Consider the following 56,922-nt stretch of genomic DNA (forward strand, 5'->3'; position numbering starts at 1 on the left):
AGGTCCTGCAGCGGGCCCTCGTAGGTGTCCCGGGAGACCAGGTTGTAGTGGGGCTGGAGTGCCACATAGCGGGCCAGGCCCTCGCTGTCGGAGAAGTCCTGCAGCGGGCCCTCGTAGGTGTCCCGGGAGACCAGGTTGTAGTGGGGCTGGAGTGCCACATAGCGGGCCAGGCCCTCGCTGTCGGAGAAGTCGAGGGAGGCCTTCAGGCGCTCGGCGGTGATGTTGGAGGCGGCGATGTGCCGGACCTTTCCGGCCTTCACCAGCTCGTCCAGCGCGCCGATGATCTCCTCGACCGGCACCTCGGGCTTGTCGAAGTGCGTGTAATAGAGGTCGATGTAGTCGGTGTCCAGGCGGCGCAGGGACGCGTCGGCGGCAGCCTTGATGTTGGCCGCTGACAGGCCCTGGAACCGGGGGTGCTGGCTGACCTTGGTGGCGATGACGACGTCGGAGCGGTTGCCGCGCGCCTTGACCCACTTGCCGATGATCGTCTCGGACTCACCGCCCTGGTTGCCCTCGATCCAGGCGCTGTAGCTGTCGGCGGTGTCGACGAAGTTGCCGCCGGCGGCCGTGTAGGCGTCGAGGACGGCGAACGAGGTCTGCTCGTCGGCGGTCCAGCCGAAGACGTTGCCGCCGAGGGAGAGGGGGAAGACCTCGAGGTCGGTGGAACCGAGTTTGTGCAGAGAAGTCATGCTCTACGTCAACGCCGGCGGTGGATGATCGCATTCCGCCGCCGGCGTCCGAGTTCCCGCGAAGGGCCGTCACCGGCTCCCGGGAAGGACGTGTCAGGGGTTGAGGCCCTTGCCCCGCAGCCATGCCATCGGGTCGATGCCGGTGGCCTGGCCGCCGGGGTGGACCTCCAGGTGCAGGTGCGGGCCGGTGACGTTGCCGGTGGCGCCGACGCGGCCGATGACATCGCCGGTGGCGACCTTCTGGCCGACGGAGACGCTGATCGAGGACTGGTGGCAGAACCACAGCTCGGTGCCGTCGTCCAGGGTGAGGATCGTGCGGTAGCCGTAGGAGCCGGCCCAGCCCGCCTCGGTGATCTTGCCGCTGTGGACGGCCTTGATGAGGGTGCCGGTGGGGGCGGCGAAGTCGAGACCGGTGTGGTAGCCGGAGGACCACATCGAGCCGGCCTGGCCGAACGTCGAGGTGATCGTGTACGAGGAGGTCGGGAGCGCGTACTGCTTGGCCAGCTCGGCCAGGCGCTTCTCCTCGGCCGCCTGCTTGGCTTCGGCCGCCTTCTGCTCGGCGTCGGCCTCGGCCTTCTCCTTGGCGGCGGCGGCCTTGGCGGCGGCCTCCTTCTCCGCCTTGGCGGCCGCGTCGGCGGTCTGCTTCTCGGCGGCGGCGAGCGCGACGGCGTGGGCCCTGCTCTCGGCCTGGCCCTGCTGCTGCTCGGCCTGGGCCATGATCCGGTTGCGCAGTGTCTCGCCGGCGTCACCGCCCTGCTCGGCCTCGGCGGAGGTCACGCCGACGCCGCTGAGCGCGGTGGTGGCCTCGGGAGCCTTGTCGGCGTCGTCGTCGAAGAGGGAGCCGACGGAAGGCAGGTCGGGAAGGGAGATGGAGACCGGCGGTTTGCCGGTGTTGGCGCTGGCCATGCCGCCCGCGCCGACCGCGGCGATCACGCCGACGCCGAGGACGGTGGAGCTGCGTGCGAACCCGCCGCGCTGCTTGGCGACGCGGTGCCGGCCACGGACGGGGGTGATGGACTCCTCGGTGGGATTCCATTCCTCCCAGGGGCCCTCCTCCGCACGGTAGGCGCCGTAGCCGAAGGTCTCGGACTCGCGCTGTGCCGGTATGAACGGGGCTTCGGGGGCAGGCCGGTTGGACGCCACGCGGGCGTACTCCTTTCCTTCCTCCGCCTACCGGGTTAGCTGACGGGTTCGGAGCAGGAAGGTCTCCTACGCGCGTATACCGGTCGTGGACTCCGTGAGTTCACGACCGCGGCATTCGCGTGATTCACCCCAGAATGGTGGTTCCCCGGTTCCCTTGCGGGATTCGGCGCGTGCGCACGGAGCCGCCTCTTGTGACGGCTGGGACGACCGCGCTGCGTTATCGAACGTTAATAGACCTGCCGGTCACTTTCCAAGCCGTTCGACTTGATCATTAACGTTTTTGCCTGCGGAACTATCGGCAAGTAGGCGACCAAACCGGGCGAGTTGGCCGTACTTGGGGAATGTTCAGTAGTCACTCGCTGTTTGATGGTGACTCAGGTGTCATGCGGAGGGCTTCCATCCGCTCACCTTCCGTGACAACACGCGGCTCGTCCGGCCGGTCCCCACGGAAACCGGTGTGCAGGCGGTCCTGCGTATGGCGTATGCTGTAACCACAACGACGCGGGGTGGAGCAGCTCGGTAGCTCGCTGGGCTCATAACCCAGAGGTCGCAGGTTCAAATCCTGTCCCCGCTACTGAAAACTCAGGGCCCGGAATCCATCGGATTCCGGGCCCTGAGTGTTTCCGGCCCCCTTGGAAGGGCCGCTCGTCTCGGGAAGCCGCTCGTGCCGGGAAGCCGCTCACCTTGGGGGAGCGCTCGCCACGGGCAGGCCGCCCGTCACCGCAGAAGATGGGCGTTCGGCGCCTTGGCGAGTTCCTCCAGCTCCGGCAGCACGACGACCTGCGCACCCCCGGCCCGCAGCACCCCCGTCCCGTCGGCAACCGCCACGAACGTGTCCGGCTCCCGCCAGGCGGTGACGACGCGGCGCACACCCGCCGCGAGGATCCGCTCGGCGCAGGGAGCGGGGCGTGAGGCGCGGCGGGCGCAGGGCTCCAGGCTGCTGTAGACCGTGGCGCCGGGCAGCCGCGGATCGGCCGGGTCGGCCTTCGCGAGGGCCGCCTCCTCCGCATGGACCACCGGGTCGGCACCTTCGCGGGAGTGGCCGCGGGCCAGCTCCGTACCGTCGGCGGCGACCACGACCGCGCCGACGCTGAACGCCGTCTCGGAAGGCGGGCACAGCGCGGCCAGCTCGCATGCGGTGCGCAGCCAGTGGCGGTCGGCGGCGGTGGGCGCCGGGCCGGCGCCGGGGGCCGTGGGCTCGTAGCGCATGAGCACGACGTCCTCGATCCGGCGGGTGTCGAGCAGCCGCAGGCGTCCGCCCTGGTAGCCACCCGGCCCGAAGAGGCGCGGGGCCGCGGGGTCGCCGACGAACAGCGGGGCGAGGACCAGCTGGAGTTCGTCGGCGAGGCCCTGCCGGAGCAGCTGGGTGTGGACCCGTCCGCCGCCCTCCACCATCAGACGCCCGACCCCGCGCACGTCGTGCAGGTGCTCCAGCAGGTCACGCCAGTCCAGATCGGGGCCGAGCGGGACGACGTCGGCGGTGCTCCCGAGCAGGCGCGAGGCCCGTCCGGCACCCTTGTCGGTCGTATAGACGAGCTTGTCGCCGCCGGTGTGCCAGAAGTTGGCCGCAGGGTCGAGGTCGCCGGAGGTGGTGACGGTGACCTTGAGCGGATATTCGGGCCTGCCCGCCCTGGTGCGGGCCGCGCGGCGCTCGGCGGAGTTGACCAGCAGGCGCGGGTTGTCGGCGCGGATGGTGCCGGCGCCGACGAGAATGGCGTCCACGGAGGCCCGCACCTCGTCGACCCGGTCGAAGTCGGCCGGGCTGGACAGCAGGAGCCGTTCGGGGCCGGTGTCGTCCAGGTAGCCGTCGAGGGAGACGGCGGCGGACAGCAGCACGTACGGCAGGGGCATCGGCGCACTCTCTTCCGGAGGGCGGACGGTCGACAGGCAGACCGCTTGGTTCAAGTTTGAAGCAAACTTACACTGGCGACATGACGACTCGCTGGCTCACCCCCGAGGAGCAGCGCGCCTGGCGCGCCTACATCGCCGCGTCCCGCCTCCTGGAGGACGCGATCGACCGGCAGCTCCAGCAGGACGGCGGTATGCCGCACCTGTTCTACTCGGTGCTGGCCAACCTGTCCGAGGCGCCCGGCCGGCAGCTGCGCATGACCGATCTCGCCGAGACGCTGAAGATCACGCGGAGCAGGCTGACGTACGTGGTGACCCGGCTGGAGCGGGACGGACTGGTGCGCCGCGAGAACTGCAGCCAGGACAAGCGCAGCTCGCTCGCACTGCTGACGGACGAGGGGATGGCCGTACTAGAGCGTACGGCACCCGGGCACGTCGAGACGGTGCGCAGCACGCTCTTCGACCGGCTCACCCCCGAGCAGGTGGGGCAGCTGGAGGCGATCTGCACGGGGATCGCGCGCGGGCTGCAGGGTGAGGACGACGGGGCGCGGGCCGGGACGGAAGAGGTGCCGTGGCGCCGGCGGTCGTCGCCGTGCTCCGGTACGCCGTCCGACTGAAGACATTGATTCAAGTTTGAAGCATGGGGGAGGGTCCCGAGCCAGCATCTGCTTCAAATCTGAAGCAGGTGCCTCGACGGAACGGAACCCGGAGACCCGCATGCCCGACATCCCCGCCGCCACCGCCGCCACCCCGCGCGCCCGTGTCCGGGTACCGCTGCGCTTCGCCGACGGCTACCGCGCCGACGCGGAGATCGTCACCTTCCACGGCCTCGCCGACGGCCAGGAGCACATCGCCGTCGTCCTCGGCGAGCCCGGCCCCGTCCCGCTGGTGCGGCTGCACTCCGAGTGCCTGACCGGTGACGTCTTCGGCTCGGCCCGCTGCGACTGCGGCCCCCAGCTGCGCGAGGCCGTCGAGCGCATCACCGACCGCGGCGGCGTCCTGCTCTACCTCCGCCAGGAGGGCCGCGGCATCGGTCTCTACAACAAGCTCGACGCCTACGCCCTCCAGGACCAGGGCCTCGACACCTACGCGGCGAACGCCGCCCTCGGCCTCCCCGAGGACGCCCGCGACTACACGGCCGCCGCGCAGATGCTCGACGCGCTCGGCATCACCGAGCTGGACCTGCTGTCCAACAACCCCGACAAGGCAGACCAGTTGCGCTCACTGGGAGTCGCCGTGCGGGACCGGGTGCCGACCGGTGTCTTCACCACGGCCCACAACGTCCGCTACCTGCGCGCCAAGGTCCTGCAGACCCAGCACACCCTGCCGCTGGCCGAACTGACGGAGTTGCCGGACCTCACGGAGCTGACGGAGCTGACGGAGCTGAACGCCGGCTAGGGAGTCCCGCCGCCCCCGGGCCCCGGGTCTCAGCCCCGGCTCCGGTCCGGGAGCCGGAGTGCCGACAGCACGCCGAGGGCGAGGAACGCCGCCGCCACGGCGTAGGTGAGCCGGAAACCGGCCGGGGCCGGGCCGCTCGCGCCCAGCACCACCGACAGCACGGCCGTACCGACGGACGCGCCCAGCTGGGCGTTGATGCTCAGCGCGGTGCTCGCCCCGGCCAGCCGTTCCTGAGGCAGATCCCGGGTCGCCGTGGTCATCGCCGGCATCAGCGTCATCCCGGCGCCGACGCCCATGACCATGCCCGCGGCCACGATCCGCCAGGGCGCCACCCCGGCCGTACCCGTCTGCCACGCCAGCAGGCCCATGCCGAGGGTGGCCACCGCGCACCCGGCCGCGATCAGCCGGCGCGGTGCGACCCGGTCCATCCGCCGGGCCGCGATCTGCATCGTCGTACCGACCACCAGCCCGACCGGCGCCCCGAGCAGCCCAGCCGTTGCCGCGCTCAGTCCCCGTTCCTGCTGCCAGTACAGCGGCCCGAGCAGCATCGAGCCGAAGTACCCGCAGGTGAAGGGGGCGAGGGTGCCGATGCCGGCGGCGAACGTGCGGTTCCGCAGCAGCCGCAGGTCCAGCAGCGGTGCGCGGACGGCGAGCGAGCGCCGTACGAAGGCCGCCGCGAGCACGGTACCGGCGAGCGTCGGCAGCAGGGTGCCGGGCGCCGTGAAGTCGCCGCGTTCGCCGCCGCGCGCAAGGCCGTACAGGAGCAGGGCCAGCCCGGGCGAGAGCATCAGCAGGCCGGGGACGTCCAGCCGGGGCGGGTCCGCACGGCGGGCGTCCGGGGCGTCGGCCGGCAGCAGCCGGACGGCGAGCAGCAGGGCCAGCGCTCCGACGGGCAGGTTGATCAGGAAGATCCAGTGCCAGGAGGCGGCGTCCACCAGCCAGCCGCCGAGCATCGGGCCGGCCACCGGGCCGACCAGGATGGGCAGCCCCAGCAGCGCCATAGCCCGGCCGAGCCGGGCCCGGTCGGCGACCCGCATGCCCATCGTCATGCCCACCGGCTGCAGCAGGCCGCCGCCCAGGCCCTGCAGCACGCGGAACGCGATCAGACTGCCCGCGTCCCAGGCGCAGGCGGCGAGCAGGGAGCCCAGCGTGAAGAGGGCCAGCGCGAGCATGTACGTCCGCCTGGCACCGATCCGGCCCATCGCCCAGCCCGCGGTCGGAATGACGGCGGCGAGCGCGAGCGTGTAGGCGGTCGCGGTCCACTGGATGGTCTCCAGCGGGGCACCGAAGGACTCCGAGAGGTGCCGCATCGCGACGTTGACGATCGTCATGTCGAGCACCGCCATGACGGAGCCCAGGACCACGACGGTGACGATGCGGTAGAGGGCGGAGGAGGCGGGGGCTGCCTCGCCGGCCGCGGGAACGGGGCTTCCGTTGCCGGGTGCGGGAACGAGAGCTGCCTCGCCGGCCGCGGGAACGGAGGCTCCCTCGTCGGCCGCGGGAGCGGAACGACTGGTGCCGGAGGGCTGGAGGGTGGTCATCGTGGCGCTCCTCAGCCCGCGTAAGGGCGTTCGGTGCGTGCGGACCGCAACGCCCGGCCCCACCAGCCGAGCTGGCCGAGCATGCCCTTGGCGGCGCCGGCGCACACGTCCGCGTCGCGCGGGACGCCGTCCTCGCCGAGGCCCGACCAGGGCCCGTGCAGGCTCACCGAGTCGCGCACGGTCACCGCGTGCAGTTCGGCGAAGACCAACCGCAGCTGCTCGACCGCGCGCAGCCCGCCGCCGAGACCGCCGTACGACACGAAGCCGACCGGCTTGGCCTGCCACTCGCGGTGGTGCCAGTCGATGACGTTCTTCAGGGACGCCGGGAAGCTGTGGTTGTACTCGGGCGTGACGACGACGAACGCGTCGGCGGCGGCGAGCCGCGGCGACACGTCCCGCAGCGCGGCGACGGCCTCCCGACTCGGCGTACCGCCCCAGCCGGGCAGCACCAGCGGCAGGTCCACGCCGGCGAGGTCGACGACGTCGAACTCGAACCCCGGGTCCGCGGCGGCGGTGGCGAGGAACCAGTCGGTGACGGCCCGGCCCAGGCGCCCCTCTCGCACGCTGCCGACGACGACGGCGACGCGGAGCGGACGGTCCTCGGCGGTACGGGCACCGGCGGTGGATTCGGTAACGGACACAGCTGTCCCCCTCTGATCTGGGCATCCGATGGCGGGCGACCACACCCGGTGGTCGCCTCACCAGCAAGGTACAACGGTCGTTGTAAAAATTACAACGACCGTTGTAGTTCGGTTAGAGTCGACTGGTCACGAAGGAGGCAGGCGTGAGCGAGACGAACGAGTCCCGGCTGGAGCGTGCACGGCACGAGGTGTCACCGCGCAAGCTGCAGAAGCAGATGGCGATCGCGAGTGCGGCCTGCACGGTCTTCGGCCGCGAGGGGTACACGCGCGCCTCGGTCGACGCGCTCGCCGCCGCGGCCGACGTCTCCACGCGGACGCTCTACAACCACTTCCCCGGCGGCAAGGCCCAGCTCTTCCAGACGGTCGTGACCTGGACGTCGAGCGAGGTCCGCGACGCCCAGCTGGCCCGCCTGCGCGCCGCACTCGACCCGGAGCGCCCGCCGCACCCCGACGACCTGGAGCGCGCGCTGGTCGCCTTGGCACGTGGCTTCAGCGGACTCCTGACCGATTACGCGAACCACTTCGCCCTGGTCCGCCACATCCACGCGGAGGCCGACCACGTGCCCCCGGAGGTCCTGGCGGCCTGGCACGAGGCGGGCCCGGAACCGGTAGCCCGGGCCGTCACCGAGGCGATGGCCCGCCTGGAGGACGCCGGCCTGTTGAACCTCCACGGCGACGCGGCACTGGCGGCGGGCCACTTCACGGCCCTGATCTCGCACAGCATCATCCAGACGACCCACTACGGCGTCCTGCCGCTGCCGACGGCGGAGACGGAGCGCCTGATCAGGGGCGGGGTGAGCGCGTTCCTTCGGGCGTACGGGACTCAGCGGACGCCTCACGAGGCCTAGCGAACGGCTCCACAGGACCCGCCGGAACGGTTCACGGATCCGGCGGACGCCTGCGCGGCCGACGCGGCGCCTCGCAGACAACTCCACGTGCAGTACTCTGCCCGCAGTGGTGTATCGAGGGCAAAACCCAGGGCTGGGACGGACATGGTGAGAAGGAACGACCAACGGCGCGCCGCGCTCGTCGACGCGGCGATCGAGGTACTGGCGCGAGAGGGCGCTCGGGGGCTGACCTTCCGGGCGGTGGACGCCGAGGCGGCCGTACCCACGGGCACCGCGTCCAACTACTTCACCAGCCGCGACGACCTGCTCACCCAGGCCGGCGCCCGTGTCTACGAACGGCTGCAGCCCGACGAGGCGCTCCTCGAACGCCAGCGGACGGCTCCCCGTGACCGGGCCTCCTATGTCGGGCTCATGCGCGAAGTCGTGGGCCGCGTCGCCTCTTTCCGCACCGGCTATCTCGCCCTGCTGGAACTGCGCCTGGAAGCCACCCGCCGTCCGGAACTGCGCACGGTCCTCACCGAACGCGTCCGCGCCGACCTCGACGCCAACGTCGCCTATCACGAGGCCAGCGGCCTCCCCGGCGACACCATGGCCGTCAAACTCCTCTACCTGACCCTGAACTGGCTGATCGTCGAACAGCTGACGCTGCCCGAGGTCCTCACCGAGGAGGAACGGGACGCACTGGTGACGGCGGCGGTGGAGCGGATCGTGCAGAACTCCTAGACCGCCCGGGAAACCGGAAGCGCGCACCGGCTCCCTCAGGCGCACGGACCCGTTCTCTCAGGCATACGCACCCGTTCTCTCAACCGCGCGCACCCGCTCCCCTCCGGCGCACGCACCCGCCCTCCTCAATCGCGCACACCCGCTCCCCCCCGGCGCGCGCACCCGCCCTCCTCAGCCGCGCGCACCCGCTCCCCTCCGGCGCGCGTCCCCGCTCCTCAGGCGCGATGGGACCGAACGGGTGACGATGGGTGTGTTCTCACCTCACCGTTCAACCCGATGGGATTCGAGGTGGATGACATGGCCTTCCCCTCCGATTCACCCGGCACGAGCCGGCCGAGCGAGACCCGGCAACCCGGCGCGCCACCGGGCGAAGGCCTGACAGCCCTGGCGAACCTCGGCTGGCAGGCCCTGTTCACCATCGGTCTGGCATCGATGGCTCTGGGTGTCGTCGTCCTGGCCTGGCCGGGCGAGACACTGCGCGTCGTCGGCATCGCCTTCGGCGTCTACCTGCTGGTCACCGGGGTCTTCCAGCTGACCGCGACCTTCGGCACGCAGGTGCCCGTGCATCTGCGCGCGCTGCACTTCATCACCGGTGCACTGTGTGTGCTGCTCGGGCTCGTCTGCTTCCGGGGCACTCTGGAGTCGATCCTGCTGCTCGCGCTGTGGATCGGCTTCGGGTGGCTGCTGCGGGGCGTCACGATGACGGCGGCCGCGGCGTCGTCCCCCGACCTGCCGGCCCGCGGCTGGCTGCTGACCCTGGGGATCCTCACTCTGCTCGCGGGCATCGTGGTGATCGTCCTGCCGTTCGGCTCGATCGGCACGCTCACCCTGACGGTCGGCATCATGGCCATCGTCGTGGGTGTCGTCGAGGTGTTCCATGCCGTCCAGTTGCGTGTCGAAGCCGGCCGTCTGACCCGGGGCACGACCCCCAGGCAGCGGCGGTCCCTGTTCCACGCCCACCCGCACCCGCAGCACTGACCGCGGGAACGGCGTTGTTGCCGAACACGACGGAGCGCCCCGACCAGTCGGAACCGGTCGAGGCGCTCCCACGCAGGTCAGCGGGGGGTGAACCCGCCCTGCCTCGGTAGGCCCTGTGGGACTCGAACCCACAACCAATGGATTAAAAGTCCACTGCTCTGCCAATTGAGCTAAGGGCCCAGGCGATGTTGCGTGTCCGAGCATAGCCGGACGAGGCCGTGTCGCCGATCGGGTATCGGGGTCGCGGCCGCGTCCGCGTCGGTCGGAGTGGGGAGATGGTCACTTTTCGGCCGGTACCGGAGTGCCCGTGCGGGTGCGGGCGAGGAACCAGTGGCGGGCCGAGACCAGCCACCAGGTGGCCGCGAAGCCGAGGACGACCAGGACGGCGACCGGGGCGTAGTTGAAGGTCTTCCAGGTGACCGGGGAGACCTGGGGAAGCATGAAGAGCACGGTGATCACGACCACCCAGGTCACCGAGACGAGCCCGATCAACCCCGACCAGCGGCCCAGGTGCCAGGGGCCCGGCTCGAAGGCGGCGCCCTTGCGGACGCGGAGGTAGGTCGGGATGACGTACGCGATGTAGAGGCCGATGACCGCGATCGACGTCACCGCCGCGTAGGCCGTCGTGTTGATCAGGTAGGGCAGGCCGAGGGCCAGCGCGCCGAGTGCGGCCAGCCAGACCGCCGCCACAGGGGTCCGGGTGCGTGGGCTGACCGTGTGCCAGACGCGGGAGAAGGGCAGCGCGCCGTCCCGTGAAAAGGCGTAGATCATGCGGCTGTTGGCGGTCACCGAGGCCATCCCGCAGAAGAGCTGGGCGCCGATCACGATCAGCAGCAGCAGCTTGCCCGTCGTCGCTCCCAGCGCGTCCAGGAGGATCTGGGCGGGGGGTGCGCCGGTCGGGGACGTCAGCTCCTTGTCGTACGACTGGATCGCGAAGGTGAAGCCGAGGAGCAGGACGAAGCCGGCGATCCACGAGGTCCAGATCGAGCGGACGATGCCCTTCGGGCCCGCCGTGGCCGCGTCGTGGGTCTCCTCGGTCATGTGGGCGGAGGCGTCGTAGCCGGTGAAGGTGTACTGGGCCATGAGGAGGCCGAGAAGGACGACGTACGGGCCGCTGCCCCAGCCCGTCTCGTTGACGAAGTGGGTGAAGACGAAGGATGCCGACCGGTGTTGGTCGGGGACCAGGGCCAGCGCGCCGACGATCACCGCCACGCCGAGCAGGTGCCACCACACGCTCACGCTGTTCAGGAACGCGACGATCCTGACACCGAAGGTGTTCAGCAGACCGTGCAGCAGGAGGATCGCGGCGAAGAGCAGGACCGTACGGCCCGGGGTCACCCGGAAGTCGAACTGGAGGTTCAGGTAGGCGCCCAGGAAGGAGGCCGCGCCGAAGTCGATGCCCGCGGTCACCGCGACCTGGCCGAGCACGTTGAACCAGCCCGTGAACCACGCCCAGGCCGCAGCCGAGCGCGGGGGTGCCAGCCGGTGGGCCCAGAAGTACAGGCCGGCCGAGGTCGGGTACGCCGAGCAGATTTCGGCCATCGACAGGCCCACGAACAGCGTCATGAGGCCCACCGCCACCCAGCCCCAGGTGATCACCGCGGGGCCGCCGGTGGTCATGCCGAAGAGATAGAGGGTCAGGCATCCGGAGAGGACCGAGATGATCGTGAAGGAGACGGCGTAGTTCGAGAATGCCGACATACGGCGGGCGAGGACCTGGGTGTAGCCGAGCTGGGCCAGCCGCTCCTCGTCCGAGAGACCGGGTGTTCCCTGTGTTCCGCTCGCTCTCGCGTCATCTGTCATGCCCCCAGCAATTCCCTCACGAAGGGCGTGACATGCGTCACTCGGGGACCGGATGTGGCTGGAAATGCCCTGTAGCCCTGCCGGCCGGGCCCGTTCTTCCCCCGCGCGGCGGCCACCGCTCAGGTCAGCCGTCGTTGGCCGGCGGTGTACCCGGCCGGCAGGGCGGCCCACGCGCGTGGTGGCGTCCGTACCGGTGTGGGGCCGTCAGCATCGGCTTTCCCGCCGTCCGGGCCTGCCGGCCGGCGCGGCGAACGGCTGCACCGCGCGCGGGCGGACGAGGCCTCACTCCGCCACGCGAGCGCGGGGGTGCCGCAACCGTCACACCGGTTCCGGCAGCTGAGTACGGGCGTCGCGAGCCGCGGTGGAAGCTCTTCGGCGCCGCCGCCGCTCCGGCCGCCCCCGCAAACGCCGGAAGGGCCCGTACGACCGGAGTCGTACGGGCCCTTCCTCAGTTCACCCGGTGTCAGCCGTTGCGCTTCCAGCGCGGCTTGTCCTCGCGGCGGCCGAAGGAGCCGGTGCCGCGGTGGTCGTCACGGCGGCCGTAGGGGCGCTCGTGGCCACCGGAACGGAAGCCCGGCCGGTCGTCGCGGCGGTCACGGTTGAACGGGCGGTCGCTGCCCCGGTGCCCGCCGCGCTCGTCCCGGCGGAAGCCGCCGCGGTCGTCCCGGCGCTCGAAGCCACGGCCACCGCGGTCACCACGGTCGTCACGGCGCTCGAAGCCACGGTCACGGTCGAACGGACGGCGCTCACCGCGCTCGCCACGGTCGTCGCGACGCTCGAAGCCACGGCCGCCACGGTCGTCACGGCGCTCGAAGCCACGGCCACCGCGGTCACCACGGTCGTCGCGACGCTCGAAGCCACGGCCGCCACGGTCGTCACGGCGCTCGAAGCCACGGCCGCCACGGTCGTCACGGCGCTCGAAGCCACGGCCGCCACGGTCGTCACGGCGCTCGAAGGAACGCCCACCGCGCTCGCCCCGGTCCCCGCGCTCGAAGCCACGGTCACGGTCGGAGCCACGGCGCTCGCGGCGCTCGTACGGCGCCGAAGCCGCCGGACGCTCCTCGCGCTCGGCCTCGCGCTGAGCCGGCACCTCGGTCACGGCCGCCTCGACCACGGCCTCCGCCGCGGCCGCCTGGGCCTCGGCCACCGCGGCCTCCGGGTCCTCGCCGCGCTCACGGGCGACCCGGGCGACCAGCCGGTCGGCGTCCTCGCGCAGCTCGGCAGCGCGGCGCTGGGCGCGCTCCAGCTGCTTGGTGAGCTGCGCGACCTCACGCTCGGCCTGCTGAGCGGCGTTGCCCGCGGACTCGGCCTGGACCTCGGTCATGGAGCGGGCGCCGGTGATCTCGGCGACCTCCGGGTCGAAGGTGCCGGCGCCCTGGATGATGTGGCGCGCGGCGTCGACGCCCGCGTCCTCCATCAGGCGGAAGATCTGGCGGCGCTGGTGCGGCAGCGACAGCGAGACGACCGTGCCGGTGCGGCCGGCGCGAGCGGTACGGCCCGCACGGTGCAGGTAGTCCTTGTGGTCGCCGGCCGGGTCCACGTTCAGGACCAGGTCGATGCCGTCGACGTGGATGCCGCGCGCGGCGACGTCGGTGGCGACCAGGACGTTGACGTAGCCGTCCTTGAAGTCGGCCAGGGTGCGGGTACGGGCGCCCTGGGTCATGCCGCCGTGCAGCGCGTCGGCCTTCACGCCGGCCTCGCGCAGCTGCTCGGCGACGCGGTCGGCGCCCAGCTGGGTGCGGACGAAGATGATCGTGCGGCCCTTGCGGGAGGCGATCGCGGCGGTGACCGGCGCCTTGTCCTTGGGCTTCACGATGAGGATGTGGTGCGACATGGTCGTCACCGCGCCCTGGGCCGCGTCCACCTCGTGGGAGACGGGGCTGTTCAGGTAGCGGTCGACCAGGGTCTGGATCTCGTTCTCCATCGTGGCGGAGAAGAGCATGCGCTGGCCGCCGGCCGGGACCTGGTCGAGCAGCTCGGTGACCTCGGGCAGGAAGCCCAGGTCGGACATCTGGTCGGCCTCGTCCAGGACGGCGATCTGCACGTCCTCCAGGGAGCAGGCGCCGCGGTTGATGATGTCGCGCAGGCGGCCCGGGGTGGCGACGAGGATGTCGACACCGCGCTCCAGGGCGTAGATCTGGTTGCCCATGGACGTACCGCCGCAGACGACCTTCATCTTCAGGCCGACGACGTCGCCGTACGGCTGGAGGGCGTCCGCGACCTGCATGGCCAGCTCACGGGTCGGGGTGAGGATGATGGCGCGGGGCCGCTTCTTCTCGGTACGGCCGCCGGCCAGCTGGGCCAGGGTCGGCAGGCCGAAGGAGAGCGTCTTGCCGGAGCCGGTGCGGCCACGGCCGAGGATGTCCTTGCCGGCCAGGGCGTCCGGGATGGTCGCCGCCTGGATCGGGAAGGGGGTCGTCACGCCGTTCTGCGCGAGCTTGCGCACGACGCCCTCGGGGAGGCCGAGGTCGGCGAAGGTGGTCTGGGGGGTGGTGTCAGCGGCCTCGGGGGCCTCGGTGACCTCGGTCGTCACGTCGGTGAGTTCGTTCTCGTTCTCGGACACGACGATCTGGTCAGTACTGGACACGGACATGCGAATGCGAAACCTTCCGGAGTCTCTTCGGCACGCGCCCGTCAACTCCGTGAATCGCTCACGACCGCCTCAATGCGGTCCGCCACGGCAAAGGAGAGTACGCGCCACACGGCGCGCTCTGTGGTGGCGCCGGGCAAATGGGATCAAACGATCTACCACCATACGCACTCACCACCCGCAAAGGCAAACCGAGCCCATAGCCCCAGCTCACCGCCCCTGACGGCCACGGCCCGACGCTCCGCGCCACGGCAGCCCGGCCGCTCTCCCCCTCCGCCGCGACAGCGCTCGTCCACCACGGCGTGGTCCGGCGGTGCCGAACCCGCGGCACTCCCGAAACGCACCCGCACGCATCCCCCGGCACACCCCGCGCACCGCACTCACGTCGCCGACATCACACCGCCACGCCCGCCGCAGGCGCCGGCTCGCGCTGCACCAGCTGGGGCTGCGTCTCCTCGTGCGCCGAGGACGACGGCTCGGCCGACGGCGGCTCCGAGACCGGCGGAGGCGGCGTGGAGGCCGGCGGCTCGGGCGGCGGGGTGGACGCCGGCGGGGTCGGCGGTGCCTCGCTCGGCTCCGGCTCCCCGGGCTTGTCGGTCTTCCCCGGCTTCGCCGGGACCGCGGAGGCGCTGCCCGCCCGTGACGGGCGGGCCGACGCCGAGGCCGACTTCCCCCGCTTCTTCTTGCCGCCGCGCCCGTGCTTGCCGTCGGCCGCCGCCTCCTCGTGCCCGAAATCACCCGGGCCGGCCACCGGACCGCCGTCGGGTGCCTCGCCGCCGCGCTGCCCCGCCGAGTGGGAGGGCCGGGCCCGGCCCGCGTCGTCACCCACGTTCACACAGCCGGCGGCGGCGGTCACGGCCAGTACCGCCACGGCGAGACGGACGGGTACGTACAAGGGGCGCACGGCGGCCACCTCCGGGGGCAAGGAAAGAAGTCGACATGCCCAACTCCCGCCGCCCGCAAGAGGACACGCGCCGCGTTCGAACAGCCGCCCAGCGGTGACCGAGGGCGTGCGGCCGGGCGTCGTCGATGCCGAAACGGCGGGCGGTCCGGGCGCGCACGGCCGCTTGCACGGCCGGCCCGGCGAGGACCGGTTCCGGCTCGTCACGACGCCGGCAATGAACGCCTGACGCGGTACGAGGCGGAGCCCCGGCACCGCTTCGCCCCGGGCCCGCACCCCGGCGGCACGCTCCCGCGGGACGGCGACACAGCGCCCTGGATCGGCCGGGGCCCGCCCCGCATCCTCCCGACTCGGCAGGTCCTCCCCGACAATGGCCCTGTGCTGGAGATGACACGCGACAGGTTCGAAGAGCTGGTGAGCGAGGCCCTGGACCAGATCCCGCCGGAGCTGACGCGGGTCATGGACAACGTGGCCGTTTTCGTGGAGGACGAGCCACCCGCCGACGACCCGGAGCTGCTGGGGCTCTACGAGGGGACCCCGCTCACGGAACGCGGGGAGTGGTACGCCGGAGTCCTCCCGGACCGCATCACGATCTACATGGGCCCGACCCTGCGCTACTGCGAGACGGCGGAGGACGTGGTCCAGGAAGTGGCCGTGACGGTCGTCCACGAGGTGGCGCACCACTTCGGCATCGAGGACGCGCGGCTCCACGAACTGGGCTGGGGCTGACCTTCCGGCGGCCCCGGCCCGGTCGCATATCCGCACCGGGTCATGGGCATACGGGACCAATGGCCCGCGTCCCCGTCGCAGCCCTGAACCCCATGCTGAACCGGATCCGGAAGCGCAACCGCCCCGCCCGCCCGCTCCCCGGCCTGGAACTCGCCGCCCGGCCCCGCCCCTGGCTGCGTGCCCTCGGCCTCACCGCTGTGGTCCTCGTCGGCGCCTGGCTGGGCCTGCTGATCGTCGGCAACGTCCGGGCTCCGGTCGGACCGATGGACACGACGATGGCGCTGCGTCCCTCCCTCACCGGCGGCACGAAGATCAACGTGTCCCCGCTGGGCGCGCTCACCCTGGACAGTCATGTGGCGCCGGTCCGCCTGGACGTCAACGTCGACCAGCTGGACCCGCTGCGCGCCCAGGCCCTGGTGGACCATCCCGAGCGGATCTCCGGCATCCAGGACGAGGTGGCCCGGGACGTCGAGCACGGCACGCTCGACCTGGCCGTGCGCTCCGGCGTCGCGGTGGTCTCCGGGGCGACGGCCCTCGGCCTCGCCGTCTACCGCCGCCCGCGCCGGGCCCTGGCCGCCGGCGGACTGGCGCTGGCCCTGCTGGCCGCCTCGGGCGCGTCGGCGTACGCCACCTGGAACCCCAAGTCGGTCCTGGAGCCGAGGTTCTCCGGGCTGCTCAGCTCGGCACCGTCGGTGGTCGGCAACGCCCGCAGCATCGTCACGGAATTCGACGTGTATCAGAAGGAGTTGGCGCGCCTGGTGACGAACGTGACGAAGCTCTACGACGTCACGTCCAGCCTCCCGGCCTACCGGCCGGACCCCTCCACCATCCGGGTCCTGCACGTGTCGGACATCCACCTGAACCCGGCGAGCTGGAAGATCATCGGCTCGCTGGTGGAGCAGTACAAGGTGGACGTGATCGTCGACTCCGGCGACACGATGGACCACGGGGCGGCAGCCGAGAACGGCTTCCTGGACCCGGTCGGGGACCTGGGCGTGCCGTACGTGTGGGTGCGGGGCAACCACGACTCGCGGACCACCCAGCGCTACCTGGAGCGCATGAAGAACGTCCACGTCCTGGACGACGGCCGGGCGCAGACGGTCGGGGGGCTGCGGTTCGCCGGCATGGGTGATCCGCAGTTCACGCCCGACCGCTCGGTGGTGCCCGGCGGCGACGCGTCCGAGCAGCTGGCGGGCGACCGGCTGGCCAGCGCCCTGCGCGACCAGCAGGCGGCCGGCACGCCCGTGGACGTGGCGCTCGCGCACGAGCCGTCGGCCGCCAGGGAGACGGACGGTCTGGTGCCGCTGGTGCTCTGCGGCCATCTGCACCACGAGGGGACGGAGATGCTGCCGCACGGCACCCGGCTGCGGATGGAGGGCTCGACCGGCGGCAGCGGGCTGCGGGCGGTGGAGCGCAAGTACCCGGCTCCGATCGAGGCCTCGATCCTCTACTTCGACCGGGACAACCGCCGCCTCCAGGCCTGGGACGCGATCAAGCTGGGGGGTCTGGGTCTGACGACTGCCGAGGTCAGCCGCCATCTGGCGGACGAGAACCAGCCCGGCGGCGCCGGTGCTCCGCCCTCCCCGTCCCCCGCCTCCTCCAGCACCTCGCCGTAAACCGTTTTGGCGATACCCCTCGCCATCCCATATGCTTCTCACGTCCCCGACGCGCTGAGAAGCGCCCAGGCGGGCCGATAGCCCTCATCGTCTAGCGGCCTAGGACGCCGCCCTTTCAAGGCGGTAGCACGGGTTCGAATCCCGTTGGGGGCACGCAACACCGTGTGCGACACTGTTGCACGCACGCTTGGTCCTGTGGAGCAGTTTGGAGTGCTCGCCACCCTGTCAAGGTGGAGGCCGCGGGTTCAAATCCCGTCAGGACCGCTGATGTTTCACGTGAAACATCGTGGCTGGGTAGCTCAGTTGGTACGAGCGTCCGCCTGAAAAGCGGAAGGTCGCCGGTTCGACCCCGGCCCCAGCCACCAGAACGAAACCCCCCTCCCGAGCAGTCGGAAGGGGGGTTTCGTCATTTCTGGAGACCCTGAGGGGGGTTCTTGAGACAGATCGCCCGAGGCATGGTCACGGTCGGCGCCGTTCTCGTCGCCACGCTCACCCTGCCCGGCACCGCTCACGCCGCGGGGCCTAACGTCACGGACGCGCACAGCGACCAGGCCGACTGGTCGGTTCTCGACGTGCGCCTCAACTACAGCGGCGGAATCGACAAGATCACCGCGAAACTCCGCCCGGCCGGCGGCAGCGACACGGACGAGCCCGTTGCCACGATCACCGACTTCACGAAGCGGTACGAGTACAGCTCGTGGGACGCCGTCTGGGCCTCCCAGCCGATCCACCTGGACGCCCTGGGCGACTACACGGTCGACATCGTGGCCACCGAGAGCGACGGCGAGACCACCGTCGAGAAGAACGCGGGCACGCTGCACTACCAGAAGCAGCCCGTCTTCACCGGGTTCGCCGTCACACCGGCCGAACCGGACATCGAGCACAAGACCGTCACGGCCGGCGGCAACCTGGTGGTCCGCGACCCCAGCACCCGCGAGAGCGTGCCGCTGCCCGGCGCCACCGTGGACCTCACGTTCGACGGGGGAAGCGTGAAGTCGACCGCCGTCACGGACGAGACCGGCCACTTCTCCGCCTCCCACCAGACGACGCAGGGCGGCTGGACCTTCGCCGACTACAACGGCGGCCTGGGCTTCGCCGGCAGCCCCTGGATCGACGTCCGGCCGAAGGCCGCGCCCACCCGCTTCGTCCTCGACAAGAACAGCTTCCACGTCACCGCGGGCGACAAGATCAACGTCACCGGCACGCTCCAGTACCAGAGCGGCGCGGAGTGGAAGCCGCTCTCCGGCGTCCCGCTGGAGATGGACTACAAGGACTGCACCACCTGCAACCCCGTCGAGTCGACCACCGACGCGAACGGGCGCTTCTCCTTCGCGAAGTACCCGTACGGCAGCAAGAGCGTCTACGAGGTGGCCTTCCAGCCGTACCCGTACAACCCCTTCATCCGGCGCACCGCGACCGCGGACGTCACCGTGGCGGTCAGCGCGACGCCGAAGTTCGCCGAGTTCACCGCGCAGCTGGACAAGTACGCACAGCTCGACGTCACCGGCGAAGTGGACCTGGTCGGGCGCGACACCACGGACCGGCTCGCCGTGGACATCCAGTACTCGCCCAACGGCAGGACGGGCTGGACCACCAAGAAGACCGTGCAGACCACCAACGGCGCCCAGTTCGTCGTCGAGAAGCTGCCCGGCTACACGGACGGCTACTGGCGGCTGCACTACGCCGGCTCCACGGCCAAGGACATCAAGGGCGGCGTCAGCAAGAGCCTGCGCCGCTACCGCGCCCTCACCCGGGTCAAGGACGCCAACGCCTCCCCCGAGCCGGTGACCAAGGGCCGGACGATCACCGTGAAGGGCGTGCTCCAGGAGCGCGCGGCCGGCTCCCCGACGTGGAAGGCGTACGGCGCCAAGAAGGTGCAGATCCTCTTCCGGCCCAAGGGCGCGAAGGCCTGGTACGTGATGTCCACGGTCACCACGAAGAGCAACGGCTCGTTCAGCAAGGGCTTCACGGCCCGGCAGGACGGCACCTGGGTGCCCGTCCTGCTGTACCCCGACAGCAAGCACTTCGTCGGCAGCGGCACGGAGGACTACGTCGACGTGCGGTGACCTTGGCACCACGCTCGCTCGGCGCTACGTTCAGCTGATCGAGCGTGGTGTTCGGCGGTGGGGGAGACATGAGCCGGGACGAGGCCAGAGCCATTCGGGATACCGACCTGGAGAAGGACCGGGCCCGTTACGGGCTGCTCGCGGTCGTCACCAGCAACCTCGCGATCGCCGGAGTCGCGATCTTCGGTGTGTGGCAGCTCAACGGCGACAAGGCCGTGATCGTCGGCGTCCTCACCGCCGCCTTCACCGCGGTGAGCAGCATGACCACTGCCTACCTGGGCATCAAGGCCATCTCCAACACCGCGAGGTCCATCGCCCTCGGCGAAGGCGCCGCCCGCCGGCACACCGAGGCGGCCCCACCGGCACCGCCGGCCCAGCGCACCTAGGGCCTCTCTCATCCGGCCGGGGCCGGATGAGAGAGGCCCTGGACGTATCGATCGAGAACGTCGTCGCCACCGGCGGGGCCTGATCAGTGCACATGGGCCGCGTGGGCCGGTCTGGCCGGGCGTCCGAGGCGAACGTCGTCAGGACGAGGATCATCCACGACTGCACGAACGGCAGCTTCAGCGCGGCGAGCAGCCGGTCCACCACGGCGGCGATCGTGAACCCGCCGAGCAGCGTTCCGCACGCGTCGGGGGACGACCGCGGCTCCCATGGGTGGAATCGGGCATTTCGACCACGCTAGGTGGTGGCCCGGCAGTCCTTCACGGGGCGCCGTGTCTCCCCCGGTCAAATCGTTCGCGTCTTTTTCGACGGGGGTGAGATCCTGGACCGCGTATGTCTACGCATCCCGCCCTCGGCACCCTCGCCCCCCGCCTGACCGAGCTGTCGCTGCGCGACGCGCACCGGCTCGGCCGGCGGCTGGAGGGCGCGCGCAAGATCCGTAAGCCCGAGGCCCGTGCCGCCGTTCTCGCCGAGATCGACGCCGAGATCGGCAAGGCCGAGGTCCGGATGGCCGAGCGGCGCTCCCGCGTGCCGGCCGTCACCTACCCCGAGCAGCTGCCCGTCAGCCAGAAGAAGGACGAGATCGCGGCGGCCATCCGTGATCACCAGGTCGTCATCGTCGCCGGTGAGACCGGGTCCGGCAAGACGACCCAGATCCCGAAGATCTGCATGGAGCTGGGCCGTGGGGTCCGCGGGATGATCGGGCACACCCAGCCCCGTCGGATCGCGGCCCGTACCGTCGCCGAGCGTGTCGCGGAGGAACTGAAGACCCCGCTCGGCGAGACCGTCGGCTGGAAGGTCCGCTTCACCGACCAGGTGAACCCCGACGCCACCTTCGTCAAGCTGATGACGGACGGCATCCTGCTCGCCGAGATCCAGACCGACCGCGAGCTGCGCGCCTACGACACGATCGTCATCGACGAGGCCCACGAGCGGTCCCTCAACATCGACTTCCTGCTGGGCTACCTGGCCCAGCTGCTGCCGAAGCGCCCGGACCTGAAGGTCGTCATCACCTCGGCGACCATCGACCCGGAGCGCTTCTCGCGGCACTTCGGGGACGCCCCGATCGTCGAGGTCAGCGGGCGGACGTACCCGGTGGAGGTGCGGTACCGCCCGCTCCTCGAAGAGGACTCCGAGGACGCCGACCGGGATCAGATCACGGCCATCACCGACGCCGTCGAGGAGCTGATGGGGGAGGGGCAGGGCGACATCCTCGTCTTCCTCTCCGGTGAGCGGGAGATCCGGGACACCGCGGACGCGCTCGAGAAGAAGAAGTACAGGTTCACCGAGGTGCTGCCCCTGTACGCCCGGCTGTCCCACGCCGAGCAGCACCGGGTCTTCCAGCCGCACACCGGGCGCAGGATCGTTCTGGCGACCAACGTCGCCGAGACGTCCCTCACCGTCCCCGGCATCAAGTACGTCATCGACCCCGGCTTCGCCCGGATCAGCCGCTACAGCCACCGCACCAAGGTCCAGCGGCTGCCGATCGAACCGATCTCGCAGGCCAGTGCCAACCAGCGCAAGGGCCGCTGCGGCCGTACGAGCGACGGCATCTGCATCCGTCTGTACAGCGAGGACGACTTCCTCGCCCGCCCGGAGTTCACCGACGCGGAGATCCTCCGGACCAACCTCGCCTCCGTCATCCTGCAGATGACCGCGGCCGGCCTCGGCGACATCGAGAAGTTCCCCTTCATCGACCCGCCGGACCACCGCAACATCCGCGACGGCGTGCAGCTGCTCCAGGAGCTGCACGCCCTCGACCCGGCCCAGAAGGACCCGCGCAAGCGCCTGACCGACACCGGCCGCAAGCTGGCCCAGCTGCCCGTCGACCCCCGGCTGGCCCGCATGGTCCTGGAGGCCGACAGGAACGACTGTGTCCGCGAGGTCATGGTCATCGCCGCTGCGCTGTCCATCCAGGACCCGCGCGAGCGCCCGGCCGACAAGCAGACCCAGGCCGACCAGCAGCACGCCCGCTTCAAGGACGAGACCAGCGACTTCCTGGCCTATCTGAACCTGTGGCGGTACGTCCGCGAGCAGCAGAAGGAGCGGGGCTCCAGCTCGTTCCGCCGGATGTGCAAGCAGGAGTACCTCAACTTCCTGCGCATCCGCGAATGGCAGGACATCTACACCCAGCTGCGCACGGTCGCCAAGCAGATGGGCATCCATCTCAGCGAGACCGACGCCCCCGCCGACCGCATCCACACCTCGCTCCTCGCCGGCCTCCTCTCCCACATCGGGATGAAGGACGTGAAGGACGGCAACAAGAACGAGTACCTCGGCGCACGCAGCGCCAAGTTCGCGATCTTCCCCGGCTCGGCGCTGTTCAAGAAGCAGCCGAAGTTCGTGATGTCGGCCGAGCTGGTGGAGACCTCGCGGCTGTGGGCGCGGGTCAACGCCAGGATCGAGCCCGAATGGGTCGAGCCGGTCGCCGAACACCTCCTCAAGCGGACGTACAGCGAACCGCACTGGGAGAAGGACCAGGCGGCCGTGATGGCGTACGAGAAGGTCACGCTCTACGGCGTGCCGATCGTCGCCCAGCGGAAGGTGAACTACGGCCGTATCGACCCCGAGGTCTCCCGCGAGCTCTTCATCCGCAACGCGCTCGTGGAGGGTGACTGGCGCACCCACCACAAGTTCTTCGCCGACAACCGCAAACTCCTCAGCGAGGTCGAGGAGCTGGAGCACCGGGCCCGGCGCCGGGACATCGTCGTGGACGACGACACCCTCTTCGACTTCTACGACCAGCGGGTGCCCGAACACGTGGTGTCCGGCGCCCACTTCGACTCCTGGTGGAAGCGGAAGCGGCACGAGCAGCCGGACTTCCTGGACTTCGAGCGCGAGATGCTCATCCGGGAGTCGGCCGAGGCGGTCACCAAGGCCGACTACCCGGACACCTGGCGCCAGGGCAACCTCAAGTTTCGGGTCACCTACCAGTTCGAGCCGGGCGCGGACGCCGACGGCGTGACCGTCCACGTCCCGCTCCAGGTCCTCAACCAGGTCACCGGCGAGGGCTTCGACTGGCAGATCCCGGGCCTGCGCGAGGAGGTCGTGACGGAACTGATCCGTTCCCTCCCCAAGCCGGTCCGCCGCCACTACGTCCCGGCGCCGAACTATGCGAAGGCGTTCCTGGACAAGGCGGTGCCCCTGCAGGAGCCGTTGACGGTCACGATGGCCCGCGAGCTGAAGCGCATGGTCGGCGTCCCCTTCGAGGCGGACGACTTCGACTGGGCCAGGGTCCCCGACCACCTGAAGATCACCTTCAGGATCGTGGACGAGCGGCGCCGCAAGCTGGCCGAGGACAAGGACCTCGAGGCGCTGAAGCTGCGCCTCAAGCCGAAGGCCCGCCAGGCCCTCTCGCAGGCCGCGGCGGCGACCGCGTCGCGCGAGGGCGGCGAGTCCCTGGAGCGCAAGGGCCTGACCGACTGGACGATCGGCACGCTCACCCGTGTCTTCGAGACCCGCCGCGCCGGGCAGCCGGTCAAGGCGTACCCGGCGCTGGTGGACGACGGCGACACGGTCTCCGTCCGCCTCTTCGACACGGAGGCCGAGCAGGCGGAGGCCATGTGGAAGGGCACCCGCCGGCTGATCCTGCGCAACATCCCGGTGAACCCGGCGAAGTTCGCCTCGGACAAGCTGACGAACCAGCAGAAGCTCGCCCTGTCCGCGAATCCGCACGGCTCCATGCAGGCCCTGTTCGACGACTGTGCGATGGCCGCGGCGGACAAGCTGATCGGCGACTTCGGCGGGCCGGCGTGGGACGAGGAGTCCTACCGGAAGCTGTACGACAAGGTGCGCGCGGAGATCGTGGACACGACGGTCCGTACGGTCGCCCAGGTGCAGCAGGTCCTGGCCGCCTGGCAGGCCTGTGAGCGCCGCCTGAAGTCCGTGAGCAGCCCGACGCTGCTCGCAAACCTCACGGACGTCCGCAAGCAGCTGGACGCCCTCGTGAAGCCCGGTTTCGTGACGTGGGCGGGGATACGACGGCTCCCCGACCTCATGCGGTACCTGGTGGCCGCGGACCGGCGCCTGCAGCAGATGCCGACGAACGTCCAGCGGGACACCACCCGCATGGAGAAGGTCCACGAGATGCAGGACGAGTACGCCTGGCTCCTGGAACAGCTCCCCCAGGGCCGGCCGGTCCCGGGCTCGGTCCTGGACATCCGCTGGATGCTGGAGGAGCTGCGGGTCAGCTATTTCGCCCATGCCCTGGGCACGGCGTACCCCGTCTCCGACAAGCGGATCGTGAAGGCGATCGACGCCGCCGCACCGTAGCCGGTCACTCACGGGCGGTGAGTTCGACCAGGCGGGCCCACCTCCTGTACAGTCTGTCTCGCAGCGCAGGACGGCAAGTCAAGCGCCGCGAAACCTGGTCCTGTGGAGCAGTTTGGAGTGCTCGCCACCCTGTCAAGGTGGAGGCCGCGGGTTCAAATCCCGTCAGGACCGCAAGATGAGTGAGGCCCGCCCCGCAAGGGAAGCGGGCCTCACTCATATCCGCACCCGCACCCGCACATCACCCTGCCCAGACGGAGGCCGCGCCCGCGGCGCAGCCGCAATCCACACAGCAAATCCCGTCAGGACCGCAAGATGAGTGAGGCCCGCCCCGCGAGGGAGCGGGCCTCGGCCGTATCCCGTCAGGACCGCACAGGCCCGCGTCCGGCAGGGGGCGGACCTCTTGCGTGCCGCCCCCCCCCCCCCCCCCCAGGACCGCCTGTGCAAGGCCGGAAGGGGCCCCTGGCGGCGCGGGGCGGCTCGGGCCGGCGTCGGCGCCCTTGACGGCGTCACGTTCCGTCGGTACCCAGGGAGCAGAACCCCGTTCCTCCTGTGCGGCCCCGGAGGTGGCGTATGGCGGCGTCGGTCAGGCATGAGACGCGGGCGCTTCTGAGGGCGCATCTGTCGGCCGCCTCGTCCTACCGGCACCTCACCCGCCATTGCCCCATCTGCCACCGCCTGCTGCGGCTGGCGATGGACGCCGGCCCGCGCGGGCAGGAGGGCGAGCAGGAGGCCGCCGAGGACGACGAAAGCCCCCGCACCGCATGACCTCCGCCCGGCTCAACCGCCGTACGGGCGGGGGATGCTGGAAGGGCCGCTTCCATTAGCGCACGGACGCCGTGGGCAACAAGCGCCCAGCCGTGTGACGGGAGTCACCGCATGAGTTTTTCAAACAGCGGTACTTACCCCCTTCATACAACTGGTCGATTTTATATGTGCAATTGCACCGCTCCCAGAGGTCCCGCACAGCCGTTCCGACAGGCCTGCCCAGACTCCGACAAGGACACTCACAGCGGCACCCCACGCCCCCGACCTGCGCACAAAAAAGATCGCGCTGGACCCGGCGGAGTCCAGCGCGATCGACGACGCACCCTGTGAAGCTTGCCTGCAACGTTCTCTCGGCTTGGGCGTGGGGCCTGTTGGGGCAGGTCCCGCGTCGCTTGGAGCTAGGGTTTCGGGCGCCTCGGCCGGATGGGGGACCGACCGTTCTGCCCGGTTATGAAGTTGTTCAGGCCTCGCTGCGCTGCTGCGGGATGCCCGCAAGCAGGGCGCGAACCTCGGCCTCGCGATAGCGGCGGTGCCCGCCGAGCGTACGGATGGAAGTGAGCTTCCCTGCCTTCGCCCACCGCGTGACCGTCTTGGGGTCGACGCGGAACATCGTGGCGACCTCAGCCGGGGTCAGCAGCGGCTCAGCATCAGGGGTGCGAGCGGTCATGAGCGGCCTCCTCGGGAGAACCGAACCTTCTCGGTTCTTTCCTCTAAATTCTGCACCTTGACCCGCGTTGCCCGAAATGGCGGACGCGAGTCGAGTCGGTTATAGGACGAACGGCTTGTCCTCGGCACTACAACTACACCATCTGTCCAGCCCCGTCGGCCAAACCGATGGAATTGCCCTCCCAGGTGTTCATCAGCGACGGAAGCCGATGGACCATGCCATAGCGGACAGTCACGCCACTGTGACGATCAGTCACAGGGCGATCAGGAGTCACCAGACCCCCCAAAGCGTGCAATGCTGAGAATCCGCCCACAGTGGAGCATAGTTGGGCGGAAGGAGCCCTCCCCGGACTCCTTGTCCTATTTTGGCACGAGGGGTGGCAAGAGGCGCAAGAGCCAGGTAAGTGCTGTCCATCACCCTTGAGACAAAAGTCCAGATCGGGACCAACGTCCCGTCAGATGGGCAAGTGCCATAGACCGTACGTGGTTCGCCGCGGTTTGGGCCGTGATGTACGTCACTGTGTTCGACTCGATGGCGCTCAGTTCGCGGAGCGCAGATCCCGTACCGCCCGCCACCGCTCCACCAGCCGCCCGTACGCCTCCCCGGCGGCCGTCCCGTCCCCCCGGCGCAGCGCCTCGATCCCGGTGGCCACGTCCGCCGCCGAGTGGTCGTCCTCCAGCTCGCCCGCCGGCAGGACGTGCACCAGGCCGCCGTAGTCCAGCTCCACCAGAGAGCGCGGGTGGAACTCCTCCAGCCAGCGGCCGACGTCCACCAGGCCGTCGATCAGCGGGCCTTCCTCGACGGCGTCCTTCAGGGTGCGCAGTGCCCGCGCCACCCGGCGCCTGGCCTGCACCATCGGCGTGCGGTAGCGCAGCACCGGGGGCACCTCGGCGGTCCCCTTGTCGTAGCGCCGCTCCTCGTCCGAGACCAGCACGAACCAGTTCAGCGGCACCTGCCAGGTCGCCGTGCGGATCCACGGGCGGGCGTCGGGGTTGCGGGCGAGCCAGCGCTCGTAGTCCTGGGCGGCCTGGTGGCGCACCAGCGGCGGCAGCACCGCGTCCAGCACCGTGGGGGGCAGCTCGTCGCCCAGCTCGTCCAGGGCCTGCCAGCCGCGCAGCCGGGTCCGCCAGGGGCACACGCAGACCACCCCGTCGACCTCGAGCACAAAGGCGTCACTGCTCTCGTGCACCGGCACCGCGACCGGCGGGGTGGGCAGCAAGTCGGCCAGGGAGCGCCGCAGTTCGTCCTGGTAGGAGGGGCGCTCGGACCGGCGGGCGTAGCGCGTCCAGTGGCTGCGCTCGGGTTCCGGGAAGGCGCCCAGCGGCTCGTACACGCGCAGGTACGCGGCATAGGGGACGACCACGGAGGACACCTTCGGCACGCCTGCTCCCTCCCCACCGGACCCGGCTCGAAACCCTTGCAAATCGTCCCATGCCCTTACGTGCACGAGCGGCGCGCGAGAGTGATCCTGAACACTGCGCGGATGGTGGTCGTGCCGAGGCTCTACGCTCATGCCACGGCACCCCGCCACCCGCACGGGGTCCGACCCCACTCGCCGCTACTTACACAGGAGTCACCACAGTGACCGACGTAACCGGCGCGCCTGCTGATGTCCTGCACACCCTGTTCCACTCGGACCAGGGCGGCCATGAGCAGGTCGTGCTCTGTCAGGACCAGGCCAGCGGCCTCAAGGCCGTGATCGCCATCCATTCCACCGCCCTGGGCCCGGCCCTCGGCGGCACGCGTTACTACCCCTACGCCACCGAGGCCGAGGCCGTCGCCGACGCCCTCAACCTGGCGCGCGGGATGTCGTACAAGAACGCCATGGCCGGTCTCGACCACGGCGGCGGCAAGGCCGTGATCATCGGCGACCCCGAGCGCGACAAGACCGAGGAACTGCTCCTCGCCTACGGGCGCATGGTCGCCTCGCTCGGCGGGCGCTACGTCACCGCGTGCGACGTCGGCACGTACGTCGCCGACATGGACGTCGTCGCCCGTGAGTGCCGCTGGACCACCGGCCGCTCCCCGGAGAACGGCGGCGCCGGCGACTCCTCGGTGCTCACCGCGTTCGGCGTCTACCAGGGCATGCGCGCCTCCGCCCAGCACCTGTGGGGCGACCCGCTGCTGCGCGGCCGCAAGGTCGGTATCGCCGGTGTCGGCAAGGTCGGCCACCACCTGGTGCGGCACCTGCGCGACGAGGGCGCCGAGGTCGTGATCACGGACGTGCGCCCGGACGCCGTCCAGCGGATCCTCGACCAGTACCCCGAGGGCGTGACGGCTGTCGCCGACACCGAGGAGCTGATCCGGGTCGAGGGCCTGGACATCTACGCCCCCTGTGCCCTCGGCGGCGCCCTGAACGACGCCTCCGTCCCGGTCCTCACCGCCAAGGTGGTGTGCGGCGCGGCCAACAACCAGCTCGCCCATCCGGGCGTCGAGAAGGACCTCGCGGACCGGGGCATCCTCTACGCGCCGGACTACGTGGTGAACGCGGGCGGGGTCATCCAGGTCGCGGACGAGCTGCACGGGTTCGACTTCGACCGGTGCAAGGCGAAGGCGTCGAAGATCTTCGACACCACGCTGGCCATATTCGCTCGGGCAAAGGAAGACGGCATTCCGCCGGCCGCGGCGGCCGACCGGATCGCCGAGCAGCGGATGGCCGAGGCACGGGCGCGCGGCGCCGGGCGCTGACCGCGTCGAACAGGTGAGCGGTACCCGTCGGCGGGAACTTAGAGAGAACTCTCACTTCCACCGGCGGGTCGTTCCCCGATAAGTGGTTAAAATCGCCACTGACCAGCGAGGACGGGGCGCCTCGAAGGTGCTGGGCACACGCGCGTGCTGCGGGCGACGTACCGTATGGGCGCGGGCTCAGGTACCGTGGAAGCCCTACGGACCGGCCTCTCCATGGAGAGTCCGTTCCAGATCATGAACGCGTGTCAGACTCTGGGGCCGTCGAGCCCCGTCGTTGAGGGGGTCGAGCCATGGGGCGCGGCCGGGCCAAGGCCAAGCAGGCGAAGGTTGCCCGTCAGCTGAAGTACAACAGCGGTGGGACAGACCTCTCACGCCTGGCCGAGGAGCTGGGCGCATCGACGTCGAACCAGTCGCGGAACGGCGACCGCTTCGAGGACGATGAGCATGACGACGACGACCTGTACTCCCGGTACGCCGACCTCTATGAGGACGACGACGAGGATGAGGATGAGGATTCCTCGCAGCACCGTCGCGGCGCTTGACCTTGCATTGACCCGTCCGGTCGGTGGCAGAGCCACCGACCGGCTTTTGTGCTGTCCGCACGGTCAGGCCGCGTAGTCCCCCACCAGCTCGGCACCGGTCTCCTTGGCACCGCGCTCGGTGATCTCGCCGGCGACCCACGCGTCGACACCCCGGTCCGCCAGGGTGGCCAGGGCCACCTCGGTGGACTGCGCCGGGACGATCGCCATCATGCCGACGCCCATGTTGAGGGTCTTCTCCAGCTCCAGGCGCTCGACGTTCCCGGTCTTCCCGACCAGGTCGAAGATCGCGCCCGGGGCCCAGGTGGACCGGTCGACCACGGCGTGCAGCCCGTCCGGGATCACCCGGGCCAGGTTGGCGGCCAGACCGCCGCCGGTGATGTGGCTGAACGCGTGCACCTCGGCGGTGCGGGTCAGCGCCAGGCAGTCCAGCGAGTAGATCTTCGTGGGCTCCAGCAGTTCCTCGCCGAGGGTGCGGCCCAGCTCGGCGACCTCGGTCTCCAGGGCCAGGCCCGCCGTGTTCAGCAGGACGTGGCGGACCAGGGAGTACCCGTTCGAGTGAAGCCCGGAGGACGCCATGGCGATCACGGTGTCACCCGTGCGGATGCGATCCGCGCCCAGCAGCTGGTCGGCCTCCACCACGCCGGTCCCGGCGCCGGCGACGTCGAAGTCGTCCGCGCCCAGCAGGCCCGGGTGCTCGGCCGTCTCGCCGCCCACCAGGGCGCAGCCGGCCAGCACGCAGCCCTCCGCGATGCCCTTCACGATGGCCGCGACGCGCTCGGGGTGGACCTTGCCGACGCAGATGTAGTCCGTCATGAACAGCGGCTCGGCGCCGCACACCACGATGTCGTCCATGACCATGGCGACGAGGTCGTGGCCGATGGTGTCGTAGACGCCCATGCGGCGCGCGATGTCGACCTTCGTGCCGACGCCGTCCGTGGCGGAGGCGAGCAGCGGGCGCTCGTAGCGCTTGAGGGCGGAGGCGTCGAAGAGCCCGGCGAAGCCGCCGAGGCCACCCAGGACCTCGGGGCGCTGGGTCTTCTTCACCCACTCCTTCATCAGCTCGACGGCGCGGTCGCCCGCCTCGATGTCGACGCCCGCCGCTGCGTAGCTGGCACCAGTTCCCGCGTGCGGAGCACGCTGATCGAATTCAGCAGACATGACTGTGAGAGCTTTCGTGTCGTACGCGGGCGGTTACGGGCGACGGATCGCGTCGGCCGCGGCCGTGGCGGCGGGACCGGCCGCCAGCTCGGTCTCCAGCAGCTGCTTGCCGAGCAGCTCCGGGTCCGGCAGCTCCATCGGGTACTCGCCGTCGAAGCAGGCGCGGCACAGGTTCGGCTTGGCGATGGTGGTCGCCTCGATCATGCCGTCGATGGAGATGTAGGCGAGCGAGTCGGCGCCGAGGCTGGTGCCGATCTCCTCGATGGTCATGCCGTTGGCGATCAGTTCCGCGCGCGTGGCGAAGTCGATGCCGAAGAAGCAGGGCCACTTCACGGGCGGGGAGGAGATCCGGATGTGGACCTCGGCGGCGCCCGCCTCACGGAGCATGCGGACCAGGGCCCGCTGGGTGTTGCCGCGCACGATCGAGTCGTCGACGACGACCAGGCGCTTGCCCTTGATGACTTCCTTCAGCGGGTTCAGCTTCAGGCGGATGCCGAGCTGCCGGATGGTCTGCGAGGGCTGGATGAAGGTCCGGCCCACGTAGGCGTTCTTCACCAGACCGCTGCCGAAGGGGATGCCGGAGGCCTCCGCGTAGCCGATGGCGGCCGGGGTGCCGGACTCCGGGGTCGCTATGACCAGGTCGGCCTCGACGGGGGCTTCCTTGGCCAGGCGGCGGCCCATCTCCACGCGGGAGAGGTACACGTTCCGGCCGGCGATGTCGGTGTCCGGGCGGGCCAGGTACACGTACTCGAAGACACAGCCCTTGGGCTTCGCTTCTGCGAATCGCGAGCTGCGCAGGCCGTTCTCGTCGATGGCGACGAACTCGCCCGGCTCGATCTCGCGGACGAAGCTGGCACCGCAGATGTCCAGGGCGGCGGACTCGGAGGCCACCACCCAGCCGCGCTCCAGGCGGCCGAGGACCAGCGGGCGGATGCCCTGCGGGTCACGGGCGGTGTAGAGGGTGTGCTCGTCCATGAAGACGAGGGAGAACGCGCCCCGGACCTGCGGGAGGACCTGGTGCGCCGCCTCCTCGATGGTCAGCGGCTTGCCGTTCTCGTCGACCTGGGCGGCCAGCAGGGCCGTCAGCAGGTCGGTGTCGTTGGTGGCCGCGACCCGGGTGGAGCGGCTGTTGTTGTCGTTCGGCAGTTCGGCGACCATCTCGGCGAGCTGCGCCGTGTTGACCAGGTTGCCGTTGTGGCCGAGCGCGATGGAACCGTGCGCGGTGGCGCGGAACGTCGGCTGGGCGTTCTCCCACACGGAGGCCCCGGTGGTCGAGTAGCGGGCGTGTCCGACCGCGATGTGACCCTGGAGCGAACCGAGAGAGGTCTCGTCGAAGACCTGGGAGACCAGGCCCATGTCCTTGAAGACGAGGATCTGGGAGCCGTTGCTGACCGCGATTCCCGCGGATTCCTGACCCCGGTGCTGGAGGGCGTAGAGCCCGAAGTACGTGAGCTTTGCGACCTCTTCCCCCGGAGCCCAGACGCCGAAGACGCCGCAAGCGTCCTGGGGGCCCTTCTCGCCGGGAAGCAGATCGTGATTGAGTCGACCGTCACCACGTGGCACGTCTCCGAGTGTAGGCGAGGTCGACCACTGGTCCGAATTGGGGATCGTGCCCACAACCGACACAGCGACGCCGATCACCTTGGACGTTCCTGAGTTTGTGCAGGTCAACGCGGGGCGTCAGCAAGTGGCCCCGGATCCCGGACGGATCGGACCGGCCGATTGCGGGGGGCTTGCGCCCGTACGTGAGTGAGGTGTCGCACATCATTCGGGCGCGCTGCGGCTGAGGTGGACGCGGTCGCCGTCGCCGTCGGTGAGCGTCAGCTTCGCAGCGTCGGCCTTCGCGGTGAGCGTCCCGGTGGTGAGGGTGCGGGCGAGGGCGCGCTCGAAGTCCATCCGGTCCCGGTCGCAGGCCATCTTCGTGGTGCGCAGGTCACCAATGGTGATCTTGTCACCGTCGACGGTGGCCCGGGCGCTGAAGTGGTTGCAGCCGAGGTTGCCGGCGGCCCTGCCGTCCTCGTCGATGCGGAGCCGGGCGGTGGCGGGTGCGTGCCGGGTCGTACCGCCGGCGGTGATGCTGTCGACCCGCCAGTCGATCCCGGTCACCGGCTGCTGGACACTCACCGCACCACTGTCTCCCGTCTGGCTGCCACAGGCCACCACCCACGGGAGAAGCACGGCGGCCACCCTCAGGGTCACGCGCTGCTTGTACCGGTTCATACGGATTCGACGGGCGAGCGGCGCGCCCGGTTCCTAGGCCATGACCGGCAGCAGCTCCCCGATGTCCGCCCGCTGCCCGCTCGCGCTGACCTTCGCATCGGCCACCGCGTCCTTCCAGGCCAGGCGACCGGTGGCCAGCCGGATCCAGGTCAGCGGGTCGGTCTCCACGACGCCTGGCGGGGTACCTCGGGTGTGCCGGGGCCCTTCGACGCACTGCACGACGGCGTACGGCGGCACCCGGACCTCGGTGGAACCGCCGGGCGCCTTCACGGCGAGGGCGTCGGCGAGCAGCCGGGTGGCGGCGGCGAGGGCCTGCCGGTCGTACGGCACGTCGAGGTCCGCGACGGCGGCGTTCAGGTCGTCGGTGTGGACGACGAGTTCGACGGCGCGGGTGACGAGGTAGTCGTCCAGCGGCATGGCGCCGGCGCTGGTCCGAAGGAGCCGGCCGCCGGGGTGCTCGGCGAGCAGGGTGCGCAGGCTCTGGTCGACGTCGGTGAGGTAGGCGTCGAGGTCGGGGTGGTCCGCGGCGAGCTGCCGGGTGAACTCGGAGATCGCGGCGGCGGAGGCGACGGTGGCGAAGGGCCACTGGACCACCTGGACGTCCTGCTTCGGCGGGGCCGGTTGGGCCGCGGCGCGGTGCACGGCCGTGACGGCCATGCCGATGTGCGCGACCAGGTCCCGTACGGTCCAGTCGCCGAGCCGGGTGGGCAGGGCGAGCTGTCCGGGCGTGAGGCCACGGACGGCCTCCCGTACGTTTCCGAGCTGGGCGAGGACCGCGGCGCGGGTCCTGGCGGGGTCGTAGCTGCGGGCGCGCTTCTTGGCCGGTGGCATGGCGGTGAGCCTATGCCCTGACCGCGTAGTCCTTCAGTCCCTTTTCGACCAGGTCGAAGGCCTGCCGTGCGCGGTCGGCGGCGTCGGCGGCCACCTGTCCGACGCTCTCGCCGGCCTCGATCCGGCGGTGGTGCTCCTCCACGAGGGCGTTGCGGGCGGCGGTGAGCGTGGCGGCACCGATCATGGCGAGGGTGGCGTCGCCGGTCTCCTCGGCAAGCAGGCCGGCCAGTTCCCGTGCGCCCTTCTCGGACTCGAGGTAGGCGCGTTCGCGCAGGACCGGCGTCGCCATGACGACCGCACGGATCCGGCGCGCGAAGGGCTCGCTGTTCAGGCCGATCGAGGGGTCGCGTCCCTCCACCATCTGCAGGAACTGCCGGCGCACGGCCCCCACCGCGGACTCCCCGGGCGCCCGCTCGCGCACCGCCCGGGCGGCGTCGGAGAAGTGCTCCACCATCGGCTTGAAGACCAGTTCCTCCTTGGTGCCGAAGTAGTTGAAGACGGTCATCTTCGACACCTCGGCGGCGTCGGCGATCTCCTGCACGGAGACTTCGTCGAAGCCCTTCTCGGCGAACAGGTCGACGGCCACCCGGTAGATCCGCATCGCCGTCTGCAGCTTCTTGCGCTCGCGCAGCCCCATCGCCTCAGCCATGTTGGCAGCTTACCAAGGCGAAATTTAGGTTCGGCTGAAATATCGATACAGATAAAACATTGACTCAGTACACGAAGTCGCGGCATGGTGCCGTCATGACCGGCACCCAGCGCAAGATCGGCTTCATCGTCTGCCTCGTCACGATCGTCCTGGCCGTCCTGGACATGCAGATCGTGTCCGCGGCCACCGTCCCGATCGTCCGGGACCTCGACCCGGACCACGGCGTCGACAAGATCCCCTGGCTCGTCAGCGCCTTCTCGCTGGCCTCGGCCGCGATGCTCCCGCTGTACGGAAGGCTGTGCGACGCCCTCGGCGCCAAGTACGTCTTCCTCGGCGCCCTCGGCGTCTTCCTGACCGGGTCGGCGCTGTGCGGCGCGGCTCCCTCGATGGGCTGGCTGATCGCCTCCCGGGCCGTGCAGGGGCTCGGCGCGGGCGGGCTGATGAGCGTGACGATGGTCGTCATCGCCCAGCTCGCGGGCCCCGACCAGGACAAGAACAGGGGCGCCGGGACCGGCGGCGTCGTCGCGGGCGGCGCCATCGCCGTGGGCCCGTGGCTCGGCGGCTTCCTCGCCGACCACGCGAGCTGGCGCTGGGCGTTCTACGTCAATCTGCCGCTCGGCATCGCCGCGCTCGCCACCGCCGTGGTCGTCCTGAAACTGCCCCGGCAGACCGGCAGCCGGGCCATCGACTTCACCGGCGCCGCACTCGCCGCCGCGTTCTCCACCACGCTGCTGCTCATCACCGAGTGGGGCGGCAAGCAGTACGCCTGGGCGTCCCCGCAGATCAGCGGACTGGCCCTGGCCTCGGCGGGGGCACTCGCCCTCTTCCTGCGCCGCCAGTTCTCGGCCGTCGAACCGATCCTGCCGCCGTCGCTCTTCCGCGTTCGCGAACTGCGTCTCGGCTTCGCGATACAGGGACTGATGGGTGCGGCCATGACGGGCGCCATCTACTACGTGCTGCTCTACCTCCAGCTCGCCCGCGGCATCACCAGCTCCTCCGCCGGCCTGTACCTGATCCCGATGGCGGCGGGCATCATGGCGGTCGGCGTCGCCACCGGGCGGCTCACCCGGCTCGGCTGGTCCGAGCGGACCTTCGTGATCAGCGGCGCCGCCGTCGGCACGGCCGCCTTCCTGCTGCTGGCCGCCACCGACGCGCACACCTCCCTGTGGCAGCTCCGCGCGGCCATGCTGCTCGTCGGCCTCGGCTTCGGCCAGCTGCTGGGCCAGCTGGTCCAGCTCGTGCAGCAGGCGGCGCCCCGCCACCAGCTCGGCGTCGCCACCACCGCCGTCCGCTTCTTCCAGACCCTCGGCACGGCCCTCGGCGCGTCCCTGTTCGGCACACTCCTGAACCGCCTGTACGACGGCCCCGGCGACGCCGGCTCACTGGCCGGGCTGCGCGGAGCGGCGCACACGCAGGCAGTGGCGGCCTACGTCTCCGCGACGGACACGGTGTTCCTGGGCGGGGCCGGCGTGATGGCGCTGTGCCTGCTGCTGGCCCTGCGCCTGCCCAGGGGCGTGCCGGCCCGGCCGGTGGAGGAACCCGTGGCCGCATGAGGAAGGCCCCGCCCGGCTGTCCGGACGGGGCCTTCACACGGGCCTGCGGCGCTTACGCCAGCAGCGCCGGGATCGTCCCCTCGTGCGCCTCGCGCAGTTCGGCGAGGGAGAGCGAGAACTCGCCCTGGACCTCCACCACCGCACCGGGATCGGACGCGGTGCCGTCCACGACACCGATCCGGGTGGCCGGCAGGCCACGCGCACCGCACATGTCGTTGAAGCGGACCTCCTCCGAGCGCGGCACGGCGACGATGGCGCGGCCGGCCGACTCGGAGAACAGGAAGGTGAAGGCGTCCAGACCGTCCGGCACGACCAGCCGGGCGCCCTTGCCGCCGAGCAGCGCGGACTCCACGACCGCCTGGACCAGACCGCCGTCGGACAGGTCGTGCGCGGAGTCGATCATGCCGTCCCGCGAGGCGGAGATCAGGATCTCGGCCAGCAGCCGCTCGCGCTCCAGGTCGACCTGCGGGGGCAGACCGCCGAGGTGGTCGTGGACCACCTGCGACCAGGCCGAGCCGCCGAACTCCTCGCGGGTGTCGCCGAGGAGGTAGATCAGCTGACCCTCCTCCTGGAAGGCGACCGGGGTGCGGCGGGCGACGTCGTCGATGACACCGAGGACGGCGACCACCGGGGTCGGGTGGATGGCGACGTCGCCCGTCTGGTTGTAGAGCGAGACGTTGCCGCCGGTCACCGGCGTGCCGAGCTGCAGGCAGGCGTCCGCCAGACCGCGCACGGCCTCGGCGAACTGCCACATCACCGCGGGGTCCTCGGGCGAGCCGAAGTTCAGGCAGTCGGACACCGCGAGCGGCTTGGCACCGGTCGTGGCGACGTTCCGGTACGCCTCGGCCAGGGCCAGCTGGGCGCCCGTGTACGGGTCCAGCTTGGCGTAACGGCCGTTGCCGTCGGTCGCGATGGCGACGCCCAGGCCCGACTCCTCGTCCACGCGGATCATGCCGGAGTCCTCCGGCTGCGCGAGGACGGTGTTGCCCTGCACGAAGTGGTCGTACTGGGAAGTGATCCACTTCTTCGACGCCTGGTTCGGCGAGGCCACCAGCTTCAGGACCTGGTCCTTCAGCGCCTCGCTCGTCTCCGGGCGGGGCAGCTTGTTGGCGTCGTCGGCCTGGAGCGCGTCCTGCCAGTCCGGGCGGGCGTAGGGGCGCTCGTAGACGGGGCCCTCGTGCGCCACGGTGCGCGGGTCGACGTCGACGATCTTCTCGCCGTGCCAGAAGATCTCCAGCCGGTCGCCCTCGGTGACCTCACCGATGACGGTGGCGATGACGTCCCACTTCTCGCAGATCTCCAGGAAGCGGTCGACCTTGCCGGGCTCCACGACCGCGCACATGCGCTCCTGCGACTCGCTCATGAGGATCTCCTCAGGAGACAGCGTGGAGTCGCGCAGGGGGACGTCGTCCAGGGTGACGCGCATGCCGCCGGAGCCGTTGGAGGCCAGCTCGGAGGTGGCGCAGGACAGGCCGGCCGCGCCGAGGTCCTGGATGCCGACGACCAGCTTCTCCCGGTAGGCCTCCAGGGTGCACTCGATGAGGAGCTTCTCCTGGAAGGGGTCGCCGACCTGGACGGCGGGGCGCTTCGACGGCTTGGCGTCGTCGAAGGTCTCCGAGGCCAGGATCGATGCGCCGCCGATGCCGTCGCCGCCGGTCCGGGCGCCGTACAGGATGACCTTGTTGCCCGCGCCGGAGGCCTTGGCGAGGTGGATGTCCTCGTGCCGCATCACACCGATGGCACCGGCGTTGACCAGCGGGTTGCCCTGGTAGCAGGCGTCGAAGACGACCTCACCGCCGATGTTGGGCAGGCCCAGGCAGTTGCCGTAGCCGCCGATGCCCGCGACGACGCCCGGCAGGACGCGCTTGGTGTCGGGGTGGTCGGGGGCGCCGAAGCGCAGCGGGTCCACCACGGCGACCGGGCGGGCGCCCATCGCGATGATGTCGCGGACGATGCCGCCGACACCCGTGGCCGCGCCCTGGTAGGGCTCGACGTACGACGGGTGGTTGTGCGACTCGACCTTGAAGGTGACCGCGTAGCCCTGGCCGACGTCCACGACGCCGGCGTTCTCGCCGATGCCGACGAGCAGGGCGTCGGACTCGGGGGCCTTCTCTCCGAACTGGCGGAGGTGGACCTTGGAGGACTTGTACGAGCAGTGCTCGGACCACATGACCGAGTACATGGCGAGTTCGGCGCCGGTCGGGCGGCGGCCGAGGATCTCCACCACCCTTTCGTACTCGTCCTTCTTCAGGCCGAGTTCGGACCAGGGCAGCTCGACGTCGGGGGTCGCGGTCGCGTGCTCGACCGTGTCCAGAGGCGTCCGGCTCATGCGCCCACCAGCTTCTTGAGGATCGAGGTGAAGAACGGGAGCCCGTCGGTACGGCCCGTACCGATCAGCGGCTCGACGGCGTGCTCGGGGTGCGGCATGAGGCCGACGACGTTCCCGGCCTCGTTGGTGATTCCGGCGATGTCCCGCAGCGAGCCGTTCGGATTGAAGTCCAGGTAGCGGAAGGCGACACGGCCCTCCGCCTCCAGCTTGTCGAGCGTGTACTCGTCGGCGACGTACCGGCCGTCCATGTTCTTCAGCGGGATGTGGATCTCCTGGCCGGCGCGGTAGTCGCTGGTCCAGGCGGTCTCCGCGTTCTCCACCCGCAGCTTCTGGTCGCGGCAGATGAAGTGGAGGTGGTCGTTGCCGAGCATCGCGCCGGGGAGCAGGTGCGCCTCGGTCAGGATCTGGAAGCCGTTGCAGATGCCGAGGACCGGCAGGCCGGCCTTCGCCTGCTCGATGAGGGACTCCATCACCGGCGAGAAGCGCGCGATGGCGCCGGCGCGCAGATAGTCGCCGTAGGAGAAACCGCCGCACAGCACCACGGCGTCGACCTGCTTGAGGTCCTTGTCCTTGTGCCACAGGGCGACCGGCTCGGCGCCCGCGAGGCGGACCGCACGCTGGGTGTCACGGTCGTCCAGGCTGCCCGGGAAAGTGACGACGCCAATCCGAGCGGTCACTTCGCCGCCTCCGCGACTTCGTCGACCCGGACGGTGAAGTCCTCGATCACGGTGTTGGCGAGGAAGGATTCCGCAAGATCGCGGATACGGGCGAGCGCGGCCTCGTCGACCGGCCCGTCAACTTCCAGTTCGAAACGCTTTCCCTGACGTACGTCCGAGATCCCTTCGAATCCCAGGCGCGGCAGCGCACGCTGGACCGCCTGGCCCTGGGGGTCGAGGATCTCCGACTTGAGCATGACGTCGACTACGACGCGTGCCACTGGCACTCCCGATGTGTGGTGCTGAGCAGGTTCCTTCAGACTACCCGCACAAAATTTCTACGCGAGTAGAGTTGGAGGAAAGTACGTGAGGCGCATCACGATCGGGTGTCGAAGCCGCGCGCCCGCGAAAAGTTCTGGGAAAGTTCCACAGTCCGCCCCGTCCCGCCTATTGCGCCCGGACACGCGGACGGATTTAGTCGGGCTTCACTTTGCATTGCCGGGCACTGTACAAATGAATTGGCAATAGCCGATACTCGGCACGTCGTCGGCGTTGAGCTGTAACGACGTGCCGCACGAAGGGACCGATATTCGTGGCGCAAAAGGTCGTGGTCACTCTCTTTGACGACATCGACGGCTCGGAAGCGGCGGAAACGATCGCCTTCGGACTCGACGGCAAGTCGTACGAGATCGACCTGAACGAAACCAACGCCAAGAAACTGCGCAAGGCGCTCGCGCCCTACGTCGAGGCCGGCCGCAAGCGGTCACGGTCCGGCAAGGCGTACAAGCAGACGGAGGTCGCCCCCGACCCGGCGGCCGTACGCGCCTGGGCCCAGGCGAACAAGATGGACGTGCCGGCCCGCGGACGCATCCCGAAGAAGGTCTACGAGGCGTTCAGCGCCGCGCAGTGAGCCCGCGAAGGGGCGAGTCCTCAGGGCCCGTCAGTGGGCCCTGAGGGCCGTGCACTTGGGGCAAATGGGGCCACAGGGGAACCGACTTGCGCTACCCCCCTGCTGATCAGCTAATGTCTGGGGCACGCCGAGGGGCGAGGCCGGAAGGTCGGATCCCCGGACCATGCGGGTGTAGTTCAGTAGTAGAACATCCCCCTTCCAGGGGGAAGGCGCAGTGTGCGATCCCTGTCACCCGCTCTGCACCGCCGTCACGACCACTGCTGTGAGTCGGGTAGGCTGGTGTTCGCACCGATCGGTGGGAGCCGGTCGGGAGCAGTGCGGACGTAGCTCAGTTGGTAGAGCGCAACCTTGCCAAGGTTGAGGTCGCGAGTTCGAGCCTCGTCGTCCGCTCGGGAATGAGACCCCGGTCCATCGGACCGGGGTCTTTTCGTTGCCCGGCAGTCGCCCGGAACCGGCTCTGACATTTGTCATGCCGAGTGATGACACCGCGCACTGCCGGTCGGTTCGCGCCGCCGCGACGCTGAAGTCATGAACATCGACGGGCACGAGCGCGTGATCGAGGTCGCCGACCTCAGACGTGTCTACGGGGGCGGGTTCGAGGCCGTACGCGGAATCACCTTCTCCGTGGCACGCGGCGAGATCTTCGCCCTGCTGGGCACCAACGGCGCCGGAAAGACCTCCACGGTCGAACTGCTGGAAGGACTCGCGGCCCCGGCCGGCGGCCGGGTGCGGGTCCTGGGCCACGACCCCTTCCACGAGCGGGCCGCCGTACGGTCCCGCACCGGCGTGATGCTCCAGGAAGGCGGCTTCCCCTCCGAGCTGACCGTCGCGGAGACCGCCCGCATGTGGGCCGGGTGCACGACCGGGGCACGGCCGGAGCACGAGGCGCTGGAGCTGGCCGGGCTCACGGCCAGGCGCGGGGTGCGGGTCAAGCAGCTGTCCGGCGGCGAGCGCCGGCGCCTCGACCTGGCGCTCGCACTGCTCGGCGACCCCGAGGTGCTGTTCCTCGACGAGCCGACGACCGGGCTCGACGCGGAGGGCCGCCGGGACACCTGGGCGCTGGTGCGTCAACTACGCGACGCGGGCACGACGGTGCTGCTCACCACGCACTACCTGGAGGAGGCGGAGGGCCTCGCCGACCGGCTCGCCATCCTGCACGAGGGCCTCATCGCCGCCTCCGGCACCCCGGCCGAGGTCACCGCCGGCCGCCCCTCCCGGATCTCCTTCGAACTGCCCGACGGCTACTTCCTCGGCGACCTGCCACCCCTCGCCGGCCTCGGCGTCTGCGGACACGAGAGCGACGGCAGGACCGTCCGGCTGCACACCCGGGAACTCCAGCGGACCGCCACCGCCGTGCTCGTCTGGGCCGAGCGGACCGGCGTCGCACTGCGCGGGCTGGACGTACGCTCGGCCTCTCTGGAGGAGGCGTTCCTGGAGATCGCGCGGCCGGGCGTCCCCCCGCTCGGACGAAGCCGGGAGGTGGCGGCATGAGCAGCCCGACGACGGCCGCCCTCGCACCCTCCGTACGCCGGCTGCGGGCGCTGGCGCGGGCCGAGCTGACCCTGCTCGGCCGTAACCGCGGGGTCGTGTTCACCGCGCTCCTGGTGCCGCTCGCCCTGCCGTTCAGCGTGCGGCCGGCACTGGAGCAGATGGAGGCGGAGAAGCACGGGGTGAGCCTCGGCGCGGGCATGCTCACGGCCGCGATCGGCTTCTCCTTCCTGTTCGCCGTCTACACCTCGCTGGTCAACGCCTACGTCGCCCGCCGCGAGGAACTCGTCCTCAAACGACTGCGCACCGGCGAACTCTCCGACACCGAGATCCTCACCGGCACCGCCCTGCCCGCCCTGGCGCTCGGCCTCGCCCAGGCGCTGGTGCTGTGCGTCGGGTGCGCGGTCCTGCTGCACGCCGGCGCGCCCAGGGCGCCGTACCTGACCCTGCTGGGGCTGCTGGCCGGGCTGGTGCTGAGCGCCGCACTCGCCGCGCTCACCGCGTCCTTCACCCGGACCGTGGAGAGCGGCCAGGTCACCGCGTCGCCGCTGGTGTTCGTGTCGATGATCGGCTCGGGAATCATGTTCCCCACCGAAGTCATGCCGGAGCGGCTCGCCTCCGTCTGCGAACTGCTCCCGCTGTCCCCGGCCGTCCGGCTGGTCCGGGCGGGCTGGACCGGACAGTTGAGCGCGTACGAGGCCCTCGGCACCGTCGCGACCGCGCTGGCGTGGACCGTGGTGGCGGTGTTTGCTGTACGGCGGTGGTTCCGGTGGGAGCCCCGGCGCTGAGGAACGGGGGGCGCGCATGGTGGGGCGGATACGGGGTTGGCACCAGCGGCACTGGCGCGACCGCAGCAAGGCGGAACGGGTCGAGCTGCAGAGCCTGATCACCTGGCACGCCACCATCTGGCTGTTCCCGCTGGGGTGGCTGCTGATGCCGCTGGTGGGCGGGTTGCACCGGCAGCCGCTGTCCCTGGTGCTCGGCGGGCTGCTGCTGTTCGCCGGGCTGCTCCAGTGCGCGGCGGCCGGCCGGCTGCTGCGGCCCGCGCTCGACCACTACCTGCAGCGCGCCGCGCTGCCGTCCCGCGCCCAGCGCGTACCCGCCGTACTGCTCGCCGCGGCGCTCGGTCTGATCCTGGTGCTGGCCGCGGTCCGCGGGACCGATCCGTTCACCCTCCGGCTCGCGGTGGGGGCGGCGCTCACGGCTTTCGGACTGGTCTACGCGCTCACCGTGACCATCCGGGTGTACCTGCTCCGGTTCACGGTCCTCTCCGCCGTGATCACGATCGCTCTCACCTGTGCCGACCCCAGCGGGCCCGGAGCACTCGCCACGGTCCTGATGTCCGCGTTCGCGACGCTGTTCGCCCTGACGGCCGCCCGATGCGGCGCCTGGACCCTGTCCGTGCTGTGGGAGGCGGAGCGGGCCCGTGAGGTGGAGGCCCGCCTCGCCGTCGCCGAGGAGCGGCTGAGGTTCGGGCGGGACCTGCACGACGTGCTGGGGCGGAACCTGTCCGTGATCTCCCTCAAGAGCGAACTGGCCGTCCAACTGGCCCGGCGGGGACGGCCGGAGGCCGTGGAGCAGATGATCGAGGTGCAGCGCATCGCGCAGGAGTCCCAACGCGAGGTACGGGCCGTCGTACGCGGTTACCGCGAGGCCGACCTCGGCGCCGAACTCGCCGGTGCCCAGGGCGTGCTGGCAGCGGCCGGGATCGACTGCGCGGTCCGCGCGGAGGCCGCGGGACTGCCTGCCGAGGTGCAGTCCGCGCTCGGCTGGGTGGTGCGCGAGGCGACCACCAACGTACTGCGGCACGGTGACGCGGGCCGGTGCGATGTGGGGCTGTCGGTGCTTCAGGGGCGTGTGGTGCTGACGGTGGAGAACGACGGGGTGTCCCCGAGCCCGGGAGGGGGTGGCGGGAACGGACTCGCCGGGCTGCGGGAACGGCTCGCCGCCGTCGGCGGAACCCTGGAGGCGGGGATCACCGGCGCCGGCCGGGACCGGTTCCGGGTGGTGGCGGAGGTCCCGTTGGCGGCTGTGAAAGGAGTCACTTCGTGAGTGTGCCGGTACGGCTGTTGCTCGCCGACGACGAACATCTGATCCGGGGTGCGCTGGCCGCTCTGCTCTCGCTGGAGGACGACCTGCTGGTCGTCGCGGAGGCGGCGAGCGGGCCCGAGGCGCTGGCGATGGCACGCGCCCACGAGCCCGACGTCGCCGTGCTGGACCTCCAGATGCCCGGCGCCGACGGTGTGAAGGTCGCCACATCCCTGCGTGCCGAACTGCCCGGCTGCCAGGTGCTGATCGTCACCGGGCACGGGCGGCCCGGCCACCTGAAACGGGCGCTCGCGGCCGGTGTGCGCGGGTTCGTCCCGAAGACCGTCAGCGCCCAGCGGCTCGCCGAGATCATCCGGACCGTGCACGCCGGGAACCGTTATGTGGACCCGGAGTTGGCCGCCGACGCGATCTCCGCCGGGGACTCCCCGCTGACCGCCAGGGAGACCCAGGTGCTGGAGCTGGCCGCCGACGGGGCGCCCGTCGCGGAGATCGCCGAGCGGGCCGCGCTGTCGCCGGGGACCGTACGGAACTATCTGTCCTCGGCGGTCACGAAGCTCGCCGCCGAAAACCGACATGCGGCAGTGCGTCTCGCACGCGAGCGAGGTTGGGTATAGTTGCTCTCGCGCCACGGCGCAATGCGGACGTAGCTCAGTTGGTAGAGCGCAACCTTGCCAAGGTTGAGGTCGCGAGTTCGAGCCTCGTCGTCCGCTCCATGGAGAAGCCCCCGGTTCCGGCCGGGGGCTTCTTGCGTCAGCCCCCGGTTCCGCCGGGGGTTCTTGCGTCAGCCCCTGAGTTCCGCCGGGGCCTTTCGTGGGGGTCACCCCCCGGCCGGTACCGGGGGCCTTTCGTGCGGTCGCCCTCGGCCGGAACCGGGGCCGTTCGTGCGGGTGCCCCCGGCCGGAACCGGGAGCGGTCGTGCGGGTGGCCCCGGCCGGAACCGGGGCCGGGGCGTCAGCTCCAGCCGGTGCCCGTCAGGCGCTCGTACGCCTCCACGTACTTCTGCCGGGTCGCCGCCACGACCTGCTCCGGCAGCGGCGGCGGCGGCTGCTCGCTCTTGCGGTCCCAGCCGGACTCCGGCGAGGTCAGCCAGTTCCGCACGAACTGCTTGTCGTACGACGGCTGCGCGCGGCCCGGCTGCCACCGGTCGGCCGGCCAGAAGCGGGAGGAGTCCGGGGTGAGGACCTCGTCGGCGAGGACGAGGGTGTCGCCGTCGAAGCCGAACTCGAACTTGGTGTCGGCCAGGATGATCCCCCGGTCCCGGGCGATGTCCCGGGCGCGCGCGTACACCGCGAGCGTCGCCTGGCGCAGCTGGGCGGCGGTCTCCGCGCCGACCTGGCGGGCGACCTCCTCGTAGGAGACGTTCTCGTCGTGCTCGCCGACCTCGGCCTTGGTGGCCGGGGTGAAGATCGGGCCGGGGAGTTCGGAGCCGTCGACGAGGCCCTCCGGGAGGGCGAGGCCGCAGACGGTCCGCGACTCGTTGTACTCGGCCAGGCCCGAGCCGGTGAGATAGCCGCGGGCCACGCACTCCACGGGGACCATCTTCAGCGACTTGCAGACCAGCGTGCGGCCCTGCCAGTCGGCCGGGGCGCCCTCGGGGACGTCGGTGCCGATGACGTGGTTGGGGGCCAGGTCGCGCAGCTGGTCGAACCACCACAGGGAGAGCTGGGTGAGGACGCGGCCCTTGTCGGGGATCTCCGTCGGCAGCACCCAGTCATAGGCGGACATGCGGTCACTGGCGACCATCACGAGGTCGCCCGCCTCGTTCTGGTACAGCTCGCGCACCTTGCCGGTGTGCAGGTGCACCAGGCCCGGAACCTCGATCGGCTCGGGCTTTTCTACGAATCCGGACACGGTTCCTCCCCGTGGCTCTGTCCAAGTGCCTCGATTCTCCCGTATCCGGGTGGTCGGGGTGCGGCCAGGGGTCAGTCGCGTTTGCAGATACGGTCCAGCAGGTTGGCCGTGGCCCGCTGGATGCGCGGGTCCACGTGCTCGGGGCGGTCCAGGGCCGGGGACCAGGCGAAGGTGCCGGAGGCGAACACCCAGGCGCCCGAGGGGGCCCGGTAGAGCGAGGTCTCCTGGTGGCGCAGGACGCCGTCGTTGTCGGTGTAGGGCGAGTGGGCGAGCAGCATCCGCTCGTCGTGCTCGGGCAGCGGGGTGCGCGGGTAGTACCGGTCCGCCTCGCCGGCGACCAGGCCCTCGATCGCGTCGCCCTCGTGCGCGCCGGTCGCGTCCCACAGCCAGTGGCCGCCGTTGCGGACGATCAGCGGGGCCGGCTCGGGCACCCGGCCCGCGTACTGGATGCCGACCAGCTGCTGCTCGGGCCGGTCGATCTCCCGCCACAGCACCGGCTTCCCGGGGCCCTTGCGCTTGCGGCAGGTCAGCAGCCGGTCCGGGACGCCGGACGGGGACGGCCCCAGCTCCACCTGCCAGTACATGGTGTTGGCCGACAGGAAGACCAGCGAGGTGCCGTGGTCGCGGGCGTCCTCCACGGCCCGGCGCATCGGCACCGACCAGTACTCGTCGTGGCCCGGGAAGACCAGGCCCCGGTAGCGGGAGGGGTCGACGCGGCCGGCGTGCAGGTCGCGGGCGTCGGCGTAGGCGATGTCGTAGCCGTAGCGTTCGGCCCAGCGGATGAAGTCGTAGGCGTGGCCGACGTGCAGGGGCAGGCCCGCGCCCGCGTACGGGCGGTCGAAGGAGACCGTGGTGGCCGCGTCGGCCTCGCCGAGCAGCCGGCCCTTCTCGTCCCAGGCGTGGTAAAGGCTGGCGCCGGTGCGGCCGTCCTCCGGGTACAGGTTGTACGCCTGCCAGGTGACGTCCGGCAGCAGCAGGAGCAGGTCGGCGGGGTGATCGTCGCGGACCGTGAAGGGCACGTGGGAACGGAAGCCGTCGGCCGTGGTGAGGACGGCCACATAGGCGCCGATGCTCCAGTAGGACGGCACCTGGAGGCGCCAGGACAGCCACCAGTGGTGGCAGGAGACCGTGCGGTCGGCGGCCAGCGGCGGGGGCTGGACGATGCCGGACAGCCGCGGACTGGTGGTGATCTTGGCCGCGCCGTCGCCGCCGTAGTGGCCGATGCGGTAGATGTCGACGCTGAACTCCTGCGGCGGATCGACCGTGATGCGGAAGTCGATCGCCTCGCCGGGCGTGACCGTGCCGGTGGAGGTGAACCCCTTGATCTGACGTCGCACGTCGTCCGCCGAGCGGGGCCCGGTGCCGGCCGACCGCGGCGCCGGGACGCGCGCCCCGGGCGCGCCGGTGAGCTGCTGCGGGCCGGCGTCGACGTACCAGGGGACGACGTGACCGGTGTCGTCGAAGTACGTCTCACTGCCGCGCAGCCAGGGCACCGGGCCCTGGCCGAAGGGGTCCGTGACGGCGTGTGCGAATGCTCCGGACTCCCAGCGGCGGATGTGGTCCGAGGCCATGGTCGCTCCCCTCCCTCATGCCCCCCGTGGTCCTGTCTCGGTGGTGCCCGGGTCGTGCTCGCTGTGTGCTCGGGACGTGCTCGCCGTGCTCGGCAAGGGCTGTCGTATGTCGCAAGCCTTTGCCAAAGGCGTGGTCGATCCCAGCACATCACATAACGCACGGGCCCGGTCACTAGTCGTTGCGAATTGACCTGAAGTGGAAGTCGCCTTTCCGCTAAGACGGCCGGATCGGCGTCCGGACCGGCGTCCGGATCCGGGTCCTGTCGGTCCTGCGGCGGGGTCAGACGAGCCGCACGGGCTTCTCGGGGCGTATCCCGGACGCGGCCAGCCAGTCGCGCAGCGGGCCCGGGTCTCCCTCCTCGATCAGGCTCAGCACCCTGGGCGTCAGATCAGCGGCCCGCTCGCCGCCCAGCAGCAGCGACGGGCCGTCCAGCCAGTCCAGTGCGGGCGTCGCACCGGCGGTGTCCACGGCCGCGCAGCACACCATCGCCGTGAGGTGGTCGGCGAGCAGCTCACGTGCGGTACGCGGGGCCTGGAGCGGGAAGAGCGGCAGCCCGCCGTCGTCCCACAGGGCGCTCTCGGGGCTGCACCGGGCCGCGTCGGCACCGTCCGGCACGGCGGCCTCCTCCCGGGCCAGCGCGGCACTCAGCCCGGCGGCGAGCGCGGCACTGCGCTCGGTCGTGGGGTCGGGATCCTCTTCGTCCTCGAAGGGAGGACGGCGGGCGGGCTCGCCGCCGGCGCCGGGGCTCTCACAGCCGGGGGCGGGCCGTTCCGCGAGGTGGTCCAGGACGCGGGCCAGCGTGAAGCCGCCGGGGCCGGGAGCCCTGGGGTCCAGGGCGGGGCGGACACCCAGGGCGTCCAGGACGCGGTGCAGCCGGGCCGCGTCGGCGCGCCAGGTGCGGTCCACGACCTCCTCCGGATACGCCTGCCAGTCCACCGGGGCCCAGGCGGGACCGGACTCGGCGGGGCCGCCGTGGAACAGGCGGGCGGCGAGCAGCGAGGCCGCCTCGTCCACCACGCCGGGCTCCTCGAGCAGATCGCAGGCGGGGCGCTCGCCCAGCCGGGAGGTGAAGCCCTCGGCTAGCCGGTCGCGGCGGGACAGCTCGGTGAGCGCCGCCACCACGCCCGCGTCCAGCCGGGAGGGCCAGCGGCCCATGCGCCAGGCGGGCAGCGCGACCCGGGTCAGCAGCCGGTCCCAGCCGGCGTAGGCGAGCCCGACCTGCTCCTGGGCGACGATCCGCAGGCCGTAGTCCACCGTCTGGGCGCGCTCGGCCGCCGCCGCCGCGACTCCGCGCTCCATCTGCGTGGCATGCTCCCGGCAGCCGCGCAGCAGCAGCCGGGCCACCCAGCCGAGGGCCGCGCAGATCCCGCGCGTCAGCGGGCAGCGGCCCGGGGTGGCGGCGACGGCGACGGCCGCGTCGAGTCCGCGCACGAAACGGCGGGCGGCGGCTATGTCGGGGTGCGCCGAGGGGCCGGTACCGGCCACGACCGGCGCGAGGACCGCGCGCAGCTCGCCGACGCGCATCCACCACAGGAACGGGGAGCCGATGACCAGCACCGGCGCGACCGGGATCCGGCGGCGGCCGGGGCCCGCTATCTCGTCGGGCACCGGACGCGGGGGCGGGCCGTGGGCCGAATGAGTGCGGTCCTCGAGCCAGCTGTCGCAGTCCGGCGTGAGCGCTATGGCCGAGGGGGCCGGCACGTTCAGGCGCTCGGCCAGGTCGCGCACCAGCCGGTACAGGTCCGGCGCGGACTGCTCCGGGATCGGCACCGTGGGGCTCACGGCGGGGCGGGCCCGGGCGACGACCAGGGCGATGCCGGCCGCGGCCAGCAGCACCAGCACGGCGAGCAAGCCCACGGTCCAGCGGGCGGCGTCCCAGCCCCGGCCGACGAGATGGCCGGAGGAGGCGCCGGTCAGCAGGATCACCGCGGCGCCCGCGGGCAGCACGGCCACCGCCAGCGCCCGGCCCCGGACCCGCAGCACCGCAAGGGCCCGGGAGCGCGCTGCCTGCGCGCCCACCTCCACACCGATTCCGCTCACGTGCCGACCTCGCCCCCTCCCCGCCGATCGCGTGCTGTCCTGGTCTTGCTCACTCCCCCACTGTGGCACCCGCCGCTGACATCGCAAATGTCGGTGGGCCAAGTGCCGGAACGCTTGCGCGGCACCCTAGTTGGGGCCCAGGCCCCCGTCAGCCGTATAGGGCATTGCTCACTCGATGGAATGGCCTTGGTCAGAGGTGGGTGACAGACAGCAAAGATCGGGCCCCGGATTCCGTCCGGGGCCCTATGGGTGACGAGAGTGCGCCCGACCGGCGCGTTCGGTTGCGTACCGGCGGTTTACGCCTGCGCCGCCTCGGCCGCCTTCGCCGCGATGTCGGTGCGGTGCTGCGAGCCGTCGAGCCGGATCCGGCCCACCGCCCGGTACGCCCGCTCGCGCGCCTCGGTCAGGCCCGCGCCCACCGCCGTGACGGACAGCACACGACCACCCGCGCTGACGACGGCGTCGCCGTCCTGCCTGGTGCCGGCGTGCAGCACGTACGCGTGCGGCGCGTCCTCGGCCGCCACCTCGTCCAGGCCGGTGATCGGGTCACCGGTACGAGGGGTGCCGGGGTAGTTGTGCGAGGCGACGACGACCGTGACGGCCGCCTCGTCGCTCCAGCGCAGCGGCGCCAGGTCGGCGAGGTTGCCGGTGGCGGCGGCCATCAGGACACCGGCCAGCGGGGTCTGCAGCCGGGCCAGCACGACCTGGGTCTCGGGGTCGCCGAAACGGGCGTTGAACTCGATGACCCGGACCCCGCGCGAGGTGATCGCGAGGCCGGCGTACAGCAGCCCGGAGAAGGGCGTGCCGCGCCGCCGCATCTCGTCCACGGTCGGCTGCAGCACGGTCTGGAGCACCTCGTCGACCAGCTTCGGGTCGGCCCACGGCAGCGGCGAGTACGCGCCCATGCCACCGGTGTTGGGTCCCTCGTCGCCGTCCAGCGCGCGCTTGAAGTCCTGGGCGGGCTGCAGCGGGACGACGGTGTCCCCGTCGGTCACGGCGAACAGGGACACCTCGGGGCCGTCGAGGAACTCCTCGATCACCACCCGCTCGCACCCGGCGGCGTGCGCCTTGGCGGCCTCCAGGTCGGAGGTGACGACGACACCCTTGCCCGCGGCGAGACCGTCGTCCTTGACGACATACGGGGCGCCGAAGGCGTCGAGGGCCTCGGCGACCTCTTCGGCGGTGGTGCAGACGTAGGAGCGGGCGGTCGGCACCCCGGCCTTCGCCATGACGTCCTTGGCGAACGCCTTGGACCCCTCGAGCCGGGCGGCCTCCCCGGACGGGCCGAACACCGGGATGCCGACCGCGCGGACGGCGTCGGCCACACCGGCGACCAGCGGGGCCTCCGGGCCGACGACGACCAGTTCGGCACCGAGGCGGGTGGCCAGCGCGGCCACCGCGGCGCCGTCGAGCGCGTCGACCTGGTACAGCTCGGCCACCTCGGCGATGCCGGCGTTGCCGGGGGCGCAGTACAGCGCGGTGACGTCGGGATCGAGGGACAGGGAGCGGCACAGGGCGTGTTCGCGGGCGCCGCTGCCGATGACGAGGACCTTCACGGGGTCAGCCTAATGGCAAGGTTGCCGAAGACCGGGGGCCGGGGAAGCTGTACGTTCCTACGAGGGACCGCCGGACGCGGCCACGCGGACGCGCCGGCGGACACCGCACAGGGCCACTCGGCGCCGAACTCCCCGGCCACCGCAGCGCCCGGGCCGGCACCGGGCCGAGCTACTCGTTGGTGAACTCCTCGACCACCGTCGCGCCCAGTTCCCGCACGATCAGTTCGTGGCCGGACAGGGCCGACTCGTCCAGATCGGGGTCGTCGTCCTCGGGGATGTCGTCCTCGGGGGCGACGGGCGGCGGCTCGGGAGCGGCCGTCGGCCGGGAAGCCGCGGGCGCGCCGGACGCGGCCGGGGCGCCGCCCTGCGCAGCGGCGGGAGCCTGCGGGGCCGGCTGGGGTGCCGCCGGGCGGGGCGCGGCCGGGGCGCCGTAGCCGCCGCCGGGAGCGCCGCCGGAGCCGCCGGAGGGAGCGCCGCCGAAGCCGCCGTAGCTCCCGCCGGAGCCGCCGTGGCCGGACGGGCCGCCGGTCACCGGGGCAGAGCCGCCGCCGGACGGGTCGACGACCGCCTCGATCTTCCACTGCACGCTGAACTGCTCCGCCAGCGCCTGCCGCAGCACGTCCTCGCTGCCGCTGCCCGCGAAGTTGTCGCGGGCACCGGCGTTGACGAAGCCGAGCTGGAGCGTGGTGCCGTCGAAGCCGGTCACCTGGGCGTTCTGGCTGAGCAGGATCCAGGTGAAGCGGCGGCGGTTCTTGACGGCTTCCAGGATGTTCGGCCAGAGCGCGCGGGGGTCGAGCCCGCCGGTGGGGGCGGCGGCCGGAGCGGGCGCCGGGGCCGGGACCGCGGGAGCGGGCTGCCTCGCCTGCTGCTGGGCCGGGGACTGGGGCTGCGCCGGTGCCGCCCCGCCGGGCCCCTGACCGGGCCGGCGGCCCGCCGGAGCAGCGGCGGTGGGCCAGCCACCGGGGCGGCGCCCGCTGCCGGCGGATGCGGCGGTGGGCCAGGCGCCGGGAGCGGCCGGGGCGTCCGACGAGGGCGCCGGGGCCTGGGCAGCGGGGGCGGTCGCGGGGGGCGAGGCGGGGGCGGACGCGGGGGCGGACGCCGGGGCAGGACCGGGGGCGGGAGTCGCGGGCTCCGACGGAGCGGCAGGGACCGCACCCGCGCCGGCCGGACCACCTACAGCCGGACCACCGGGAACCGGACCACCGGGAACCGAGCCAGCGACAGCCGGACCACCCGCGGGGCCCGCGGCCGGTGCTCCAGCGGCAGGACTCGTGGCCCCCGGACCGCCCGCGGCCCGTACGGCTGCGCGGGCCGCCGCAGGTCCTCCACCGGGCGGCCCGGGCATCGCACCCGCACCCGCCGCACCCGTAGCGGCGCCTGCGCCTGCCGCGAAGGCGCCGCCGTGGGCCCCCGGACCGGGGACGTAGCCCATGGCCGGCGCACCGGCGCCGGGCGAGAAGCTGACGCCGCGCTCCAGGCGGTCGAGGCGGGCCATGACCGAGCGCTCGTCGCCGTAGGCGGCGGGGAGCAGGACACGGGCGCAGATCAGTTCCAGCTGCAGGCGGGGCGAGGTGGCGCCGCGCATCTCGGTAAGGCCCTCGTTGACCAGGTCGGCGGCGCGGCTCAGCTCGGCGGCACCGAAGGTCCCGGCCTGCGCCTGCATGCGCTCCAGCACGTCGGCGGGGGCGTCGATGAGCCCCTTCTCCAGGGCGTCCGGCACGGCGGCGAGGATCACCAGATCGCGCAGCCGCTCCAGCAGATCGGCGACGAACCGGCGCGGATCGTTGCCCCCCTCGATGACGCGGTCCACGACCTCGAAGGCGGCGGCCCCGTCACCGGTGGCGAAGGCCTCGACGACGGAGTCGAGGAGGGAGCCGTCGGTGTAGCCGAGGAGGGACGTGGCCATGGCATACGTCACGCCCTCCGCGCCGGCACCGGCGAGGAGCTGGTCCATGACGGACATGGAGTCACGCACGGACCCGGCACCGGCGCGCACGACGAGCGGGAGGACGCCGTCCTCGACCGGGATGTCCTCCGTCTGACACACCTCGGCGAGGTAGTCCCGGAGGGTTCCGGGCGGCACCAGCCGGAACGGGTAGTGATGGGTCCGCGACCGGATGGTCCCGATGACCTTTTCGGGCTCGGTGGTCGCGAAGATGAACTTGAGGTGCTCCGGCGGCTCCTCGACGACCTTCAGCAGCGCGTTGAAACCGGCCGACGTGACCATGTGGGCCTCGTCGATGATGTAGATCTTGTACCGGCTGCCTGCGGGCCCGAAGAAGGCCTTCTCGCGCAGCTCACGGGCGTCGTCCACGCCACCGTGGGAAGCCGCGTCGATCTCGATGACGTCGATCGAACCCGGCCCGTTCCGGGCGAGGTCCCGGCACGACTGGCACTCCCCGCACGGCGTCGGGGTGGGACCTTGCTCACAGTTCAGGCAGCGGGCCAGGATGCGCGCGCTGGTCGTCTTGCCACACCCGCGCGGCCCGCTGAACAGGTACGCGTGATTGACCCGGTTGTTCCGCAGCGCCTGCTGCAGCGGGTCGGTGACATGCTCCTGCCCGATGACCTCGCGAAAGGTCTCCGGGCGATAGCGGCGGTACAGCGCGAGAGACGACACGCCTACGAGGTTAATGGCGCCCACTGACAACGGGCTCCGCCCGCAGACGCCGGGAACGGGACCGACCCCGGGAAACAGGGCCCGGCGACGAGATCCGGGGGCGAGACCCGGCGACGAGAGCCGGGAACGAGACCGGGCGACAAGACCGGGAAACGCAAGCGCCCCCCACGCACCCGCCAGAGCCGACCTACCCTTGCTGCCTTCCGGCCCTGGGGGAGTTCAGTCAGATAGCGCCGCGTGAGGGGCTGCGCTCCACACTACCCGATGGCGGCCTGCGGTCAGTACCCGATCGGGGCCGCGACCCCACCCGGGGACGGCCTGCGGGAACGAGTTCGCGAGCACTCCCCTCGGTCATGTAATGTTTCCGGCGGAGGATTCGCCTAGAGGCCTAGGGCGCACGCTTGGAAAGCGTGTTGGGGGCAACCCCTCACGAGTTCGAATCTCGTATCCTCCGCCAGTGCCTCACCGGGCACGTTGTCGAAGGGCCCCACTGTTCGCAGTGGGGCCCTTCGACGTTGTCCGTCTCAGTTTCCGTCCCAGTCGGATTTGTCTTTGGTGCCAGGCGGCATCCAGAGCGTGTCTCCGACCTGCTGAGCGACTTTCCGGAGCATGACTCCCGTCACATGCATGTATCGGGCGCGCCCCCAGGCCCCCAGGCCCCCAGGCCCCCAGGCCCCCAGGCCCCCAGGCCCCCAGGCCCCCAGGCCCCCAGGCCCCCAGGCCATGATCGCGTCGATCACGACGTCCGGGACACCAAGGATCAGGAGCACGGTCGCGGCGGTGTGGCGAGCGTAGTGGAGACGGCCGTCTCGTACGCCCGCGTCAGAGGCGTATCGAGGCACGATCACTGCCGGACGCGTTGGCCGCCTTCCACCGGTTGGCCCGCCTCCGCCCGCCGCTCCACAGATCCAACGACTAGTGCTAGCAGCCAGAGCGCGCCACCGGACCGCTCGGCGATCGGCTGGTCTTTGCCGTGTGGACCGGGGCCGGGATGAACTGGTCCATCCCGTGGTCCACAGGCGCGCACGCGTACGGTGTGCGCTGGGCGCGCACGTACGCGTGCGCGGAGGCCTGGAGCGTTCGGGGCGCACAATTTCCTCCTCCGCCCCGTCATCACCTCGAGTATCGGGTGTGGATAATTCTACGGAAAGCAGGTCTTGACCGGTTCATATGATTCCATCAAGAATCATTCCGGTCGCGCACAGCAAACCAATCCCTGTTGTCGTGCGTGCAGATCGAGAGGGTTCCCGGTGGCACAAAAGACCATTCGTTTCGGCTGGCCGGCCTGCAGATTCAGGTTAGCGTCCCTCACCCTCCTTCTGCTCGCTGCTTTCATAGCGGTGTGCATCCTGGCGCCGCCTGCTGTTGCCGGCCCACCGGCCTCGGCAATGACCCGCTGCGCCGAGCAGCAGGTGCCGAATCGCGACATCCCAGAAGTTGTTGTCCATGGGAATGGGGGAGGCAGTGAACCGGTCGGCGTCGACCCGCCGAACGTCTTGGAGCCGGGAGACGTATTCGTCATCATCCCGGAATTCGAAAGTCGGGTGAGCGTCTCTCGTTGGGGAGAGAATTGGGGACCCAACGGTACCGGGGTCGCCGCGGACACCTCGTGGCCGTACCCCGGCCTGTTCCAACACTCAGCGGTGTTGCGGTTCAACAACAACCCGGGAGGCTGGGTGGGTGCACCTGTCCAGGCCAGCGCTTTCCAGCGGTGCACGCCATGGAACAGCAGCTTCCCTGTACGCCTTCTCTTCGGGGTCAACGATCCGAAACTCGATGACAACGGCGGCATGTGGAAGTTCCGGGTGAAAATCTACAAGGCTACTGTGCCCGCAACGAATGCCATGGACCGATGCAGCCGAGGCGCGCCCGCAAATGCCCCGGGGGACAGCGATGAGATGGTCAGGGTATGGGGGAAGGAGGCCGGAAGCTTCCCCTCCGGACCGAACCCGGACAACGTCCTCACCCAAGGCAACGTCGTGCGGATTGTCCCAGACCTCAAGAGCAGGATCGTAATCGACTATCTGGGGAATTGGGCACTACCGAACGGAAACCTCCTGACTGCACCAGCCAACGGATGGCCCTATCCGAATCTGTTCCAGTTCTCCTCCGTCCTGAGGTTCAACAACAAACCCGGCGGTTGGGTCGGCCCCCCAGCCCAGGCCACAGCGTTCAGCGGCTGCATGACTTGGACGGACAGTCGCCCCGTGCGACTGTTGTTCGGGGTGAATGATCCGGACGTCAGCGACAACTCATCGATGCAGTACCCGCAGTACGACCTCTCATGGAAGTTCCGGGCCCTCATCTACAGGAGCTGACCAGCGACCACCGAGCGCCGTGGAAAAAGTGCACGCGCGACTCACTGGCTCTGTTCAGTGCAAAGGTGTGAAGCCGGCGGATCAGGGCAAAGGCGTGAAGCCGGCGGACTGGTCGAGGAGGAACGCGGAACCCGGAGCTGTCGGAGTCCACCCCTCACGCAGGGCAAGCCGAACAGCCACAGCGACACCGGACGGCAGTACTGGCTCTGCCTCGCGACCGGTCCAGTTGCCCGGATGCGGCTGGTCGGTGGTGACCACGAGTGTCATGCCCGGGGTGTCCGCATGCTCGACCGCGAATGTGCACGGCGACCAGGTCAGGCCCTGGGAGTACGTCGGCCTGCCTCGCAGCCGCCAGCGGTAGACCGTGCCGTCGACGACGATCCGTCGTGATCCCTTGCGGGCCAGTGCCATGACTTCCCCCTTCAGTAGCGAGGATGCCAGCGAGCCTGGCCTCGCCGTCCGACTCGGTTTCCGTCTCGGTTTCCGTCTCGGTTTCCGTCTCGAATGAAAGTGGTCCGGCCCTCTGGCGTTCGTCCGTCCCGGCCCCGGCCCCGCGGACGGTGTGAGCTGGTCAGCGGGCCGGTGAGGGGGTGGGCGAGGTTGTCGGCAGGGGGCTGATGCCCGGCTCGTAGTGGTCGCGGAGGTAGATGCGGGTGCGGTCCGGGGCGTAGTCGTGGACGTACAGGCTGACGCAGCTCTGGTCCGAGGTGCCGTACGGGTCGGCGAGTGGGTCCGGGCTGCCGGTGGGCCTGGCGTCGGCACCGGGGCAGACGGAGCCGTAGCGCATGCCCTTCTTGAACGACTCCGGTTCCGGCACGCCCAGGTGCCTGAAGTCGCGGGTCTTCACGTCGGTCACGGCCGCCGTGGGCTCCAGCAGCTCGCCGTCCGGCGGGTACTCGGCCAGGAAGGCCCGCGCCTGGGACCTGGTCAGCGTGAAGGTGAGCACGCCGGTGTCGAAGCGGGAGGTCACCTGGTATCCGGCCCGCGCGTGCCGGGCCGCTGCCGGAATGTCGATGCCCATGTGCCCGCTCATCCACCCCGGTGTGACGCCCTTGGCCCACCTCTCGTCCGCAGACCGGCCGGCCGCACGGTCACCGGCCTGGTCGGGACCGGAGCAGCCTGTCGCGGTCAGGGCGCCCAGGAGGGCCAGCGCGCCGAGGGCCACCCCGGCGGCGCGCGTCCGGCGGCGGCCGCCTGCGTTGTCGGGCGTGTCGTTCATCGGCCGGCCGTCCTCCCGGGTGACCTGTGCGTCGTACGGCCCTGCTGCTGCTCTCGGCCTGGGTCCGAGCGTCCGTCCCTGCTGTCGTCGGGACCCGGTAGCGGGGCGTCGTTGGGCTGCGAAGAGCCGAGATCGTAGTGGTTGGCGCTGCTGCTCCCCGTCATGTCGAACTCCTGCGCGAGTCCGACCCGGTGGAGCTTGGCCATCTGGCCGTCGGGGATCTTCAGCGGGCCCACGGTGACGCCCTTGCCCTCGTCCCAGTTGTAGCGGTCCCAGACGTTCGCCTGGTAGTCGACGGAGATCTTCGGGTTGCCGTGCGCATCCGGTACGGCCGTCACCACACCGGTGACGTTGGTGTTGGCGCCGCCCACCGCGTAGAACCAGTTCTCGTCGATGTCCTTGCTGAAGTAGAAGCCGTCGGGCAGCTTCGCCTCGACCGGGAAGGCGACCGGCTTGCCGCCGCTCTCCCGGAACTCCTGCACGGCCTGCTGACGCCAGCCGTTCTGGTTCTTCCGGACGATGTCGTCGACGTACGCCTTGAACTCCGGGACGTCCGCCATCATCTTGTCCACCGGCAGGCCCATGGGAGTGCCGCTGTTCCCCAGGTAGTGCGCCATGTTGCGGGAGGCGTCCGTCATGCCCTTCCAGTCGGCGCCCTCCGCGAGCAGTTCCATCTTGCGCTTGGTGGCCCACTCGTCGAATCCGGGTGACTCCGATCCGTGCCGCCCCGCCCCGGCGTCGGCCGCGACCTGCGGCATGGTGGGGCTCAGTACGCCGGCCGCCATGAGGTCGTCCTTCTTCGCGAGCCAGAGGCGGGCCCGCGCCTCGGGGCTCAGCGACTCCCACAGGCGTTTCAGCTCGGCTCGTTGCTTCGCGTCGGCGTCACCGCCCAGTGCGGCCAGTTCCTCCGCGCGGGGCAGCTGTTCCTCGTCGAGGGAGGTGTACTTGGCGTGCCCGGCGTTGTGCGGGTCGTTGCCGTGGCTCTTGCGCAGCGCACGTACCGCCGCGGCG

47 protein-coding genes, 10 tRNA genes, 1 other RNA gene, 2 pseudogenes and 1 riboswitch (1 of these 61 only partly in view) are annotated in these 56,922 nt (G+C 71.0%); of the genes and pseudogenes, 30 read left to right on the plus strand and 30 right to left on the minus strand.

Features of this window, described 5'->3' with window-relative positions; all coding sequences use genetic code 11:
- Positions 1-689 (minus strand): aldo/keto reductase (locus ACZ4SF_RS35675; RefSeq protein ID WP_468392810.1); only part of this gene is annotated, 689 nt, incomplete at its 3' end.
- A 93-nt stretch (positions 690-782) separates the two neighbouring features.
- Entirely contained in the window at positions 783-1,832 is a 1,050-nt protein-coding gene (locus ACZ4SF_RS35680; RefSeq protein ID WP_468392812.1) for a M23 family metallopeptidase, read from the minus strand.
- 9 nt (positions 1,833-1,841) lie between these two features.
- Positions 1,842-2,011, minus strand: a riboswitch (cyclic di-AMP (ydaO/yuaA leader).
- A gap of 321 nt (positions 2,012-2,332) precedes the next feature.
- Between ACZ4SF_RS35680 and ACZ4SF_RS35685 the strand changes: the two genes are divergently transcribed.
- Positions 2,333-2,406 (plus strand) — tRNA-Met (locus ACZ4SF_RS35685).
- A 143-nt stretch (positions 2,407-2,549) separates the two neighbouring features.
- On the opposite strand, the gene ACZ4SF_RS35690 is transcribed toward ACZ4SF_RS35685, so the two are convergent.
- Positions 2,550-3,683 (minus strand): dihydrofolate reductase family protein, encoded by a 1,134-nt coding sequence (locus ACZ4SF_RS35690; protein ID WP_468392814.1) that lies wholly within the window; start codon positions 3,681-3,683, stop codon positions 2,550-2,552.
- 80 nt (positions 3,684-3,763) lie between these two features.
- Between ACZ4SF_RS35690 and ACZ4SF_RS35695 the strand changes: the two genes are divergently transcribed.
- A complete protein-coding gene (locus ACZ4SF_RS35695; protein WP_468392816.1) occupies positions 3,764-4,297 on the plus strand; it encodes a MarR family winged helix-turn-helix transcriptional regulator in 534 nt (177 codons plus the stop codon).
- Between the two features lie 100 nt (positions 4,298-4,397).
- Positions 4,398-5,078, plus strand: a complete 681-nt coding sequence (locus ACZ4SF_RS35700; protein ID WP_468392818.1) for a GTP cyclohydrolase II — start codon at positions 4,398-4,400, stop codon at positions 5,076-5,078.
- Between the two features lie 29 nt (positions 5,079-5,107).
- Here ACZ4SF_RS35700 and ACZ4SF_RS35705 read toward each other — a convergent pair whose 3' ends face one another.
- Both ACZ4SF_RS35705 and ACZ4SF_RS35710 read right to left on the minus strand, forming a co-directional pair.
- Entirely contained in the window at positions 5,108-6,619 is a 1,512-nt protein-coding gene (locus tag ACZ4SF_RS35705) for a DHA2 family efflux MFS transporter permease subunit (RefSeq protein ID WP_468392820.1), read from the minus strand.
- Positions 6,620-6,630: 11 nt separating this feature from the next.
- Positions 6,631-7,260 (minus strand): NADPH-dependent FMN reductase, encoded by a 630-nt coding sequence (locus ACZ4SF_RS35710; RefSeq protein ID WP_468392822.1) that lies wholly within the window; start codon positions 7,258-7,260, stop codon positions 6,631-6,633.
- Between the two features lie 143 nt (positions 7,261-7,403).
- Between ACZ4SF_RS35710 and ACZ4SF_RS35715 the strand changes: the two genes are divergently transcribed.
- From ACZ4SF_RS35715 to ACZ4SF_RS35725, 3 genes are all read left to right on the plus strand, one after another.
- Complete coding sequence (locus tag ACZ4SF_RS35715; RefSeq protein WP_468392824.1) at positions 7,404-8,108, plus strand: TetR/AcrR family transcriptional regulator C-terminal domain-containing protein; 705 nt, start codon at positions 7,404-7,406, stop codon at positions 8,106-8,108.
- A 144-nt stretch (positions 8,109-8,252) separates the two neighbouring features.
- Positions 8,253-8,831 carry a TetR/AcrR family transcriptional regulator gene (locus tag ACZ4SF_RS35720; RefSeq protein WP_468392826.1) on the plus strand — a complete coding sequence of 193 codons (579 nt, stop codon included), beginning with the start codon at positions 8,253-8,255 and terminating at the stop codon, positions 8,829-8,831.
- A 297-nt stretch (positions 8,832-9,128) separates the two neighbouring features.
- Positions 9,129-9,809 carry an HdeD family acid-resistance protein gene (locus tag ACZ4SF_RS35725; RefSeq protein WP_468392828.1) on the plus strand — a complete coding sequence of 227 codons (681 nt, stop codon included), beginning with the start codon at positions 9,129-9,131 and terminating at the stop codon, positions 9,807-9,809.
- Positions 9,810-9,916: 107 nt separating this feature from the next.
- Here the strand turns inward: ACZ4SF_RS35725 and ACZ4SF_RS35730 are convergent.
- The 4 genes from ACZ4SF_RS35730 to ACZ4SF_RS35745 form a co-directional block, all read right to left on the minus strand.
- Positions 9,917-9,989 (minus strand) — tRNA-Lys (locus tag ACZ4SF_RS35730).
- A gap of 99 nt (positions 9,990-10,088) precedes the next feature.
- Complete coding sequence (locus ACZ4SF_RS35735) at positions 10,089-11,612, minus strand: amino acid permease (RefSeq protein WP_468392830.1); 1,524 nt, start codon at positions 11,610-11,612, stop codon at positions 10,089-10,091.
- A gap of 463 nt (positions 11,613-12,075) precedes the next feature.
- Positions 12,076-14,205: a DEAD/DEAH box helicase gene (locus ACZ4SF_RS35740; RefSeq protein WP_468392832.1), complete on the minus strand. Its 2,130-nt coding sequence runs from the start codon at positions 14,203-14,205 to the stop codon at positions 12,076-12,078.
- Between the two features lie 391 nt (positions 14,206-14,596).
- Positions 14,597-15,106 carry a hypothetical protein gene (locus ACZ4SF_RS35745; protein WP_468392834.1) on the minus strand — a complete coding sequence of 170 codons (510 nt, stop codon included), beginning with the start codon at positions 15,104-15,106 and terminating at the stop codon, positions 14,597-14,599.
- 94 nt (positions 15,107-15,200) lie between these two features.
- Between ACZ4SF_RS35745 and ACZ4SF_RS35750 the strand changes: the two genes are divergently transcribed.
- The 8 genes from ACZ4SF_RS35750 (at position 15,201) to ACZ4SF_RS35785 (ending at position 19,900) form a co-directional block, all read left to right on the plus strand.
- Positions 15,201-15,332, plus strand: coding sequence for a hypothetical protein (locus ACZ4SF_RS35750; RefSeq protein WP_468392836.1), 132 nt, complete (start codon positions 15,201-15,203; stop codon positions 15,330-15,332).
- A 149-nt stretch (positions 15,333-15,481) separates the two neighbouring features.
- On the plus strand, positions 15,482-15,832 hold the full coding sequence (locus tag ACZ4SF_RS35755; RefSeq protein ID WP_468392838.1) for a metallopeptidase family protein: 351 nt from the start codon (positions 15,482-15,484) through the stop codon (positions 15,830-15,832).
- 59 nt (positions 15,833-15,891) lie between these two features.
- On the plus strand, positions 15,892-17,448 hold the full coding sequence (locus tag ACZ4SF_RS35760; RefSeq protein WP_468392840.1) for a metallophosphoesterase family protein: 1,557 nt from the start codon (positions 15,892-15,894) through the stop codon (positions 17,446-17,448).
- A gap of 80 nt (positions 17,449-17,528) precedes the next feature.
- A tRNA-Glu gene (locus ACZ4SF_RS35765) sits at positions 17,529-17,601 on the plus strand.
- Between the two features lie 36 nt (positions 17,602-17,637).
- A tRNA-Asp gene (locus tag ACZ4SF_RS35770) sits at positions 17,638-17,712 on the plus strand.
- Positions 17,713-17,736: 24 nt separating this feature from the next.
- A tRNA-Phe gene (locus tag ACZ4SF_RS35775) sits at positions 17,737-17,813 on the plus strand.
- 69 nt (positions 17,814-17,882) lie between these two features.
- Positions 17,883-19,514 (plus strand): collagen binding domain-containing protein, encoded by a 1,632-nt coding sequence (locus tag ACZ4SF_RS35780; protein ID WP_468392842.1) that lies wholly within the window; start codon positions 17,883-17,885, stop codon positions 19,512-19,514.
- A gap of 68 nt (positions 19,515-19,582) precedes the next feature.
- Entirely contained in the window at positions 19,583-19,900 is a 318-nt protein-coding gene (locus ACZ4SF_RS35785) for a hypothetical protein (protein ID WP_468392844.1), read from the plus strand.
- Positions 19,901-20,024: 124 nt separating this feature from the next.
- On the opposite strand, the pseudogene ACZ4SF_RS35790 reads toward ACZ4SF_RS35785, so the two are convergent.
- Positions 20,025-20,132 (minus strand): annotated as a pseudogene (locus tag ACZ4SF_RS35790) (ABC transporter permease); the annotation flags it as partial.
- Between the two features lie 159 nt (positions 20,133-20,291).
- Between ACZ4SF_RS35790 and hrpA the strand changes: the two are divergent.
- The 3 genes from hrpA (at position 20,292) to ACZ4SF_RS35805 (ending at position 24,995) form a co-directional block, all read left to right on the plus strand.
- Positions 20,292-24,230 (plus strand): ATP-dependent RNA helicase HrpA, encoded by a 3,939-nt coding sequence (gene hrpA, locus ACZ4SF_RS35795; protein WP_468392846.1) that lies wholly within the window; start codon positions 20,292-20,294, stop codon positions 24,228-24,230.
- A gap of 96 nt (positions 24,231-24,326) precedes the next feature.
- Positions 24,327-24,401, plus strand: a tRNA-Asp gene (locus ACZ4SF_RS35800).
- 399 nt (positions 24,402-24,800) lie between these two features.
- Positions 24,801-24,995 carry a DUF6274 family protein gene (locus ACZ4SF_RS35805; RefSeq protein ID WP_468392848.1) on the plus strand — a complete coding sequence of 65 codons (195 nt, stop codon included), beginning with the start codon at positions 24,801-24,803 and terminating at the stop codon, positions 24,993-24,995.
- Between the two features lie 460 nt (positions 24,996-25,455).
- Here the strand turns inward: ACZ4SF_RS35805 and bldC are convergent, their stop codons facing one another.
- Both bldC and ACZ4SF_RS35815 read right to left on the minus strand, forming a co-directional pair.
- Complete coding sequence (bldC, locus tag ACZ4SF_RS35810) at positions 25,456-25,662, minus strand: developmental transcriptional regulator BldC (protein ID WP_003949541.1); 207 nt, start codon at positions 25,660-25,662, stop codon at positions 25,456-25,458.
- 538 nt (positions 25,663-26,200) lie between these two features.
- On the minus strand, positions 26,201-27,043 hold the full coding sequence (locus tag ACZ4SF_RS35815; RefSeq protein WP_468392850.1) for a DUF8083 family protein: 843 nt from the start codon (positions 27,041-27,043) through the stop codon (positions 26,201-26,203).
- 200 nt (positions 27,044-27,243) lie between these two features.
- Between ACZ4SF_RS35815 and ACZ4SF_RS35820 the strand changes: the two genes are divergently transcribed.
- Together ACZ4SF_RS35820 and ACZ4SF_RS35825 are read left to right on the plus strand one after the other, a co-directional pair.
- On the plus strand, positions 27,244-28,350 hold the full coding sequence (locus ACZ4SF_RS35820; RefSeq protein ID WP_468392852.1) for a Leu/Phe/Val dehydrogenase: 1,107 nt from the start codon (positions 27,244-27,246) through the stop codon (positions 28,348-28,350).
- Positions 28,351-28,640: 290 nt separating this feature from the next.
- Positions 28,641-28,892, plus strand: a complete 252-nt coding sequence (locus tag ACZ4SF_RS35825; RefSeq protein WP_468392854.1) for a DUF3073 domain-containing protein — start codon at positions 28,641-28,643, stop codon at positions 28,890-28,892.
- A 63-nt stretch (positions 28,893-28,955) separates the two neighbouring features.
- On the opposite strand, the gene purM is transcribed toward ACZ4SF_RS35825, so the two are convergent.
- The 5 genes from purM to ACZ4SF_RS35850 all read right to left on the minus strand — a co-directional run bounded on the left by purM (position 28,956) and on the right by ACZ4SF_RS35850 (position 33,750).
- A complete protein-coding gene (gene purM, locus ACZ4SF_RS35830; protein WP_468392856.1) occupies positions 28,956-30,050 on the minus strand; it encodes a phosphoribosylformylglycinamidine cyclo-ligase in 1,095 nt (364 codons plus the stop codon).
- Between the two features lie 33 nt (positions 30,051-30,083).
- Entirely contained in the window at positions 30,084-31,613 is a 1,530-nt protein-coding gene (gene purF / locus ACZ4SF_RS35835; protein WP_468392858.1) for an amidophosphoribosyltransferase, read from the minus strand.
- A gap of 201 nt (positions 31,614-31,814) precedes the next feature.
- On the minus strand, positions 31,815-32,174 hold the full coding sequence (locus ACZ4SF_RS35840) for an META domain-containing protein (protein ID WP_468392860.1): 360 nt from the start codon (positions 32,172-32,174) through the stop codon (positions 31,815-31,817).
- 129 nt (positions 32,175-32,303) lie between these two features.
- Positions 32,304-33,101 (minus strand): maleylpyruvate isomerase family mycothiol-dependent enzyme, encoded by a 798-nt coding sequence (locus ACZ4SF_RS35845; protein ID WP_468392862.1) that lies wholly within the window; start codon positions 33,099-33,101, stop codon positions 32,304-32,306.
- 10 nt (positions 33,102-33,111) lie between these two features.
- Positions 33,112-33,750 (minus strand): TetR/AcrR family transcriptional regulator, encoded by a 639-nt coding sequence (locus ACZ4SF_RS35850; protein ID WP_468392864.1) that lies wholly within the window; start codon positions 33,748-33,750, stop codon positions 33,112-33,114.
- Between the two features lie 95 nt (positions 33,751-33,845).
- On the opposite strand from ACZ4SF_RS35850, the gene ACZ4SF_RS35855 reads away from it, so the two are divergent.
- Positions 33,846-35,303 (plus strand): MFS transporter, encoded by a 1,458-nt coding sequence (locus ACZ4SF_RS35855; RefSeq protein WP_468392866.1) that lies wholly within the window; start codon positions 33,846-33,848, stop codon positions 35,301-35,303.
- Positions 35,304-35,355: 52 nt separating this feature from the next.
- Here ACZ4SF_RS35855 and purL read toward each other — a convergent pair whose 3' ends face one another.
- Genes purL through purS form a run of 3 tightly spaced genes read right to left on the minus strand, consistent with a single transcriptional unit; the run spans position 35,356 to position 38,569 of the window.
- Positions 35,356-37,632 (minus strand): phosphoribosylformylglycinamidine synthase subunit PurL, encoded by a 2,277-nt coding sequence (gene purL, locus ACZ4SF_RS35860; protein WP_468392868.1) that lies wholly within the window; start codon positions 37,630-37,632, stop codon positions 35,356-35,358.
- On the minus strand, positions 37,629-38,309 hold the full coding sequence (purQ, locus tag ACZ4SF_RS35865) for a phosphoribosylformylglycinamidine synthase subunit PurQ (protein WP_468392869.1): 681 nt from the start codon (positions 38,307-38,309) through the stop codon (positions 37,629-37,631). Before purQ ends, purL begins: the two co-directional genes overlap by 4 nt.
- Positions 38,306-38,569 carry a phosphoribosylformylglycinamidine synthase subunit PurS gene (gene purS / locus ACZ4SF_RS35870; protein ID WP_468392871.1) on the minus strand — a complete coding sequence of 88 codons (264 nt, stop codon included), beginning with the start codon at positions 38,567-38,569 and terminating at the stop codon, positions 38,306-38,308. The genes purQ and purS overlap by 4 nt, the downstream gene beginning before the upstream one ends.
- Before the next feature lie 311 nt (positions 38,570-38,880).
- Here purS and ACZ4SF_RS35875 point away from each other — a divergent pair, with 311 nt between their 5' ends.
- The 8 genes from ACZ4SF_RS35875 (at position 38,881) to ACZ4SF_RS35910 (ending at position 43,448) form a co-directional block, all read left to right on the plus strand.
- Positions 38,881-39,198: a histone-like nucleoid-structuring protein Lsr2 gene (locus ACZ4SF_RS35875; protein ID WP_031164632.1), complete on the plus strand. Its 318-nt coding sequence runs from the start codon at positions 38,881-38,883 to the stop codon at positions 39,196-39,198.
- Between the two features lie 165 nt (positions 39,199-39,363).
- Positions 39,364-39,435 (plus strand) — tRNA-Gly (locus ACZ4SF_RS35880).
- Between the two features lie 80 nt (positions 39,436-39,515).
- Positions 39,516-39,588 (plus strand) — tRNA-Gly (locus tag ACZ4SF_RS35885).
- A gap of 138 nt (positions 39,589-39,726) precedes the next feature.
- Complete coding sequence (locus ACZ4SF_RS35890; protein ID WP_468392873.1) at positions 39,727-40,689, plus strand: ABC transporter ATP-binding protein; 963 nt, start codon at positions 39,727-39,729, stop codon at positions 40,687-40,689.
- Positions 40,686-41,474, plus strand: a complete 789-nt coding sequence (locus tag ACZ4SF_RS35895) for an ABC transporter permease (RefSeq protein WP_468392875.1) — start codon at positions 40,686-40,688, stop codon at positions 41,472-41,474. Before ACZ4SF_RS35890 ends, ACZ4SF_RS35895 begins: the two co-directional genes overlap by 4 nt.
- 16 nt (positions 41,475-41,490) lie before the next feature.
- Positions 41,491-42,738 (plus strand): sensor histidine kinase, encoded by a 1,248-nt coding sequence (locus tag ACZ4SF_RS35900; protein WP_468392877.1) that lies wholly within the window; start codon positions 41,491-41,493, stop codon positions 42,736-42,738.
- Entirely contained in the window at positions 42,735-43,349 is a 615-nt protein-coding gene (locus tag ACZ4SF_RS35905) for a response regulator (protein ID WP_468392879.1), read from the plus strand. Before ACZ4SF_RS35900 ends, ACZ4SF_RS35905 begins: the two co-directional genes overlap by 4 nt.
- 23 nt (positions 43,350-43,372) lie before the next feature.
- Positions 43,373-43,448, plus strand: a tRNA-Gly gene (locus ACZ4SF_RS35910).
- A gap of 238 nt (positions 43,449-43,686) precedes the next feature.
- On the opposite strand, the gene ACZ4SF_RS35915 is transcribed toward ACZ4SF_RS35910, so the two are convergent.
- The 6 genes from ACZ4SF_RS35915 to ffs all read right to left on the minus strand — a co-directional run bounded on the left by ACZ4SF_RS35915 (position 43,687) and on the right by ffs (position 52,624).
- A complete protein-coding gene (locus tag ACZ4SF_RS35915; RefSeq protein WP_468392881.1) occupies positions 43,687-44,586 on the minus strand; it encodes a phosphoribosylaminoimidazolesuccinocarboxamide synthase in 900 nt (299 codons plus the stop codon).
- A gap of 71 nt (positions 44,587-44,657) precedes the next feature.
- Complete coding sequence (locus ACZ4SF_RS35920) at positions 44,658-46,157, minus strand: N,N-dimethylformamidase beta subunit family domain-containing protein (RefSeq protein WP_468392883.1); 1,500 nt, start codon at positions 46,155-46,157, stop codon at positions 44,658-44,660.
- Positions 46,158-46,437: 280 nt separating this feature from the next.
- Positions 46,438-48,198, minus strand: coding sequence for a M48 family metalloprotease (locus ACZ4SF_RS35925; RefSeq protein WP_468392885.1), 1,761 nt, complete (start codon positions 48,196-48,198; stop codon positions 46,438-46,440).
- A 296-nt stretch (positions 48,199-48,494) separates the two neighbouring features.
- Entirely contained in the window at positions 48,495-49,754 is a 1,260-nt protein-coding gene (gene purD, locus ACZ4SF_RS35930; protein ID WP_468392887.1) for a phosphoribosylamine--glycine ligase, read from the minus strand.
- A 169-nt stretch (positions 49,755-49,923) separates the two neighbouring features.
- Positions 49,924-52,374: a DNA polymerase III subunit gamma and tau gene (locus tag ACZ4SF_RS35935; RefSeq protein ID WP_468392889.1), complete on the minus strand. Its 2,451-nt coding sequence runs from the start codon at positions 52,372-52,374 to the stop codon at positions 49,924-49,926.
- A 151-nt stretch (positions 52,375-52,525) separates the two neighbouring features.
- Positions 52,526-52,624: signal recognition particle sRNA small type (gene ffs / locus ACZ4SF_RS35940), an RNA gene on the minus strand.
- A 119-nt stretch (positions 52,625-52,743) separates the two neighbouring features.
- On the opposite strand from ffs, the gene ACZ4SF_RS35945 reads away from it, so the two are divergent.
- A tRNA-Ser gene (locus ACZ4SF_RS35945) sits at positions 52,744-52,831 on the plus strand.
- A 67-nt stretch (positions 52,832-52,898) separates the two neighbouring features.
- On the opposite strand, the pseudogene ACZ4SF_RS35950 reads toward ACZ4SF_RS35945, so the two are convergent.
- A pseudogene (locus ACZ4SF_RS35950) lies at positions 52,899-53,201 on the minus strand (hypothetical protein); the annotation flags it as partial.
- Positions 53,202-53,624: 423 nt separating this feature from the next.
- Between ACZ4SF_RS35950 and ACZ4SF_RS35955 the strand changes: the two are divergent.
- Positions 53,625-54,692 carry a hypothetical protein gene (locus ACZ4SF_RS35955; protein WP_468392890.1) on the plus strand — a complete coding sequence of 356 codons (1,068 nt, stop codon included), beginning with the start codon at positions 53,625-53,627 and terminating at the stop codon, positions 54,690-54,692.
- An 81-nt stretch (positions 54,693-54,773) separates the two neighbouring features.
- Here the strand turns inward: ACZ4SF_RS35955 and ACZ4SF_RS35960 are convergent, their stop codons facing one another.
- The 3 genes from ACZ4SF_RS35960 to ACZ4SF_RS35970 all read right to left on the minus strand — a co-directional run.
- Entirely contained in the window at positions 54,774-55,103 is a 330-nt protein-coding gene (locus ACZ4SF_RS35960) for a hypothetical protein (RefSeq protein WP_468392892.1), read from the minus strand.
- A gap of 160 nt (positions 55,104-55,263) precedes the next feature.
- Positions 55,264-55,911: a hypothetical protein gene (locus ACZ4SF_RS35965; RefSeq protein WP_468392894.1), complete on the minus strand. Its 648-nt coding sequence runs from the start codon at positions 55,909-55,911 to the stop codon at positions 55,264-55,266.
- On the minus strand, positions 55,908-56,922 hold the 3' portion of the coding sequence (locus ACZ4SF_RS35970) for a hypothetical protein (protein WP_468392896.1). It continues 500 nt past the right edge of the window; 1,015 of the gene's 1,515 nt are visible here — the last part of the coding sequence; the start codon falls outside the window, past its right edge — the gene reads right to left on this strand; it ends in the stop codon at positions 55,908-55,910. The genes ACZ4SF_RS35965 and ACZ4SF_RS35970 overlap by 4 nt, the downstream gene beginning before the upstream one ends.

The sequence above is a fragment of the Streptomyces sp. NPDC027663 genome, assembly GCF_055566415.1.

Coding starts and splice junctions, on each gene's coding strand:
- ACZ4SF_RS35760 (WP_468392840.1), top strand. CDS start 15,892: ATGGCCCGCGTCCCCGTCGCAGCCCTGAACCCCATGCTGAACCGGATC.
- ACZ4SF_RS35740 (WP_468392832.1), bottom strand. CDS start 14,205: ATGTCCGTGTCCAGTACTGACCAGATCGTCGTGTCCGAGAACGAGAAC.
- ACZ4SF_RS35855 (WP_468392866.1), top strand. CDS start 33,846: ATGACCGGCACCCAGCGCAAGATCGGCTTCATCGTCTGCCTCGTCACG.
- ACZ4SF_RS35735 (WP_468392830.1), bottom strand. CDS start 11,612: ATGACAGATGACGCGAGAGCGAGCGGAACACAGGGAACACCCGGTCTC.
- bldC (WP_003949541.1), bottom strand. CDS start 25,662: ATGACCGCTCGCACCCCTGATGCTGAGCCGCTGCTGACCCCGGCTGAG.
- purL (WP_468392868.1), bottom strand. CDS start 37,632: ATGAGCCGGACGCCTCTGGACACGGTCGAGCACGCGACCGCGACCCCC.
- ACZ4SF_RS35720 (WP_468392826.1), top strand. CDS start 8,253: ATGGTGAGAAGGAACGACCAACGGCGCGCCGCGCTCGTCGACGCGGCG.
- ACZ4SF_RS35850 (WP_468392864.1), bottom strand. CDS start 33,750: ATGGCTGAGGCGATGGGGCTGCGCGAGCGCAAGAAGCTGCAGACGGCG.
- ACZ4SF_RS35700 (WP_468392818.1), top strand. CDS start 4,398: ATGCCCGACATCCCCGCCGCCACCGCCGCCACCCCGCGCGCCCGTGTC.
- ACZ4SF_RS35725 (WP_468392828.1), top strand. CDS start 9,129: ATGGCCTTCCCCTCCGATTCACCCGGCACGAGCCGGCCGAGCGAGACC.
- ACZ4SF_RS35900 (WP_468392877.1), top strand. CDS start 41,491: ATGGTGGGGCGGATACGGGGTTGGCACCAGCGGCACTGGCGCGACCGC.
- ACZ4SF_RS35695 (WP_468392816.1), top strand. CDS start 3,764: ATGACGACTCGCTGGCTCACCCCCGAGGAGCAGCGCGCCTGGCGCGCC.
- hrpA (WP_468392846.1), top strand. CDS start 20,292: ATGTCTACGCATCCCGCCCTCGGCACCCTCGCCCCCCGCCTGACCGAG.
- ACZ4SF_RS35965 (WP_468392894.1), bottom strand. CDS start 55,911: ATGAACGACACGCCCGACAACGCAGGCGGCCGCCGCCGGACGCGCGCC.
- ACZ4SF_RS35890 (WP_468392873.1), top strand. CDS start 39,727: ATGAACATCGACGGGCACGAGCGCGTGATCGAGGTCGCCGACCTCAGA.
- ACZ4SF_RS35825 (WP_468392854.1), top strand. CDS start 28,641: ATGGGGCGCGGCCGGGCCAAGGCCAAGCAGGCGAAGGTTGCCCGTCAG.
- ACZ4SF_RS35920 (WP_468392883.1), bottom strand. CDS start 46,157: ATGGCCTCGGACCACATCCGCCGCTGGGAGTCCGGAGCATTCGCACAC.
- ACZ4SF_RS35690 (WP_468392814.1), bottom strand. CDS start 3,683: ATGCCCCTGCCGTACGTGCTGCTGTCCGCCGCCGTCTCCCTCGACGGC.
- ACZ4SF_RS35805 (WP_468392848.1), top strand. CDS start 24,801: ATGGCGGCGTCGGTCAGGCATGAGACGCGGGCGCTTCTGAGGGCGCAT.
- ACZ4SF_RS35960 (WP_468392892.1), bottom strand. CDS start 55,103: ATGGCACTGGCCCGCAAGGGATCACGACGGATCGTCGTCGACGGCACG.
- ACZ4SF_RS35705 (WP_468392820.1), bottom strand. CDS start 6,619: ATGACCACCCTCCAGCCCTCCGGCACCAGTCGTTCCGCTCCCGCGGCC.
- purM (WP_468392856.1), bottom strand. CDS start 30,050: ATGTCTGCTGAATTCGATCAGCGTGCTCCGCACGCGGGAACTGGTGCC.
- ACZ4SF_RS35845 (WP_468392862.1), bottom strand. CDS start 33,101: ATGCCACCGGCCAAGAAGCGCGCCCGCAGCTACGACCCCGCCAGGACC.
- ACZ4SF_RS35895 (WP_468392875.1), top strand. CDS start 40,686: ATGAGCAGCCCGACGACGGCCGCCCTCGCACCCTCCGTACGCCGGCTG.
- ACZ4SF_RS35785 (WP_468392844.1), top strand. CDS start 19,583: ATGAGCCGGGACGAGGCCAGAGCCATTCGGGATACCGACCTGGAGAAG.